At 68.9% G+C, this 56,395-nt stretch carries 50 protein-coding genes, 2 tRNA genes and 1 pseudogene (2 of these 53 cut by a window edge); 25 read left to right on the top strand and 28 right to left on the bottom strand.

Translation table 11 applies throughout. The annotated features are described in order from the left end of the window. The 10 genes from thrA to ACK4SG_RS04930 all read left to right on the top strand — a co-directional run. A protein-coding gene (thrA, locus tag ACK4SG_RS04975) for a bifunctional aspartate kinase/homoserine dehydrogenase I (protein WP_409600309.1) crosses the window boundary here: on the top strand, positions 1–1,149 show its final stretch. Its footprint begins 1,332 nt before the window's first position; 1,149 of the gene's 2,481 nt are visible here — the last part of the coding sequence; its start codon lies beyond the left edge, outside the window; it ends in the stop codon at positions 1,147–1,149. Beyond that, positions 1,146–2,078, top strand: a complete 933-nt coding sequence (locus tag ACK4SG_RS04970) for a homoserine kinase (protein WP_409600307.1) — start codon at positions 1,146–1,148, stop codon at positions 2,076–2,078. The genes thrA and ACK4SG_RS04970 overlap by 4 nt, the downstream gene beginning before the upstream one ends. Next, positions 2,075–3,370, top strand: a complete 1,296-nt coding sequence (thrC, locus tag ACK4SG_RS04965) for a threonine synthase (protein ID WP_409600305.1) — start codon at positions 2,075–2,077, stop codon at positions 3,368–3,370. Before ACK4SG_RS04970 ends, thrC begins: the two co-directional genes overlap by 4 nt. Positions 3,371–3,462: 92 nt before the next feature. Continuing rightward, a tRNA-Arg gene (locus tag ACK4SG_RS04960) sits at positions 3,463–3,539 on the top strand. 108 nt (positions 3,540–3,647) lie between these two features. Next, positions 3,648–5,180 (top strand): aldehyde dehydrogenase family protein, encoded by a 1,533-nt coding sequence (locus tag ACK4SG_RS04955; RefSeq protein WP_409600303.1) that lies wholly within the window; start codon positions 3,648–3,650, stop codon positions 5,178–5,180. A 9-nt stretch (positions 5,181–5,189) separates the two neighbouring features. After that, positions 5,190–5,477, top strand: coding sequence for a DUF4190 domain-containing protein (locus ACK4SG_RS04950; RefSeq protein ID WP_409600301.1), 288 nt, complete (start codon positions 5,190–5,192; stop codon positions 5,475–5,477). Positions 5,478–5,481: 4 nt separating this feature from the next. After that, positions 5,482–6,537, top strand: coding sequence for a quinone-dependent dihydroorotate dehydrogenase (locus ACK4SG_RS04945; RefSeq protein ID WP_409600299.1), 1,056 nt, complete (start codon positions 5,482–5,484; stop codon positions 6,535–6,537). Continuing rightward, positions 6,534–7,589, top strand: coding sequence for a UDP-N-acetylmuramate dehydrogenase (murB, locus tag ACK4SG_RS04940; protein WP_409600297.1), 1,056 nt, complete (start codon positions 6,534–6,536; stop codon positions 7,587–7,589). The genes ACK4SG_RS04945 and murB overlap by 4 nt, the downstream gene beginning before the upstream one ends. A 38-nt stretch (positions 7,590–7,627) precedes the next feature. Further along, a complete protein-coding gene (locus ACK4SG_RS04935; protein WP_409600719.1) occupies positions 7,628–8,527 on the top strand; it encodes a DMT family transporter in 900 nt (299 codons plus the stop codon). Positions 8,528–8,610: 83 nt separating this feature from the next. Next, the gene (locus ACK4SG_RS04930; RefSeq protein WP_409600295.1) at positions 8,611–9,174 is read left to right on the top strand and encodes a hypothetical protein; all 564 of its coding nucleotides are present in this window, start codon (positions 8,611–8,613) and stop codon (positions 9,172–9,174) included. Positions 9,175–9,189: 15 nt separating this feature from the next. Here the strand turns inward: ACK4SG_RS04930 and ispG are convergent, their stop codons facing one another. Then, positions 9,190–10,443 carry a flavodoxin-dependent (E)-4-hydroxy-3-methylbut-2-enyl-diphosphate synthase gene (gene ispG / locus ACK4SG_RS04925; RefSeq protein ID WP_409600293.1) on the bottom strand — a complete coding sequence of 418 codons (1,254 nt, stop codon included), beginning with the start codon at positions 10,441–10,443 and terminating at the stop codon, positions 9,190–9,192. 80 nt (positions 10,444–10,523) lie between these two features. Here ispG and xseA point away from each other — a divergent pair, with 80 nt between their 5' ends. Beyond that, on the top strand, positions 10,524–11,870 hold the full coding sequence (gene xseA, locus ACK4SG_RS04920; protein ID WP_409600291.1) for an exodeoxyribonuclease VII large subunit: 1,347 nt from the start codon (positions 10,524–10,526) through the stop codon (positions 11,868–11,870). Between the two features lie 21 nt (positions 11,871–11,891). On the opposite strand, the gene ACK4SG_RS04915 is transcribed toward xseA, so the two are convergent. After that, positions 11,892–14,708 (bottom strand): EAL domain-containing protein, encoded by a 2,817-nt coding sequence (locus ACK4SG_RS04915; RefSeq protein ID WP_409600289.1) that lies wholly within the window; start codon positions 14,706–14,708, stop codon positions 11,892–11,894. Positions 14,709–14,879: 171 nt separating this feature from the next. Between ACK4SG_RS04915 and ACK4SG_RS04910 the strand changes: the two genes are divergently transcribed. The 3 genes from ACK4SG_RS04910 to ACK4SG_RS04900 all read left to right on the top strand — a co-directional run bounded on the left by ACK4SG_RS04910 (position 14,880) and on the right by ACK4SG_RS04900 (position 18,275). Further along, the gene (locus tag ACK4SG_RS04910; RefSeq protein WP_409600287.1) at positions 14,880–15,431 is read left to right on the top strand and encodes an RNA polymerase sigma factor; all 552 of its coding nucleotides are present in this window, start codon (positions 14,880–14,882) and stop codon (positions 15,429–15,431) included. Further along, entirely contained in the window at positions 15,428–16,315 is an 888-nt protein-coding gene (locus ACK4SG_RS04905; RefSeq protein WP_409600285.1) for a hypothetical protein, read from the top strand. The genes ACK4SG_RS04910 and ACK4SG_RS04905 overlap by 4 nt, the downstream gene beginning before the upstream one ends. A gap of 199 nt (positions 16,316–16,514) precedes the next feature. Continuing rightward, positions 16,515–18,275, top strand: coding sequence for an ABC transporter transmembrane domain-containing protein (locus ACK4SG_RS04900; protein ID WP_409600283.1), 1,761 nt, complete (start codon positions 16,515–16,517; stop codon positions 18,273–18,275). 68 nt (positions 18,276–18,343) lie between these two features. Here ACK4SG_RS04900 and ACK4SG_RS04895 read toward each other — a convergent pair whose 3' ends face one another. Both ACK4SG_RS04895 and ACK4SG_RS04890 read right to left on the bottom strand, forming a co-directional pair. Continuing rightward, positions 18,344–18,964, bottom strand: a complete 621-nt coding sequence (locus ACK4SG_RS04895) for a YdbL family protein (protein WP_409600281.1) — start codon at positions 18,962–18,964, stop codon at positions 18,344–18,346. 36 nt (positions 18,965–19,000) lie between these two features. Then, a complete protein-coding gene (locus ACK4SG_RS04890) occupies positions 19,001–21,028 on the bottom strand; it encodes a hypothetical protein (protein ID WP_409600279.1) in 2,028 nt (675 codons plus the stop codon). Between the two features lie 33 nt (positions 21,029–21,061). Between ACK4SG_RS04890 and ACK4SG_RS04885 the strand changes: the two genes are divergently transcribed. Next, positions 21,062–21,796, top strand: a complete 735-nt coding sequence (locus ACK4SG_RS04885; RefSeq protein ID WP_409600277.1) for a response regulator — start codon at positions 21,062–21,064, stop codon at positions 21,794–21,796. Positions 21,797–21,845: 49 nt separating this feature from the next. On the opposite strand, the gene pgi is transcribed toward ACK4SG_RS04885, so the two are convergent. From pgi to pcnB, 6 genes and pseudogenes are all read right to left on the bottom strand, one after another. After that, positions 21,846–23,354 (bottom strand): glucose-6-phosphate isomerase, encoded by a 1,509-nt coding sequence (gene pgi / locus ACK4SG_RS04880; protein WP_409600275.1) that lies wholly within the window; start codon positions 23,352–23,354, stop codon positions 21,846–21,848. Positions 23,355–23,359: 5 nt separating this feature from the next. Then, positions 23,360–23,740: an aspartate 1-decarboxylase gene (panD, locus tag ACK4SG_RS04875; RefSeq protein WP_114960220.1), complete on the bottom strand. Its 381-nt coding sequence runs from the start codon at positions 23,738–23,740 to the stop codon at positions 23,360–23,362. An 89-nt stretch (positions 23,741–23,829) separates the two neighbouring features. Then, on the bottom strand, positions 23,830–24,684 hold the full coding sequence (gene panC / locus ACK4SG_RS04870; protein ID WP_409600272.1) for a pantoate--beta-alanine ligase: 855 nt from the start codon (positions 24,682–24,684) through the stop codon (positions 23,830–23,832). A 205-nt stretch (positions 24,685–24,889) separates the two neighbouring features. Continuing rightward, positions 24,890–25,705, bottom strand: coding sequence for a 3-methyl-2-oxobutanoate hydroxymethyltransferase (gene panB / locus ACK4SG_RS04865; RefSeq protein ID WP_409600270.1), 816 nt, complete (start codon positions 25,703–25,705; stop codon positions 24,890–24,892). Between the two features lie 63 nt (positions 25,706–25,768). Further along, positions 25,769–26,263 carry a 2-amino-4-hydroxy-6-hydroxymethyldihydropteridine diphosphokinase gene (gene folK / locus ACK4SG_RS04860; protein ID WP_409600268.1) on the bottom strand — a complete coding sequence of 165 codons (495 nt, stop codon included), beginning with the start codon at positions 26,261–26,263 and terminating at the stop codon, positions 25,769–25,771. Between the two features lie 20 nt (positions 26,264–26,283). Continuing rightward, a pseudogene (pcnB, locus tag ACK4SG_RS04855) lies at positions 26,284–27,576 on the bottom strand (polynucleotide adenylyltransferase PcnB); the annotation flags it as partial. Between the two features lie 162 nt (positions 27,577–27,738). Between pcnB and ACK4SG_RS04850 the strand changes: the two are divergent. Beyond that, a tRNA-Glu gene (locus tag ACK4SG_RS04850) sits at positions 27,739–27,814 on the top strand. Positions 27,815–27,873: 59 nt separating this feature from the next. Here ACK4SG_RS04850 and ACK4SG_RS04845 read toward each other — a convergent pair. The 8 genes from ACK4SG_RS04845 to ACK4SG_RS04810 all read right to left on the bottom strand — a co-directional run bounded on the left by ACK4SG_RS04845 (position 27,874) and on the right by ACK4SG_RS04810 (position 37,831). Further along, on the bottom strand, positions 27,874–32,307 hold the full coding sequence (locus tag ACK4SG_RS04845) for a DEAD/DEAH box helicase (protein ID WP_409600266.1): 4,434 nt from the start codon (positions 32,305–32,307) through the stop codon (positions 27,874–27,876). Positions 32,308–32,442: 135 nt separating this feature from the next. Further along, on the bottom strand, positions 32,443–33,282 hold the full coding sequence (locus ACK4SG_RS04840) for an RsiV family protein (RefSeq protein ID WP_409600264.1): 840 nt from the start codon (positions 33,280–33,282) through the stop codon (positions 32,443–32,445). Between the two features lie 157 nt (positions 33,283–33,439). Further along, a complete protein-coding gene (locus tag ACK4SG_RS04835; RefSeq protein WP_374248013.1) occupies positions 33,440–33,649 on the bottom strand; it encodes a cold-shock protein in 210 nt (69 codons plus the stop codon). Positions 33,650–33,872: 223 nt separating this feature from the next. Continuing rightward, the gene (locus ACK4SG_RS04830; protein ID WP_409600262.1) at positions 33,873–34,589 is read right to left on the bottom strand and encodes a pseudouridine synthase; all 717 of its coding nucleotides are present in this window, start codon (positions 34,587–34,589) and stop codon (positions 33,873–33,875) included. A gap of 30 nt (positions 34,590–34,619) precedes the next feature. Further along, positions 34,620–34,892 carry a GNAT family N-acetyltransferase gene (locus tag ACK4SG_RS04825; RefSeq protein WP_409600260.1) on the bottom strand — a complete coding sequence of 91 codons (273 nt, stop codon included), beginning with the start codon at positions 34,890–34,892 and terminating at the stop codon, positions 34,620–34,622. Between the two features lie 25 nt (positions 34,893–34,917). Then, entirely contained in the window at positions 34,918–35,517 is a 600-nt protein-coding gene (locus ACK4SG_RS04820; RefSeq protein WP_409600258.1) for a rhomboid family intramembrane serine protease, read from the bottom strand. A gap of 3 nt (positions 35,518–35,520) precedes the next feature. After that, a complete protein-coding gene (locus ACK4SG_RS04815) occupies positions 35,521–37,149 on the bottom strand; it encodes an MFS transporter (protein WP_409600256.1) in 1,629 nt (542 codons plus the stop codon). A 46-nt stretch (positions 37,150–37,195) separates the two neighbouring features. Further along, positions 37,196–37,831: a glutathione S-transferase family protein gene (locus ACK4SG_RS04810; RefSeq protein WP_409600254.1), complete on the bottom strand. Its 636-nt coding sequence runs from the start codon at positions 37,829–37,831 to the stop codon at positions 37,196–37,198. 109 nt (positions 37,832–37,940) lie between these two features. Between ACK4SG_RS04810 and ACK4SG_RS04805 the strand changes: the two genes are divergently transcribed. Continuing rightward, on the top strand, positions 37,941–39,710 hold the full coding sequence (locus ACK4SG_RS04805; protein ID WP_409600252.1) for a M14 family metallopeptidase: 1,770 nt from the start codon (positions 37,941–37,943) through the stop codon (positions 39,708–39,710). An 18-nt stretch (positions 39,711–39,728) separates the two neighbouring features. Here the strand turns inward: ACK4SG_RS04805 and ACK4SG_RS04800 are convergent, their stop codons facing one another. Then, a complete protein-coding gene (locus ACK4SG_RS04800; protein WP_409600250.1) occupies positions 39,729–40,325 on the bottom strand; it encodes a YdeI/OmpD-associated family protein in 597 nt (198 codons plus the stop codon). A gap of 67 nt (positions 40,326–40,392) precedes the next feature. Here ACK4SG_RS04800 and ACK4SG_RS04795 point away from each other — a divergent pair, with 67 nt between their 5' ends. From ACK4SG_RS04795 to ACK4SG_RS04770, 6 genes are all read left to right on the top strand, one after another. Beyond that, complete coding sequence (locus tag ACK4SG_RS04795; RefSeq protein WP_409600248.1) at positions 40,393–40,845, top strand: ribonuclease domain-containing protein; 453 nt, start codon at positions 40,393–40,395, stop codon at positions 40,843–40,845. After that, entirely contained in the window at positions 40,842–41,285 is a 444-nt protein-coding gene (locus tag ACK4SG_RS04790; RefSeq protein WP_409600246.1) for a barstar family protein, read from the top strand. Before ACK4SG_RS04795 ends, ACK4SG_RS04790 begins: the two co-directional genes overlap by 4 nt. 9 nt (positions 41,286–41,294) lie before the next feature. Continuing rightward, on the top strand, positions 41,295–41,846 hold the full coding sequence (locus tag ACK4SG_RS04785; RefSeq protein WP_409600244.1) for a GNAT family N-acetyltransferase: 552 nt from the start codon (positions 41,295–41,297) through the stop codon (positions 41,844–41,846). Next, positions 41,843–42,172, top strand: a complete 330-nt coding sequence (locus tag ACK4SG_RS04780; RefSeq protein WP_409600242.1) for a non-heme iron oxygenase ferredoxin subunit — start codon at positions 41,843–41,845, stop codon at positions 42,170–42,172. Before ACK4SG_RS04785 ends, ACK4SG_RS04780 begins: the two co-directional genes overlap by 4 nt. 171 nt (positions 42,173–42,343) lie before the next feature. Beyond that, positions 42,344–44,482 (top strand): TonB-dependent receptor, encoded by a 2,139-nt coding sequence (locus ACK4SG_RS04775; protein WP_409600240.1) that lies wholly within the window; start codon positions 42,344–42,346, stop codon positions 44,480–44,482. Positions 44,483–44,487: 5 nt separating this feature from the next. After that, positions 44,488–45,114 (top strand): PepSY-associated TM helix domain-containing protein, encoded by a 627-nt coding sequence (locus ACK4SG_RS04770; protein WP_409600238.1) that lies wholly within the window; start codon positions 44,488–44,490, stop codon positions 45,112–45,114. 145 nt (positions 45,115–45,259) lie between these two features. On the opposite strand, the gene ACK4SG_RS04765 is transcribed toward ACK4SG_RS04770, so the two are convergent. Both ACK4SG_RS04765 and ACK4SG_RS04760 read right to left on the bottom strand, forming a co-directional pair. Further along, positions 45,260–45,865 (bottom strand): HutD family protein, encoded by a 606-nt coding sequence (locus ACK4SG_RS04765; protein ID WP_409600236.1) that lies wholly within the window; start codon positions 45,863–45,865, stop codon positions 45,260–45,262. Positions 45,866–45,897: 32 nt separating this feature from the next. Continuing rightward, positions 45,898–46,305 carry a ComEA family DNA-binding protein gene (locus tag ACK4SG_RS04760; protein ID WP_409600717.1) on the bottom strand — a complete coding sequence of 136 codons (408 nt, stop codon included), beginning with the start codon at positions 46,303–46,305 and terminating at the stop codon, positions 45,898–45,900. Between the two features lie 156 nt (positions 46,306–46,461). Between ACK4SG_RS04760 and ACK4SG_RS04755 the strand changes: the two genes are divergently transcribed. Further along, on the top strand, positions 46,462–47,970 hold the full coding sequence (locus tag ACK4SG_RS04755) for a M20 family metallopeptidase (protein WP_409600715.1): 1,509 nt from the start codon (positions 46,462–46,464) through the stop codon (positions 47,968–47,970). 78 nt (positions 47,971–48,048) lie between these two features. On the opposite strand, the gene ACK4SG_RS04750 is transcribed toward ACK4SG_RS04755, so the two are convergent. From ACK4SG_RS04750 to ACK4SG_RS04725, 6 genes are all read right to left on the bottom strand, one after another. Next, a complete protein-coding gene (locus ACK4SG_RS04750; RefSeq protein WP_409600234.1) occupies positions 48,049–48,444 on the bottom strand; it encodes a type IV pilin protein in 396 nt (131 codons plus the stop codon). Between the two features lie 29 nt (positions 48,445–48,473). Further along, positions 48,474–52,115 carry a PilC/PilY family type IV pilus protein gene (locus tag ACK4SG_RS04745; protein WP_409600232.1) on the bottom strand — a complete coding sequence of 1,214 codons (3,642 nt, stop codon included), beginning with the start codon at positions 52,113–52,115 and terminating at the stop codon, positions 48,474–48,476. Positions 52,116–52,212: 97 nt separating this feature from the next. Continuing rightward, positions 52,213–52,779: a PilX N-terminal domain-containing pilus assembly protein gene (locus tag ACK4SG_RS04740; protein WP_409600230.1), complete on the bottom strand. Its 567-nt coding sequence runs from the start codon at positions 52,777–52,779 to the stop codon at positions 52,213–52,215. Continuing rightward, the gene (locus tag ACK4SG_RS04735) at positions 52,776–53,657 is read right to left on the bottom strand and encodes a PilW family protein (protein ID WP_409600228.1); all 882 of its coding nucleotides are present in this window, start codon (positions 53,655–53,657) and stop codon (positions 52,776–52,778) included. The genes ACK4SG_RS04740 and ACK4SG_RS04735 overlap by 4 nt, the downstream gene beginning before the upstream one ends. Further along, positions 53,654–54,073 (bottom strand): type IV pilus modification protein PilV, encoded by a 420-nt coding sequence (gene pilV / locus ACK4SG_RS04730; RefSeq protein ID WP_409600226.1) that lies wholly within the window; start codon positions 54,071–54,073, stop codon positions 53,654–53,656. The genes ACK4SG_RS04735 and pilV overlap by 4 nt, the downstream gene beginning before the upstream one ends. Positions 54,074–54,132: 59 nt before the next feature. After that, positions 54,133–54,663: a GspH/FimT family pseudopilin gene (locus tag ACK4SG_RS04725; protein WP_409600224.1), complete on the bottom strand. Its 531-nt coding sequence runs from the start codon at positions 54,661–54,663 to the stop codon at positions 54,133–54,135. Between the two features lie 186 nt (positions 54,664–54,849). On the opposite strand from ACK4SG_RS04725, the gene ACK4SG_RS04720 reads away from it, so the two are divergent. Beyond that, entirely contained in the window at positions 54,850–55,866 is a 1,017-nt protein-coding gene (locus ACK4SG_RS04720; protein ID WP_409600222.1) for a sensor histidine kinase, read from the top strand. Positions 55,867–55,966: 100 nt separating this feature from the next. Here ACK4SG_RS04720 and ppnN read toward each other — a convergent pair whose 3' ends face one another. After that, a protein-coding gene (ppnN, locus tag ACK4SG_RS04715; protein WP_409600713.1) for a nucleotide 5'-monophosphate nucleosidase PpnN crosses the window boundary here: on the bottom strand, positions 55,967–56,395 show its 3' end. Its footprint extends 951 nt past the window's final position; only the last 429 of its 1,380 coding nucleotides appear in the window; its start codon lies beyond the right edge, outside the window; it ends in the stop codon at positions 55,967–55,969.

The raw sequence follows: 56,395 nt of genomic DNA, 5'->3' as shown, positions 1-56,395 counted from the left end.
ATTTCGGTGGCCATCGACAGCAGCGCCGCCGCACGCGCCTTGCGTGCGGTCCACGCCGCGTTCTGGCTGTCGCCGCAAACCATCGCACTGGCGGTCATCGGGCCCGGCAAGGTCGGTAGCGCCCTGTTGGATCAACTGCAAAGCGCCATGCCGCGACTGCGGGAGCGGCACGCGATCGACCTGCGCCTGCGGGCGTTGGCCAGCCGCAATGCGGCATGGCTGTTCGAGCACGACGATGCCTGCGACTGGCGGGCGCGGATGCAGTGCCCACCGTCTGCCGCCGACCTCGATGGCCTTGCCGCGCACCTGCTGGATGCGCATCTGCCGCATGCCGTGATCATCGACTGCTCGGCCAGCGACAGCGTCGCGCAGCACTATCCGGCCTGGCTGGCCGCCGGCATCCACGTGATCACGCCCAATAAACAGGCCGGTGCCGGACCGCTGGCGCGCTACCAGGCGATCCGCACGGCACAAGCCAAAAGCGGCGCCCGCTTCCGCTATGAAGCCACGGTGGGCGCCGGCCTGCCGGTGATCTCCACCCTGCGTGACCTGCTGGATACTGGCGATACGCTGATCGCCATCGAGGGCATCCTGTCCGGAACCCTGGCCTGGCTGTTCAACTCATTCGACGGCCAAACGCCTTTTTCCGAGCTGGTGCGGCAGGCCCACGCGCTGGGCTATACCGAACCCGACCCGCGCGACGACCTGTCCGGCATGGACGTGGCGCGCAAGCTGGTGATCCTGGCGCGCGAATGCGGCCTGTCGTTGTCTCTTAAGGACGTGGAGGTGGAAAACCTGGTGCCCGAGCCCCTGCGCGAGGCCGACCGCAACCGTTTCCTGGCCGCCCTGGACACACTCGACGCACCGATGCAGGCCAGGCTGGACGCCGCCCGTCGCCAGGGATGCGTGCTGCGCTATGTCGCCCGGCTGACGCACGATGGCCAGGCCTCCGTTGCGCTGCGCGCGCTTCCCGCCGACCATGCCTTTGCCCACCTGCGCCTGACGGACAACTGCGTGTCGTTCACCACCCGCCGCTACTGTGACAACCCGCTGGTCGTGCAAGGCCCCGGTGCCGGGCCGGAGGTCACCGCCGCAGGCGTGTTCTCCGACCTGCTGCGGCTGGCCGGCAGCCTGGGAGCCGCCCTATGAGCACGCCACGGCAGCACGCACGAGCGTTTTCGCCCGGCTCGGTCGGCAACGTCGGCGTCGGGTTCGACCTGCTGGGCCATGGCATTGCCGGCATTGGCGATATCGCCACGGTGCGACGGATCGATGCCCCCACGGTCCGCATCACCGCCATCCGCGGCACTGTCACCGATCTCCCGCTGGACGCTGCCCACAACACCGCAGGTGCCGCCCTGATCGCCCTGCGCGAGGCACTGCGGCTGCCGTTCGGCTTCGAGCTGGAGCTGGACAAGGGCCTGCCGCTGGGCTCCGGGCTTGGCGGGTCTGCGGCCTCATGCGTGGCGGCCCTGGTGGCGGCAAACGCCCTGCTGGAAACCCCGCTGTCGCCACAGGCGCTTTACCCGTATGCGCTGACCGGCGAAGCGGTGGCCAGCGGCGGCCGCCACGGCGACAACGTCGGCCCCATGCTGCTGGGCGGCCTGGTGCTGGCCACGCCGGAGCGCCTGATCCCGATCCACGTTCCGGCCGCCTGGCATGCCGCCGTCGTCCACCCGCATGCCGTGCTGGAAACCCGCCATGCCCGTGCGGTGCTGGCCGGTGCCTACGCGCTGCCCGAGTTCGTCGCGCAAAGCGCCAACCTGGCCCAGGTCCTGCTGGGGTGCGAACGCGGCGATGCCGCGCTGGTACGCGCCGGTCTGTCCGATGTGCTGGTGGAACCGCGGCGTGCACCGCTGATTCACGGCTTTGCCGCCGTGAAGCAGGCAGCACTGCAAGCCGGCGCAATGGGGGCCAGCATTTCCGGCGCAGGGCCCAGCGTATTCGCCTGGTGCGAGGACGCCGCCACCGCCGCCCGGGCAGGCACGGCCATGCAGGCGGCGTTCGCAGCCGCGGGGGTCGCCAGCGACCTGCATGTCACGCCCATCGCCAGCCCTCCGGCACAGGTGTTGCCATGAATGCCATCAGCACGCGCGGAGTCGCCCCTCACGTTTCGCTTGCCGATGCCATTGCCGCCGGCCTTGCCCCCGATGGCGGCTTGTACATGCCGGAGACGTGGCCGTCATTCACCCCCGCCGCATTCGATGACACCGACACCCTGGCAGGCGTTGCCATCCGGCTGCTGGCGCCGTTCTTTGCCGACGATCGGCTGGCCGCCGCCCTGCCTGACATCTGCCATGACGCATTCGCCATTGAGCCGCCACTGGTGCCGTTCGGCGCGCCCGGCGACCACCTGCTGGAGCTGTTCCACGGCCCCACCGCCGCCTTCAAGGACTATGGCGCCGCCTTTCTCGCCGGCTGCCTAGGCGCGCTGTCACAAGGGGATCGGCCGCTGACGATCCTGGTCGCCACCTCCGGCGACACCGGCGCGGCCGTGGGCGCCGCCTTCCACGGCCGTCCCGGCATGCGCGTCGCCATCCTGTACCCGGATGGCCGGGTGTCGCCGCGCCAGGCCCATCACTTGGGCGCCTTCGGTGGCAACGTCCGCGCCTTCCGCGTCGCCGGCACCTTCGATGACTGCCAGCGCATCGCCAAGACCCTGCTGGCCGATGCTGCCTACCGCGCCGAGGTGCCACTGGGCTCGGCCAACAGCATCAGCCTGGGCCGGCTGCTGCCGCAGACCGCCTACTACGCCCATGCCGCCCTGCGGCACTGGCGCAGCACGGGCAGGACGCTGAACTTCGTCATTCCCACCGGCAACCTCGGCAACGCGCTGGCCTGCCTGCTGGCAAAACGCATGGGGCTGCCGATTGGCCAGGTGGTGTTGGCCTGCAATGCCAACCCGGTACTGCCGGCTTTCTTTGCCGGCGGCGACTATGCGCCGCAGCCCACCATCGCCACGTTGGCCAACGCAATGGACGTGGGCGCCCCCAGCAACTTCGAGCGCCTGCAGGCGCTGTACCCGGATCCTTGCGCTCTGCGCGCTGCGCTGCACGCCGAATCCGTCAGCGACGCCCAGATCCGTGCCGCCATCGTGCGCACCCGCGCTCACCGAGGGCACATTGTCTGCCCGCATACCGCCTGCGCTGCTGACGTGCTGGACCGCCTGCGCGCGCGTGGCGAGCCGGGTGACTGGGCGGTGGTGGCCACCGCGCATCCGGCCAAGTTCCCGGAGGTGGTCGAGCCTTTGCTGGACACCCCGGTGCCGCCCCCTCAGGCGCTGGTATCGATGCTGGCACAGCCCAGCCACGCCACCCCGCTGGCCAACGATGCCGATGCCCTGCGCGCAGCCTTGCGAATCGACCAATGACGCCCGCCGATCAGCACAAACCAAGCCGCCTGATCGCCATTTTCCCCGACGGATTGGCCGCTTCTCTAGACAGCTGCAATAATGGAGAGTCAGGCCCCGTAGCTCAGCTGGATAGAGCGTCCCCCTCCTAAGGGGAAGGTCGCCCGTTCGAATCGGGCCGGGGTCGCCAGCGGGTGAGGAACAACCGGGCAGGTCGTGGGGATCGCGTGCTTACGATCGTCACCTGATCAGGTCTTCGCCACCCCGTCGTCTTTTCCCAAGTTTTCCGGAGTCCACCATGTCGCATCCCGTCCTCACCGCGCTCGGCCTGACCGCCGTCGAATCCGGCACCTACCTCGGCAACGGCGAGTGGTCCCAGACCCGCGACGCCGGCGTGCTGGAGCCGGTCAACCCGACCACCGGTGAAGTGCTGGGCCGCGTGCACGCGTCCTCGCAGGCCGACTACGACCTGATCGTCGAGCGCGCGCAGGCCGCGTTCAAAGTCTGGCGCACCACTCCGGCCCCGCGCCGCGGCGAGGCGATCCGCCTGTGCGCGGATGCCCTCCGGGTACACAAGGACGCGCTGGGCTCGCTGGTCGCGCTGGAGATGGGCAAGTCCAAGCCGGAAGGCGACGGCGAAGTGCAGGAAATGATCGACATCGGCGAGTTCGCCGTGGGCCTGTCGCGCCAGCTCTACGGCCTGACCATGCACTCCGAGCGCCCCGGCCACCGCATGTACGAGCAGTGGCACCCGCTGGGGCTGGTGGGCATCATCAGCGCCTTCAACTTCCCGGTCGCGGTGTGGGCGTGGAACAGCTTCATCGCAGCGGTCTGCGGCGATATCAGCATCTGGAAGCCGTCGCCCAAGACCCCGCTGTCGGCCATCGCGGCGATGAAGATCTGCAATGAAGCGCTGCGCAAGGGCGGCTTCCCGGACCTCTTCTTCCTGTTCAACGACGCCGGCAGCGACCTGGCCCAGGGTTTCGTGGACGACAAGCGCATCGCGCTGATCAGCTTCACCGGCAGCACCAAGGTAGGCCGCATGGTCGGCGAGCGCGTCGCGCGTCGCATGGGCCGCAGCCTGCTGGAGCTGGGCGGCAACAACGCCATCATCGTCGATGAAACCGCCGACCTGAAGCTGGCGATTCCGGCCATCGTGTTCGGCGCTGTCGGCACCGCTGGCCAGCGTTGCACCACCACCCGTCGCCTGATCGTGCACGAATCCATCTACGCGGACGTGCTGGCCAAGCTGGTCACCGCCTACAAACAGGTGGAATCGAGGATCGGCGACCCCACCGATCCGGCCAACCTGATGGGCCCGCTGAACAGCAAGGACGGCGTGGACGCCTACCTCGACGCCATCGCCAAGGCCAAGGCCGCGGGCGGCACCGTGGAGACCGGCGGCGCCGCCATCGACCGCCCGGGCAACTTCGTGCTGCCAACCATCATCACCGGCCTGACCAACGACGCCGAGATCGTCCAGCACGAAACGTTCGCGCCGATCCTGTACGTGATGCAGTACAAAGAACTGGACGAGGCCATCGAGATGCAGAACGCGGTCCCGCAGGGCCTGTCGTCCTCGATCTTCACCACCAACCTCAAGCGCGCCGAGGCGTTCCTGTCGGCGGCCGGCAGCGACTGCGGCATCGCCAACGTCAACATCGGCACCAGCGGCGCCGAGATCGGCGGTGCGTTCGGCGGCGAGAAGGAGACCGGCGGCGGCCGTGAATCCGGTTCCGACGCCTGGAAGGCCTACATGCGCCGCCAGACCAATACCATCAACTACTCCGACGCGCTGCCGCTGGCCCAGGGCATCAAGTTCGACCTGTAAGGGACGCCCATGAACGCACCCATCCGCCAGACCAGCTCGCTGGCCGTCGTCAGCCTGGTATTCGGCATCCTCGGCTGGACCCTGCTGCCCTTCCTGGGCAGTCTGGTCGCCGTGGTCTGCGGCCACATGGCCCGCGCCGAGATCCGCCGCGCCCAAGGTGCGCTGGAGGGCGACGGTCTGGCCGTGGCCGGGCTGGTGATGGGCTACCTGGTGATCGGCCTGTCGGTGCTGGCGCTGGCGGCCGTGTTCCTGTTCTTCGGCGGCCTGCTCTGGTTCGCCGCGGTGTTCGGGCACTGACGCCTTGTACGCGCTGGGCCGCCCCCTGCTGTTCGCCCTCGACGCCGAGCGTGCGCACGGCGTCGGCCTTGCCTCGCTGGAGGCGGCGTACCGCTGCGGCCTGATGCCGCTGGTGGCCACGCCGCCGAAACCACTGCCCACCAAGGTGCTGGGCCTGACCTTCCCCAACCCGGTCGGCCTGGCCGCCGGGCTGGACAAGAACGGCGCGCACGTGGATGCCCTGCTGGCGTTGGGGTTCGGCTTCGTGGAGGTCGGCACGGTCACCCCGCTGCCGCAGCCGGGTAACCCGAAGCCGCGCATGTTCCGCCTGCCGGGGCAGCAAGCGGTGATCAACCGGATGGGCTTCAACAACGAGGGCGTCGACGTCCTGGTGCGCAACGTCGAGCGCGCCAAGCGCAAAACGGGCCTGGTGGGCATCAACATCGGCAAGAACAAGGACACGCCCAACGAGGACGCGGTCGCCGACTACCTGCTCTGCCTGCGCCGGGTGTACGCGGTGGCGGACTACGTGGCGGTCAACATCTCCTCGCCGAATACTGCCGGCCTGCGTGAACTGCAGGAGGAGCAGGCCCTGCGCCGGCTGGTCGGCACGCTGCGCGACGAGCAGGACAAGCTGGCCACCCGCCACGGCAAGCGCGTGCCGCTGCTGGTGAAGATCGCGCCGGATCTGTCCGAGAACGACATCGACGCCGCCGCCCGCGTGCTGGGCGACCTGCAGGTGGACGGCGTGATCGCCACCAACACCACGATTTCCCGCGAAGGCGTGGAAGGCGCGCGCCATGCCCATCAGGCCGGCGGCCTGTCGGGCGCGCCGCTGATGGCACAGGCCACCACGGTGCTGCGGATGCTGCGCACGCGCCTGCCCGACAACATCCCGCTGATCGGCGTGGGCGGCATCCTGCACGGGGCGGACGCCGCCACCAAGCAGGCCGCCGGCGCGATGCTGGTGCAAACCTACACCGGCCTGGTCTATCGCGGCCCCGCGCTGATCGAGGAATGCGTGGACGCCCTGCGCCGCCGCAAGGAAGCGCCCAGCCGCGGCACCCTGCCGCCGGAATGAACACTGCCCACGGCCACGGCTACCGCATCACCGAGAACGCCCGGCTGGACGCGCGCAACACCTTCGGCGTGCGTGCCCGCGCGCCCATGCTGGTGGAAGCGACCGACACCGCGGCGCTGCCCGAGCTGTTCGGCTACGCGATGCTGCGCGCGCCCGACACGCTGGTGCTGGGCGGCGGCAGCAACCTGCTGTTCGCCGGCGATGCGCCCGGTGCGGTACTGGCGCTGGAGACCCGCCAGATCGCCCTGCTCGAGGACGATGGCCACACCGCCCTGGTCCGTGCCGACGCCGGCGTGGCCTGGCACGACTTCGTGCTGTGGACGCTGGGGCACGGCCTGGCCGGGCTGGAGAACCTCGCGCTGATCCCGGGCACGGTGGGCGCCGCACCGATCCAGAACATCGGCGCCTATGGCGTGGAAGTGCGGGAGTCCGTCCAGACGGTCGCGGCCTTCGACCGCACGACTGGCACGTTCGTCCGCCTGGCCGCGTCGGATTGTGCCTTCGCCTACCGCGACTCGCTGTTCAAGCAGGTGCCCGACCGCTATGTGGTGACGGCGGTCGAATTCCGCCTGTCGCGGACGTTCCAGCCGCGGCTGGGCTATGCCGGCATCGAGGACGAGCTGCGCGCGATGGGGGTCGAGGGCGCACCGCGCGCAGCGCAGGTGGCCGAGGCCGTGATCCGCATCCGCCGCCGCAAGCTGCCGGACCCTACCGTGCTCGGCAACGCTGGCAGCTTCTTCAAGAACCCCATCGTCCCGGCCACGCAGGCCGAGGCGCTGCTGGCCGGGCATCCCGGCATGCCCCTGTTCCGCGGCGCCGGCGACGACACCCGCAAGCTGTCCGCGGCGTGGCTGATCGACCAGTGCGGCTGGAAGGGCCACCGCGACGGCGACGCCGGCGTCTCCGCCGACCACGCGCTGGTGCTGGTCAACCACGGCCAGGCCAGCGGGCAGGACCTGCTGGCGCTGGCGCGGCGCATCGCCGCATCCGTGCAGGCACGCTTCGGGGTGGCGATCGAGCCCGAGCCACGCCTGGTCGGGGCCCGCTGGTGAGCGCGCCACGCAACGCTCATGCGCGCGCCGCGCTGCTGATGCTGGGCAGCACGCTGGGCTTCGGCCTGATGGCCATCTTCATCCGGCTGGCGTCCAAGGACATCCCCACCTGGGAAGTGGCCTTCTTCCGCAACACCTTCGGCTTCCTGGCCCTGCTGCCGATGCTGGCCCTGCCCGCCCTGCGCCAGCCGCGGCCCGCCGCGGCATTCGCCACCAGCGTGCGCACCCACCAGCTGCCGCGCTACATGGCGCGCACGGCCATCGGCATCGGCAGCATGTTCTGCGGCTTCTGGGCGATCGCCCACCTGCCGCTGGCGCAGGCCATTTCGCTGGCCTACTCCTCGCCGATTTTCGTGACCATCGCCGCCATCCTGATGCTGGGCGAGCGCGTGCGTGCGCGCCGCTGGACGGCGGTGGCGCTGGGCTTCCTCGGCGTGCTGGTGATCGTGCGGCCGTGGTCGCATGCCTTCAGCCTGGGCACCCTGGTGGCGGTCGCCGCGGCGTTGCTGAGCGCGCTGGTGGCGATCCAGATCAAGCAGCTCTCGCAGACCGACAAGGCCGACACCATCGTGTTCTGGACCTACGCGCTGTGGGTGCCGATGTCGCTGCTGCCATCGCTGTTCGTATGGCGTTGGCCGACCGGCATCGAATGGCTGTGGCTGGCCGCAACCGGGCTGATGGGCACAGTGGGCCAGCTGCTGTGGACGCGCGCGCTGAAGCTGGGCGACGTGTCCGCGCTCACGCCGATCAGTTTCCTGCAGCTGCCGGTGGTCACCTTTGCCGGCTGGCTGCTGTTCAACGAAACGGTGGATGCGGCGACGCTGGTTGGCGCCGGCATCATCCTCGGCTCGACGTTCTACATCGCGCACCGCGAAGCCCAGCTCGCCCGCCAGCAGCGCACCAGCGCCCCCAGCGAAGCGGTCGAGCCCGGCGTCTGAGCCACCGCAGCCGTGCATTCCGGCACGGGCGGCGTCGTCTTGGCAGTGGTATTCCTGCCGGCTCTGACCACGGAAACCCGCCGATGCGCCCTGCCCTGCTACTGTTGCTCGCCACCCTCGCCGCGCCCGCGGCGGCCCAGACCCCGCCTGCCACGCCGCCTCCGCCGCAGCCCGTCAACTACAGCGTCCCGGCCGCCGCGGAACAGGATGTGGCCAGCATCGACGCGATCATCGCGGCGCTCTACGACGTGATTTCCGGCCCCGTCGGCAAGGCGCGCGACTGGAACCGCCTGCGCTCCCTGTTCATTCCGGAAGGGCGGATGATGCCGGTGGGCCAGCGCCCGGACGGCAGCGTCGGCATGCGCCTGCTGCAGGTGAACGACTACGTGGCCCTGTCGGGCCCGCTGCTGGTGGAACGCGGCTTCCAGGAACGCGAGCTGGCGCGGCGCACCGAGCGGTTCGGCCATATCGCCCACGTGTTCAGCACCTACGAGGGCAAGGTCGCCGGCGATGCCCCGCCGATGCGCGGCATCAACACGATCCAGCTGATGAATGACGGCCGCCGCTGGTGGATCGTCTCGGTGATGTGGGAAGCCGAGAACCCGACGCTGGCGCTGCCGGCGCAGTACCTGCCGCAGGCGAAGTAAGCGCGCGTTGCCCGCTCAGTCCGGGCGGGCGACCCGGTAGCGCCGGTCCACGTAGTCGTCGATCAGCGCGATGAACTCGGCGGCGATATTGTCGCCGCGCAGGGTCACGGCCTTCTCACCGTCGATGAAGACCGGCGCGGACGGCGTCTCGCCGGTGCCCGGCAGGCTGATGCCGATGTTGGCATGGCGCGACTCGCCCGGCCCGTTCACCACGCAGCCCATGACGGCAAGCGTCATGTTCTCGGCGCCGGGGTGGCTGATCTTCCACTCCGGCATCTTCGCGCGGACGTGGTTCTGCACCACCCCGGCCAGCTCCTGGAAGAACTCGGAGGTGGTACGGCCGCAGCCCGGGCAGGCGGTCACCATCGGCGTGAACGCGCGCAGGCCCATGGTCTGCAGCAGCTCCTGCGCCACCACCACTTCCTGGGTGCGCGAGGCGCCCGGCTCCGGCGTCAGCGAGACGCGGATGGTGTCGCCGATGCCTTCCTGCAGCAGCACCGCCAGCGCGGTCGCGGAGGCCACGATGCCCTTGCTGCCGATGCCGGCCTCGGTCAGGCCCAGGTGCAGGGCGAAATCACTGCGCGCAGCAAGGTCGCGGTAGACCGCAATCAGCTCCTGCACGCCGCTGACCTTGGCGCTCAGCACGATGCGTTCCTTCGGCAGGCCCAGTTCCACCGCCCGCTGCGCCGACTCCAGCGCCGACAGGATCAGCGCCTCGCGCATCACCCGGCCGGCATTCCACGGCTCTGCGCGCTGGGCGTTTTCGTCCATCAGGCGCGCCGCCAGGGCCTGGTCCAGCGAGCCCCAGTTGGCGCCGATCCGCACCGGCTTGCCGTGGCGGATGGCGAACTCGATGAGCTGGGCGAACTGGGTGTCCTTCTTCTTGCCGAAGCCGACGTTGCCGGGATTGATGCGGTACTTCGCCAGCGCTTCCGCGCAGGCCGGCTCGTTCGCCAGCAGCGTGTGGCCGTTGTAGTGGAAGTCGCCGATGATCGGCACCTGCACGCCCATCATCGCCAACCGGTCGACGATGCGCGGCACCGCGGCCGCCGCCTCCGGCGTGTTCACGGTGACCCGCACCAGCTCGGACCCGGCGCGCCAGAGGTCGGCCACCTGCTTGCTGGTCGCGGCGACGTCGGCGGTGTCGGTGTTGGTCATCGACTGGACCACCACCGGCGCGCCGCCGCCCACCTTCACCCCGCCGATCTCGACCGGACGGGTCGCGCGGCGGGCCTGGGGACCGAAACGGTCGGGATCGTGTGCGTGCATGCGGCCATTTTACCGGTTGTGGCGGGCGCCACCGCATCCGCGCCGGCCCCGCCTGCAGGCATCGGCGCTACGATGGCGCGATGCATGACCGCGACGACCGCATCCTGTCCCCCAGCCAGCTCAACACGCTGGCACGCGACCTGCTGGAAGGCAGCTTTCCGAACGTACTGGTGGAGGGCGAGATCGGCAACCTGTCGCGGCCTGCGTCCGGGCACCTCTACTTCACCCTGAAGGACGCACGGGCACAGGTGCGCTGCGCGCTGTTCCGCCCCAAGAGCCAATGGCTCAAATTCACCCCGCGCGAAGGCCTGCGCGTGCTGGGCCGCGGCCGGCTGACCCTGTACGAGGCGCGCGGCGACTACCAGCTGGTGCTGGACACGCTGGAGGAAGCCGGTGAAGGGGCGCTGCGCCGGGCATTCGAGGAACTCAAGGCGCGTTTGCAAGCGGAGGGCCTGTTCGAGCTGGCGCGCAAGCGACCGTTGCCCGCCTTCGTGCGCCGGCTGGCGGTCTTGACCTCGCCCACCGGTGCGGTGGTCCGCGACATCATCAGCGTGCTGCGCCGGCGCTTCCCGCTGGTCGAAGTGGAGCTGCTGGCAGTGCCCGTGCAGGGCGAAGGCGCCGCCGCCCAGATCCGCACGATGCTGCAGGCGGCCGATGCCAGCGGCCGCTACGACGTGCTGCTGCTGGCGCGCGGCGGCGGCTCGCTGGAGGATCTCTGGGCCTTCAATGACGAAGCGCTGGCCCGCGCGATTGCTGCTTGCACGACGCCGGTGGTATCAGCGGTCGGCCACGAGACTGATGTTTCGCTGTCCGACTTCGCCGCCGATCTGCGCGCGCCCACGCCCTCGGCGGCGGCGGAGCTGCTGGTGCCGGACGCCCACCATCTGGGCACGCGCCTGACTATCCTGCAGCGACAGCTGGCGGGAGGGCTGGCGAATGCCTTGCGGCAGCGCATGCAACGGGTGGATCGCGCCTTCCTGCGCCTGCAGGCGCAACGCCCGCAAGCCCGCCTGGCAGCGCTGGGGGACCGCGCCAGGCAGGCCCGGCAGCGGCTGGCGCAGGCCATGCAGCGCCGACTGGAGCGCGAGCGTGCCGCGCTTCGGCATGCCGACGCCACCCTGCGCGCCCAGCATCCGCAACGCACGCTGCAGCGCCTGCAAGAACGCCTGCAGGAGCTTGGGATGCGGCCGCAGGCGCTGATCGCGCAGCGGCTGCAACGGGAAGCACTGCACCTGCGCGGGCTGGCGCGGTCGCTGCATGCCATCAGCCCGCTGGCAACCGTGGCACGCGGCTATAGCATCCTCCAGCAGCCCGATGGCCGCGTGGTGCGCAGCGTGGCGGATACCGCCCCCGGCGACACGCTCAAGGCACGGCTGCAGGATGGGCAACTGGACCTGCAGGTCGTCGCGGCGACACCCGCAACCTGAGGCGCGGCCGGCGGCGCGGACTCACCCTCCGGGCAGCGGCACCGGCGGACTGAACAGGAAGCCCTGGGCGTACGTGCAGCCCAGTTCGATCAGTCGATCGCGCTGCTGGCGCGTTTCCACACCCTCGGCGATCAATTCGATCCCCAGGCTGTTGGCAAGCGCCACGATGGCGCGGATCACCGCCACACTCTCGGCGCGGGACTCACCCTCTAGGCCGGAGACAAAGCTGCGGTCGATCTTGAGGCTGGCAATCGGGAAGCGGTGCAGATAGGAGAGCGCGGAGAAGCCCGTCCCGAAATCATCCAGTTGCGCCAGCACGCCGTGGCGGCGCAGCAGGGCCAGGCTTTCCAGCGTGCGCGGCGCGTCATCCAGCAGCGCCACCTCGGTGATCTCCACCCGCACCCGCGACGGGGCCACGCCCACCCCTTCCAGCAGCGCCAGCAGGCGCGGGGCGAAATCCGGAACGCGGAAATGCCGCGGCGACACGTTGATTGCCACGTAGCCCGGCAGAGGATGGCGGACCATGTCCTCGATCACGCGGACATACAGCAGCCAGTCGATCTGTTCGATCAGCCCGGTGTCCTCGCCCACATCGAGGAACTCCCCGGGCACCATCAGGCCCGATTGGTCGTGGTTCCAGCGCAGCAGTGCTTCGTGGCCAATCGGCTCGCCCGTGTCCATGCGCACGATCGGCTGGTAGTAGGGCATGAAGGATTCGGACTGGATGGCCCGGCGCATGTCGGTTTCCATGTCCAGACTGCGGGTGGCCGCCAGACGCATCTGCTCGTCGAACATCGTGCAGCGGTCGCGGCCGTCGCTCTTGGCCCGGTACATGGCAGCATCGGCATCGCGCAGCATTTCCTCGCCGTTGCGATAGCGCGGATGCCACAGCGCGATGCCAATGCTGGCGCTCGGGAACAGTTCACGGCCCGCCACCCACACCGGCGCGTTGAGCGCTGACAGCACGCGCCGCCCCAGTTCCTCGGCCATGCCGGGTCCGTCCAGGCCCTCCGCGAGGATCGCAAACTCGTCACCGCCCAGACGCGCCACCACGTCCTTGCCGCGCACGCTGCCAACAATGCGGCGGCCTGCCTCCACCAGCAGTTCATCGCCCACTGCGTGACCCACGCTGTCATTGACCAGCTTGAAACGGTCAAGATCCATGAACAGGACCGCGAAGCAGGTATCCGGATGCTTCTGCGCGTGGGTGATGGCACGACCCAGGCGCTCCAGCAGCTGCATGCGGTTGGGAAGCCCGGTCAGGGCATCGTGCAGGGTCTGGTGGATCAGCCTGCGCTCAGCCCGCACGCGCTCGCCGATCTGCTCCACCAGTTCCGCATTGGCCTCGGCCAACTCACGGGTACGCTCGCTGACCCGCTGCTCCAGGCTGGCGTGGGCCTGCACCAGCCTGTCCTGCGCCTGCTTTCGGGCAAGACTGCTGCTGATGTGGAAGGCCACGAAGGTCAGCAGGTCCTGGTCGCGGCCGGTGAACATCACATCCGGGGAATAGCTCTGCACCGCGATCACCCCGACCACGCGATCCTCGCGCGTCAGCGGCACGCCCAGCCAGCAATGGGACAACGCACCGTGGCTGCGCATCTTCCCCTCGGCCTCCATCGCGACGATGCCATCGCGATCGACAAGCAGCGCCTTGCCGGTCTGCAACACGTATTCGGTCAAGCCCGAGGCCAACCTTCGCGGCTTGCGCTCGGGATCACGCTCGTCCACCGAGTAGGGAAACTCGAGCATGCTGCCATCGTCGGACAGCATGGCGATGTAGAAATTCCGCGCGTACAGCAGCTCGCTGACGATATCGTGGATCTGGGCATAGAACGCGCCCAGGCTGTCGCTGGTCATCGACAGCTCGGCGATGCGGAACAGCGCGCGCTGGATGTCCTGCATGCGCTTGCGTTCGAATACCTCGGCCTGCAACTCCTCGTTGGCGCGGCGCAGCTCCGCGGTACGCTCCGCCACCCGGGCTTCCAGGCGTTTGCGGGCCTCGCGCCGCTCCAGCGCGGTGAGCACGTGCTGGGCCACATAAGCCAGCAGAACCCGGTCCTCGTCGCTGTACACGTCGGCTAGGCGATAGTGCTGCACCACCAGCGCCCCGGCCACGCGCTCGTCGCGGCTCATCGGCACGCCCAGCCAGTCGGCGCTGTCAGGCCCGCTTTTCTCATTGAACGGGATATTGAAGCGGGCGCGCAGCTCCGCCGATGGGCCGCGCATGGTCTGCCCGCTGCGCAGCAAGTGCATGGTCAGCGTGTCTTCCTGGTCGGTGACCGGGATCTCCTCGTCGGGATCGTTGACCCACGGATCCAGCTGGTCGACGAAATACAGAAAACGCATCGTGCGACGCAGGTCGTCGTACAGCACGATGTAGAAATTCTCGGCGTACATCAGCTCGCCGACGATCGAATGCACGCGGCGCAGCATCACCGGCAGGTCCAGGTTGCTGCTGGCCAGGTCCGCGATTTCATAGAGGGCCTGGCGCAACTGCTCGGAGCGCTGCAACGAATCGATGCGAGCCAGCGAGAGCTCCTCCCGCACGGTCTGCTCCAGCAGCTGCCGGGCACTGACAGGCCAGTACGCCTCGATTCCTTCCGGCCAAGGCTCGGCGTGGCTGGCCAGGATCTCCAGCATCGCCCCTTCCGGCCCTTCCCATTGCTGACGCAGGCAGTGCGGGCCCGCAACCGGGTTGCCAACCGCATCACGGCCCTCGCCCAGATCGGGCTGCCGCCATGTCACCCGCACTTCCGCCCCGGCGGGCAGGGTGTTGGCCAGGCGCTCCGCGATCCCAGCCAGCGCGCCCCTGCGCCGTCGCGGCGTGGAGTCGGACATGGCGGAGGACATGGCAGGCACGGAGGCATTCATCTGGCGGACATATTGCCTGTAACGCCGAAGGCACGCCATGGCGGCAAGTGGAATTCCCCTGCCTACCCCACCAGGCCCTGCCATGCCAATCCCCGCCCCCCCTTTGCGGCAAGCGCAGCGGCCCGTAGGCTGGCACCGATGAACGCGCCCGGACCCAACGACGAAGTGCTGATGCTGGCATGGGTGGCCGGCGAGGCGGGCGCCTTCGAACAACTCTATGCACGCCATCGGCTGAAGCTCTACCGCTATCTGCTGCGCCGTCTCCACGAGGATGCCCTGGCCGACGAACTGTTCCAGGACATCTGGCAGCGCGTGATCGCCGCGCGTGCGGGCTGGAAGCCGGATGCGGGATTCACCGCCTGGCTCTACACCATCGCCCACCACCGTCTGGGCGACCACTGGCGCGCCCAGGCCCGCCGTCCCGCTCCTCCGCTGGATGCGGACGCACGCCTGCACTGCCTGGCCGACGACGATACGCCGGAGCGGGTATTGTCCGAATTCGAACACCGCCGCCACCTGCAGCGGGCGCTGGATGCCCTGCCGGATGAACAACGCGAGGTATTGCTGTTGCGCCTGGAACAGGAGTTGACGCTGGAAGAAATCGGCGCGGTCACCGGCGTCGGACGGGAGACCGTGAAATCGCGCCTGCGCTATGCCATGGACAAACTGCGCGCGAGGTGGCCGGCATGAACCAGGCCCCGCGCGACCCGCTGGATGCGGATGAACGTGCGGTGGCCGCCCGGTTGCCGCGCCTGCATGGCCGCACCGGCCCGGACGCAGCGCTGGATGCGCGCATCCTGGCTGCCGCCCACGCCGCGGCGCAGGGCACGCCGTCCGCGACAACCCGCCGTCGCGGACGCTGGGCGGTGCCGCTGGGTCTGGCAGCATCCCTGTGCCTGGCGCTTGGCGTCGCCTGGCGCATGCAGCTGGAATCGCCGCCGGACAGGACACCGGATCGGCCTGTCGCCGATGCCGCGCCCACGGCATCCGGCCGATCCGCAGCGGCCCCGCTTCCATCGGCCGCGCCCCCTGCACCCGCACCCGCAGCCCCCACCGCCCGCGCCGAGCGCGCGGCCACCGCCGCGCGCGGCGTGCCATCCACCGCCGAGGCGCACGCCGCGCCGCGCAACGCCGCCAGCAGCCGCGCGGAAACGGTTGCGCCCGCCGCGCTGCCCGATACGCCCCCGATACCGGCGGCTGGGGCTCCGGCCACCATGGCGCCACCTCCCCCACCACCTCCCGCGCCTCCTGCAGCGATGGCGGCGACTGCACCCAGGAAGATAGTCGAAGCCGGGTTGCCTCCTGCCGCCGCCCCTGCAACCGAATCCTTGCGACCGATGAGCCCTGTCCCGGCGGCAGACGATGCCCCGGACGAGGACGTGCCGCCGGCCACGGCGGACTCCGCGGCCGTGCGCGCGGCGTGGCTGCGCCGCATTGGCGAGCTGCTGCGACAAGGCCAGCGCGACCTCGCGCGTGCCAGTCTGGAGGAGTTCCGCCGACGCTATCCCGATGCTCCCCTGCCGCCGGAGCTGCGCGAGCTCCTGCCTCCCGCGCCGGGCAAGCCCGGCGAGTGACCCACCGCAAGGCGATGCGGCAGCCCCCCGTCAAGCAAGGTCTGAAGAACGCCATCCTGACGTTGTCAGCCCACGCCGGGCCCGGTCCATGTCCGGACCCGGCTCACCCGCGTCCATCGCTTGCGCGATCGATGCGGGGTCGGCCATTCATGGCCGACGGGAATCTCCGGACTGTTCGTAGATTCCTTAAACTGCACGCATGAATTCCCCCACCCCGGCGCCGACCAAGGCGCCCCTCGGTTCCCTGCGTGCCCTGTGGCCGTTCATCCGCCGCCACGGCGGCCTGTTCAGCGCCTGGCTGGTCGCGCTGGCCTTTTCGTCGACTGCCACGCTGAGTCTGCCGGTAGCGTTCCGGCAGATGATCGACCACGGCTTCAGCAGCGGCGCCAACATCGACCGTACCTTCGCCCTGGTGCTGGTGGTGATCGTGGCGCTGGCACTGGCCACTGCGGCCCGCTATTTCTTTGTCACCCTGCTGGGCGAGAAAGTGGTCGCCGACCTGCGCAGCCAGCTCTACGCGCACCTGCTGGATCTCGATGCGGAGTTCTATGACCGCAACCGCAGCGGCGAGCTTGTCTCGCGCCTGACCGCCGATGCCGAGCTGCTGCGCAGCGTCATCGCCTCCAGCATGTCGGTGGCCCTGCGCAGCAGTGTGACCGTGATTGGCGCCATGGTGATGCTGTTCGTGACCAGCCCCAAACTGGCCGCCTGGGCACTGCTAGGCATTCCGCTGGCGGTAGCGCCTATCGTGATCGGGGCACGCCGCATCCAGAAAGTCTCGCGTGCCAGCCAGGACCGGATCGCCGATGCCAACGCACTGGCCACCGAGGCGCTGGGCGCGGTGCGCACGGTGCAGGCGCACTCGCGCGAACAATACGAACGCGGCCGCTATGCCCAGGCGATGGCGGCCGCGGTTGCCACCGCACGCAAGCGGATCGGCGCGCAGGCCGTGGTGACCGCCATCGCCATCGGCCTGATCTTCGGCGCCGTGATCGTGGTGCTGTGGTCAGGTGCGCACGATGTCATCGCCGGCCGGCTGAGCGCCGGCGCGCTGGGCCAGTTCGTGATGTACGCACTCATTGGCGGCGGCTCGGTGGGCGCGCTGGCCGAGGTGTGGAATGAACTGCAGAAAGCGGCCGGCGGCATGGGCCGCATCCACGACCTGCTCCAGCAGGCGCCTGCCATCACCGCACCTGCACAGCCGCAGACGCTGCCGTCGCCGGTGCGCGGCGAGATCACCTTCGAGGACGTGACCTTCCACTATCCCCAGCGACCCGACACGGCAGCACTGGAGGGGTTCAGCCTGCACATACGCCCCGGCGAGACGGTGGCGCTGGTGGGGCCGTCCGGTGCCGGCAAGAGCACCGTGTTCTCGCTGCTGTTGCGCTTCCACGATCCCCAGTCCGGCCGCATCCTGCTGGATGGCATCGACATCCGCAACTTGGACCCGGTCGCGCTGCGCGGCGTGGTTGCATTGGTGCCGCAGTCGCCGGTGATCTTCGCGGCCAGCGCCGCGGACAATATCCGCTACGGAAGGTTGGATGCCAGCGACGCTGACGTGCGCGCCGCCGCCCGCTCCGCCCGCGCCGAGGAGTTCCTGGACGCCCTGCCCCACGGCTTCGCCAGCGAGCTGGGCGAACGCGGCGCCCGCCTGTCCGGCGGCCAGCAACAGCGCGTGGCGATCGCCCGCGCCCTGCTCAAGGACGCGCCGATCCTGCTGCTGGACGAGGCCACCTCGGCGCTGGACGCCCACAGCGAGCGCGCCGTACAGCAGGCACTGGAGAACCTGATGGCCGGCCGCACCACGCTGGTGGTGGCGCACCGTCTGGCCACCGTCCTGAAGGCTGACCGCATCGTGGTGATGGATCACGGCCGCATCGTTGCCGAGGGCACCCACGCCGAACTGCTGGCGCAGGGCGGGCTGTATGCGGAACTGGCGCAGCTGCAGTTCCTCGACTGAGAGCCCCATGCGCCACACGGCGCAGGTTGCACCCACGCAATGCCCGGCCCAGGCCGGGCATTGCGGGCTTACTTCTGCTTCCAGCCGCCAGCGGATTCGTACCACCAGCCGGGCTTGGCGCTGGCGATCCACTGCTTGGCGAACACGTCGCGGATCTGGTCTTCCCATTCCGGATGGCCATTGGCCACAGCCACTTCCCGATAGACCGCCTTGCGGTCGCGGTTGTCATCGGCCACTGCAGAATTCAGCGCCACGCGGTCCTTCAATTCCACCTTGGAGGGATCGCGCACGGTGATCAGCCCGTCGCGTGTGAAACCCAGCGCGCCGCTGTCGAAACCGGCGCGCAGGATGGTGTTGAAGCGGGCCTCCATGCGCGCCTGGATGGCCTGGATGGCCGGGGTCTTGAGGGTGATATCCGGCGTGGACTGCGCACGCGCGCTGCCGATGCCCACCAGCACCCACGGATCGAAGCCAGACAGATCCCCGCCGATGCCGCGGTCCAGCATCGCCATGCCGCCGCCACCGGCCGGGCTCTCCTTGATTTCGACCTTGTCGGCATCGTTGATGATTTTCTCGACGAATTCCTTGGCCGCCTCCTTGGCCTCGGCCGCCGGGAAGTACACGTTGATCGTCACGCATGCGCTCAGCAGCAGCGCCGCCGCAACCGGCATGCCCATCCAATGTTTCATCGCCTTGCTCCTCGGGTTGTCCAATCCGGTTGCCGTTCAGTCCACCACCGGGGCCACATCGCCCCTGCCGGCCGCCGCCAGGCGTTCCACCAGCGTCGGCCAATCCACCGCGCGGTTGAAACCCACCACGTCCAGGCGCGGGATGCCCTTGCCTTCGACGATAGTAAAGGCGTTTCCCGCTGAACGCAGGCCGGACATCGTGCAGATCTGGTTCTCCAACCGGCAGCCGATCCCGATGCGGCGGTAGCCGAAATCGGAGAACAGACCGATCAGCTTGCCCTGCAGGCTGGTGACGAACGAGGCGTCGCCGACGCTGCTGATGTCCTGCACCGCGCGCTGGCTGATGCGCTGCGGGATACCGCGCTTGCCGTCGCCGTCGGTGACGAACCGCGCGTCGAACATCACCGGCATCCAGTCCACCAGCCGCAAGCCGGTGATGCGACCGTCCAGCCGCCCGGTGATGCTGCCGAAGCCCAGCACTTCGGTGAGGCGCAACAGATCCAGATCGTCCATCGCGACGTCGGCGCTGAGGCTGGGCGCGGTGCCGAACGGACGCTCCAGGGCAAGCGAGGAAAAGGCGACCCGGCCATCGAACAGGCCAAGCGACAGCCCACCGTCGAAATCGATGCGGTCGTTGGCGTAGTGCACGTGCGGCAGGTCGCCATCCAGCCGCCCCTGGAACGGCGGCAGGCCCAGCGCCTGCGAGACTTTGGCGAAGTCGATCCCCGCCAGATGCATGCCGAAGCGGATGTCGGCACCGGCGCCGTCCTGCGGCGGACGGATGATGACATCGCGCAGGCCCAGCCGACCGCCCAGCATGGGCATGTCCACCGCGCCGTCCACCCGCAGCGCACCTGCAGCGCTGGCGAACGGCAGCCGGGCCGCGCCGAAGGCCAGCCCATACAGTTGGCCGCCGTCCCACTGCAGCGCACTGGTCACCGGCGCGCCCGCGGAGTAGCGCAGGTCGCCGCGCAGGCCGTCGAAGACGAAGCGCCCGTCCGGATCGCGCAAATCCACGCCCTGCAGGTGCGTATCGACACCGGCCAGACGGCCACCGGCGACGCGGGCCTCCAGCCTCATCGCGCCGTGCAGGTCCACGTTGCCCAACCCAACCAGCCCCATCCAGCCGGAGAGGTAGCGCGTGCGCAGCGGCGTCATGTCGTCGCTGCGCACGCGCACGTCCAGCGCGTCCAGATCGCCGGCCTCGGAGAGCGCGGCGGTGCCCTCGGCGGCCAGCACGTCGCCATCACGCCATGCCAGCCGCGGCAGCGACCAGCCCGCGCCCGCGGACTGACGGGCCTCGATCTCCAGCCCCACCGGCGTCGCCGGCAGCGCCACGTAGGTGTTGCCGGCCAGGAACTCGCCGCCCAGCAGCGCGCCCGCCACGCTGGCGCGGGTGGCTGCGGAAGTGCTGCGGTAGTCCACCTGCAGGTCGGCGCGCAGCCCCTCGCCGACGATGCTGGCATCGGCGTTCTCGAACCCCGCGCCGCGCAGGTGCAGCGGGCCCTCCACCCGCAGCGGGCCGCGCGCCGGCGTTGCCAGCTGCAGCCGCCCGTCCAGCGTGCCGGCCTTCAATCGTCCGGCCGGCCACGCCTGCGCCAGCAGCGCCTGCGCCCAGGCCAGGGGCACGGCGCGCAGGTCGAACGTGGTCAGGTCGGGGACGGCCGCGGTGCGCACCAGCGCCAGCCGTGCGCCCCCCTGCGACAGCGTTGCCCGGGTGGTCGCAGGTTCAAGTGCCACCGCCAGCCGCAGCGGCCGGGTGTCGCCGGCCAGCAGCACGCCCTCGCAGCGCCAGCCGCCGGCCAGCGTGCGCGCCAGCGGGCAGCGCCAGTGCAGGTCGCGCCCGCGGTAGCCCAGGTCGGGCGCGTCCAACCGCCCGACCCACAACTGCAACTCGCCGCGTGCCGCGCCCTGCGGCCAGTCCAGCCGCAGGCGCACCTGCGTCAGGGTGCCGACCGGCGTGGTGACCCGCTCCGCCCGCAGCTGCGCCACCCGCGCCGAAGCCCACGCAGGCGCCAGCAGCGCGCCGAGGCACAGGCAAAGCAGTAGGATCGGACGCGACATCCGCGCAGCATACAAAGGCCGGGAGACCCCGCGATGAATCCTTCCCCTGCCCCGCCGCCCACGGCGCCGCGCCTGCTGCTGGTCGAGGACGATCCGGTCAGCGCCGCGTTCCTGGCCACCGCCGCGGCAGCGCTGCCCGCGGAGGTGATACAGGCAGCCAGTCGGGCCGAGGCCGAAGCAGCCTGCAGCACCGGCACGTTCGACCTGTTCCTGTTCGATGCCAACCTGCCGGACGGCCGCGGCGAGGACCTGCTGCGCGCCCTGCGCGAGGCCGGTATCGCCACCGTGGCGCTGGCGCACACGGCCGACCTGGACCCCGGCCAGCACGCGCGGCTGCGCGCCGCCGGCTTCGCCGAGGTGCTGCACAAGCCGCTGTCCGTAACGACACTGCAGGCCGCGCTGCGACGCGCCCTGCCCGCACATATCGCCGCGCCACCCTGCTGGAACGATGCTGCCGCACTGTCCGCGCTGGGCGGGCAACCCGCACACGTGCAGGCCCTGCGCGCGATGTTCCTGGCCGAACTGCCGGGCCAGCGCCTGCGCATCGCGGAAGGCATCACCACCGGCGACCTGGCGGCAGTGCGCGGCGAACTGCACCGGCTGGTCGCCAGCTGCGGTTTCGTCGGGGCGGCGCAGCTGGGTGACGCCGTGCGCGGGCTGCAGGCCGATCCGATGGATCGCGAGGCGCTGGCGGCGCTGGCGGGCGCCATCGATGCGTTGCTCGCGTCCGGGCCTGCGGCACCGGCGCAAGCACCTGCCGCCGGCTAGGGAAGGCCATCCGGGGCCGACGGGAATCTCCGCGTGTTTCGGAGATGCCCTAGGTCGCGCTGCCGCGCAGTTCCGCCAGCAGCGCGCGGGTCACCGGATCGTCGGCCTCGCGCTCGCCGCGCAGCGCCGGCAGCAGCCGGTCGGCCAGCTGCTTGCCCAGCTCGACACCGAACTGGTCGAACGCATTGATGCCCCACAGCACCGACTGCAGGTAGACGCTGTGCTCGTACAGGGCGATCAGCATGCCCAGCGCCTGCGGGGTCAGCGCGTCCAGCAGCAGCAGCGTGCTGGGACGGTTGCCCGGGTAGCGCCGGTGCGGGTCGTCGCTGTCGCGTCCGTTGGCCAGCGCCTCGGTCTGCGCCAGCAGGTTGGCGAGCAGCGCGGCGTGATTGGCCGCATACGGATGGTCGGCCCGCACCACGCCGATGAAGTCGGCCGGCACCACCTGGGTGCCCTGGTGCAGGGCCTGGAAGAAGCTGTGCTGGGTGTCGGTGCCGGCGCCGCCCCACCACACCGGGACGGTGTGCAGGTCGATGTCGCTGCCGTCCAGCCGCACCGACTTGCCCAGGCTCTCCATCACCAGCTGCTGCAGGTAGCTGGGCAGCAGCCGCAGGCGGTCGTCGTAGGGCAGCACGGCCTGAGTGGCGGCGTGCAGGGCGTTGCGGTTCCACACCGCGGTCAGCGCGTGCCAGACGGGCAGGTTGGCGCGCAGCGGCGCGTGCAGGGCATGGGCATCCAGCGCCGCAGCCCCCTCCAGCAGGGCCTCGAAGCCGTCCATGCCCAGCGCCAGCGCGATCGGGAAGCCGACCGCCGACCAAAGCGAATAGCGCCCCCCCACCCAGTCCCACATCGGCAGGGTGCGCTCCGGCGGGATGCCGAACCCGGCCACGCGCTCGGCGTTGGTGCTGACGGCGTAGAGGCGCGTGTCGTCCCCCAGCCAGTCGCGGACGATGGCGCCGTTGAGCAGCGTTTCCTGCGTTCCGAACGTCTTCGAGATCATCACCGCGGCGGTGCGCCGCGGATCCAGCGTTGCCAGCACGCGGCGGGCCGCGTTGCCATCCATGTTGGAGAGGAAATGCACGCGGAAGCGGGCGTCCGGTCGCGCCAGCGCATCGACGATCAGGCGCGGCCCCAGGTCGGAGCCACCGATGCCGATGCTGATAACGTCGGTGACCGGGCTTGCAGCCAGCGACTCGACCAGCTCGCGCATGCGCAGCTGCGCGGACAGCGCCTGCGCACGTGCTGCCAACGCGAAGGCGGAGCCGGCAGCAGTCCCGCGCAGCGCGCCATGCAGGGCCGCACGGCCCTCGGTAGGGTTGACCTGCTCGCCTTCCAGCAGCCGCCGCATCGCATCGGCCAGGTCGGCCCGTTCTGCGATCGAAAACAGGGCATCCAGCGCGGCACGGTCATAGCGCTGCCGGGCGAAGTTGGCATAGATCGGTCCGCAGCGCAGCGCGAAATCGCTGGCACGGGCGGGATCGGCGGCGATGAGTGCCGGCAGCGGTGTGCCGGCCAGCCGCTCGGCATGCGCCTGCAAACCGTCCAGCAGCTCCCCCATGCCGGTCAGGCCGCCTGCTTCGGCATCGAGTGGTTGGTGTGGGTCAGGCGGTTCTCGCGGTCCACGTACACGCACACCGGCTTGTGCGCGGCCGCCTCGGCCTCATCGCACTGCACGTAGGCACAGATGATGACCAGATTGCCGACCTGCGACTTGTGCGCGGCCGCGCCGTTCACCGAGATCACGCCGCTGCCCTCCTCGCCGCGGATGGCGTAGGTGGAATAGCGCTCGCCGCTGGTGACGTCGTAGATGTCGATGCGCTCGTATTCGCGGATGCCGGCGATGTCGAGCAGGCGGCCATCGATGGCACAGGAGCCTTCATAGTGCAGCTCGGCGTGGGTCACGGTAGCGCGGTGGATCTTGCCCTTGAGCAGGGTGAGTTGCATGGTCGTCGACTCCGGTGGAACGGCTCCGCGCAGGCGGAACGCGCAGTATACCCGTCCATGGCGCAGCGCAACAAAACGCAGGGCAGGTCTTATGCGGGCAGGTCGAACTCGACGTTGTCGATCAGCCGGGTTCGCCCCAACCGGGCCGCGATCAGTGCGACCCTCGCCCCGCCCTCGCCGTCCGCCGGCTCGCTGAAATCAGGGCGACGCACCACGGCATAGTCGGGCACGAAACCGGCGCTGCGCAGGGCCGCATCGGCTTCCGCCTCCACCCGGGCGCGCGGCACCCCGGCCTGCATCGATGCATGCATCGCCAGCAAGGTGCGGTGAATGGCCGGCGCGACGGCGCGCTCGTCCGGCGACAGGTACTGGTTGCGGGAACTCATCGCCAAGCCATCGTCCTCGCGCACGATCTCACCGGCCAGGATCTCCACCGGCATCTGCAGGTCGGCTACCAGCTGGCGGATCACCGCGAGCTGCTGGAAGTCCTTGCGGCCGAACGCGGCCACGTCGGGCTGGACCTGGTTGAACAGGCGCGTCACCACCGTGCACACGCCATCGAAGTGACCGGGACGGCAGGCACCTTCCAGCACGCCGCTGACGCCAGGGACGTGGATCTTCGCCGCCAGCTCCACGCCGAAGGGATACATCGCCTCCACCTCGGGCAGCCACAGCGCGTCGCAGCCGGCGGCGGCCAGCCCGCGGGTGTCGGCCTCGGGCGTGCGCGGGTAGCGGGTGAAGTCTTCGTTCGGGCCGAACTGGGTGGGGTTCACGAATACGCTGGAGACCACCCGGTCGGCATGCTGCCGCGCCAGCGTCACCAGCGAGTAGTGCCCCGCATGCAGGTTGCCCATGGTCGGCACGAAGCCGACGCGCAGCCCCTCGCGCTTCCAGGCCGAGATGGTGGCGCGCAGCTGCTCGAGTCGGGTCAGGGTCTGGATCACGGAGTGCACTCTGGAAGCGAAGGGGTCGGCCGCGACGCGCGGCAACGGGTTAGGCAGGGTCTGAACAACACCATCCTGGCGTTGCCATTACACGCCGAGCCCGGCACATCTCCGGACCCGGCTCACACGCAGCCATCGCCTGCGCGATCGATGCGTGCCTGACCATCCGTGGCCGACGGGAATCTCCGGATTGTTCGGAAATTCCCTAGCGGTAGGCGTGCGATTCGTCAGGGAAGCGACCTTCGCGCACCGCCTCGGCATAGGCCCGCACCGCGCCCGCGATGGAACCGCCCTCGGCAAGGAAATCCTTCACGAACTTCGGCTTGCGGTGGCCAGTATCGATGCCCAGCAGGTCGTGCAGCACCAGCACCTGGCCGTCGCAGCCGGCGCCGGCGCCGATGCCGATGGTCGGGATCGGGCTGGCCGCGGTGATTTCGGTCGCCAACCCCGCCGGCACGCCCTCCAGCACCAGCAGCGCCGCGCCCGCCTCGGCCACCGCCAGCGCATCCTCGCGCAGGCGCTCGGCGGCGGCCTGTTCACGGCCCTGCACCTTGAAACCGCCCATCTTCAGCACCGACTGCGGCGTGAGGCCCAGGTGCGCGCACACCGGGATTTCGCGCTCGACCAGAAAGCGGATGGTCGCCAGCTTGTGGCCTGCGCCCTCCAGCTTGACCATCGACGCGCCCGCCTGGATGAAGCGCACCGCCGCCGCGTGCGCCTGTTCCGGCGTGGCATCCGCGCCGAACGGGAAGTCGGCGATCTTCAGTGCGCATCTGGCGCCACGGGCGACCGCGGCGGTGTGGTAGACGATGTCGTCCACGGTCACCGGCAGCGTGGAGCCGTGACCCTGCACCACCATACCCAGCGAATCACCGATCAGGATCAGGTCGATGCCGACGTCGTCCAGCACGCGCGCGAAACTGGCGTCATAGCAGGTCAGCATCACCAGCCGGCGGCCGGCCTCGCGCGCCTGCGCCAGCTGCGGGACGCTCCAGGACTTGGTTTCGGCATGGACGCTCATTGCGGCTCCCGGCAGGACAGGCCTGCATTATCGCGCAGAACGCCGGTGCGCCCGCGACGCTGCTCAGGTGGCATCGATGGCCACCACGCCGCCGGCATCGACGCCCGCCAGCGCGTCAGCCACGCAACCGTGGCCGGGGAACGGCTCGGCCGCGGCGATCTCCGCCAACGGTACCAGCGCGAAGGCGCGCGCGTGCAGGTGCGGATGCGGCACGCGCAGGCCCGGCAGGTCGATGATCCGGTCACCGTAGAGCAGCAGGTCCAGGTCCAGCGTGCGCGGGCCCCAGCGGAGTCCATCGCGGACGCGGCCGGCGCGACGCTCGATGTCCAGCAGCTCGGCCAGCAGTGCCTGCGGGCCCAGCGCGGTTTCCAGCAGCGCAGCGGCGTTCACGTAATCGGGCTGGTCGGTGCGTCCCCACGCCGGCGTGCGGTACAGGCGGGAGGCGGCCAGCAGGCGCGTAGCCGGCAGCCGGGCCAACGCATCAAACGCATGGCGCAGGGCCGCCGCGGGCTCACCGAGATTGGCGCCCAGCCCGATGCAGGCGTGGACCGGATGCATGTCCGTCCCGGCCGTGGCGCTCACGAGCGGCGGCGGCGACGACGACGGCGCGGCGACGGCGCATCGCCCTCGCCGTCCGCAGCCTCCACCGCGTCCCCCGCTTCGGCCACGGCCAACGCCGCGGACGGTTCCTGCTGGGCCTCGCGCCAGAACGCGACGTCCTCGGCATGGGAATCGGACGCGGCCAAGCGCAGCTCGAGGAAATCGAACGCCGCACGGAAGCGCGGATGCGCCAGCAGGCGGAACACGCGCTTGCGCTGGCGCTGCGAGAAGCGCGGCTGCAGCAGCCAGATCTCCTGCATGGGCAGCGAGAACCGGCGCGGCAGGGCCACCCGCTCGATCTGGTGCAGCGTCACCCGGTCGGCAGCGCGACGCTGGGCTTCCGCCGGATGCACGCCCTGCGCCTGCAGCTGCGCCAGGGTGCGGCAGTAGGCCGGCCACAGCAGTACGGCATACAGGAAGGCCGGCGACACCGGCTCGTCGTTGGCCACGCGTTTGTCGGTGTTGCGCAGGCCCTGCAGCAGCATCCGCCGCAGCGCGCCGGAGCTGTTGGACGCCAGCGCCTTGGCGGTTTCCGGCAGCAGCACCGGCAGCAGCCCATGCGCCTCCAGATGCTCGAAACTGGCCACCGCGTGGCCGGCCAGGAACAGTTTCAGGGTTTCCTCGAACAGCCGCGCCGGTGCGGCATCCGCCAGCAGCGGTGCAAGGCGCGCGATCGGCTCGGCGGTGGCCGGCTCGATGGTGAAACCCAGCTTGGCCGCCAGCCGGGCCGCGCGCAGCATGCGCACGGGGTCTTCGCGGTAGCGGGCCTCCGGCTCGCCGATCAGCCGCAGCAGCCGCGCTTCCACATCCGCATAGCCGCCAACGTAGTCGCGCACCGAGAAATCCTCGATCGCGTAGTACAGCGCGTTGGCAGTGAAATCGCGACGCACCGCGTCCTCTTCGATGGTGCCGTAGATGTTGTCGCGCAGCAGCCGACCGCCGTCATCGGTCTGGCGGTCGCCATCGTCGTCCCCGCCATTGGCGCGGAAGGTAGCCACCTCGATGATCTCGCGGCCATAGACCACGTGGGCCAGGCGGAAGCGGCGACCGATCAACCGGCAGTTGCGGAACAGCGCTTTGACCTGTTCCGGGGTGGCATCGGTGGCGACGTCGAAATCCTTGGGGTGGCCGCCGATCAGCAGGTCACGCACCGCGCCGCCCACGAGGTAAGCCCCATATCCTGCCTCGCGCAGGCGGTACAGGACGCGCAGCGCATTGGGGCTCATCTGCTTGCGGGAGACGCCGTGGACGTCGCGCGGGATCACGCGCAGTTCGTGGATGGGGGAGTCGGTCGGGCGTTCGGAGTCGGTCATGCGCTGCGGTTGGCGGCGGAAAGGAAAGCGTTGCCATTGGCGGACGCAGCCTTTTATACTAGCAAGCTCGGCGCGCCCAACGGCAGTGCCGGACCGGTCGTCCAACCGGCTGCTCCATCAGCTCCCTTCGTCTAGAGGCCTAGGACGTGGCCCTCTCAAGGCTAAAACACGGGTTCGAATCCCGTAGGGAGCGCCATCTTCCGGAAACGCCTGCATCGCCTGATGCGGGCGTTTTTCTTTTCCGACGCTCGCGCCTCAGCGATGCAGGCCCAGCGGGTCCGCCATCGGCCGTCCACCGGGCTGCGACCGGTGGCCTGCGGCGCCGGGGTCGCGCAGCAGCGCCACCTTCGCCGCATGCGCCTCGCCCGGCGCCAGCGCCGGCAGCGGATGGAACTCACCGCCAACAAGAGCTGCCACCGGCAGTCCGTCCCGGAGCAGCAGCCGGGCCCCGGGCTGACGCGGGACCCGCTCCCCCGGCAGCAGGCTGCCCACGAGGTTCAGCGGGTCGCTGGCCGACACCGCGACCAGCGCCCCGTCGTACGGACGCTTGCGGATCGCGCGCAGCGCGGCCACCGCTTCCGGCAGCGCGAACTGCGGCCCCACCACGCCGGACAGGAAGCGCCCGCCACGGATCTCGCCGCGGGCTTCCAGCCGCTGGTATTCGCGCAGCAACACCCGCCAGGGCGGCAGCCACGCGGCCTCCCGCTCCAGCAGGCGCCAGCAGACCACGCCGTACCGGCGCAGCAGGACCCGCGCCACATGCTCCAGCGCGGCGGGATCGTCAGGGGTGCCGGCTCCCTCTTCGTCCATCTGTCGATGCACCAGGCTCCAGCGCCCGGCATCCGCGATGCCGGTCAACGACGCGCGACGTCCGTGGCGCGCGTACCCGGCGGGCCGCTTGCCCGCGGGCAGCAGCAGCGCGCGCAGTCCGGAGAAGCTGTCGCAGCTGGCGCGCCCGCGCGCGACCAGTTCGGCCAGCGCGTCCTCCAGCTCCGTCTCCAGCAGGCGTGCCGCCTCCACCAGTTCATCGAAGAACAGCGCGCCGCGTGTGCGCAGGCAGTCCTCCACCTTGCGGGCCCGCGACGACAGCGCGGCATCGCCCTCTCCCGACGCGGCACCCGCCACGCGCGCCCAGTGGCCAAGAGCACGACGCGGCACCAGTACGATCGGCGCTGCTCGCACCAGCGTCCCCCCACCCTCCCCGCCGGGGCGCAACCGGGTCCAGGCGATGCGCCCGGCCGCGCACAGCTCGTCCAGCCAGGTGATGGCATAGTCGCCAAGGCGCGCGGGCAGCAGTTCGCTTTCCCACGCACCAGCCGCCGCCTCGAACCCTTCCAGCTGCGCCAGCACGCCGACCAGCGCCTCCGGCCCCTGCATCCGGGCACGCGGCGAAACATGCTGCCAGTCGCACAGGAAGCGTACGTAGTCGCGCACCTCCACCGGCTCGATCTCGCGCCGCAACCGTCCCAGCGTGTTGCGGTGGATGCGGGCCAGCAGCAGGCGTTCGCACCACTCCTCGCCGTCGGCCTCGGGATGGAAGCGGCCGCGCATCGCGTAGCCCTCGTGTTCCAGTGCGGCCAGCGCGAGATCAACAACATCGCGTGGGACCGCCAGTGCGGCCGCCAGGACATCAGGCCGGGTCACGCCGGAGGCAGACAGGCGGCTGCGCACCAGTTCGCGCAGCGCATCCTCACGCGACCAGTCCACCGCATGGCGCGCCGGCACTGCCACCTTCGGCAGGTTGGCCGCGGCGGGATGCAGGGCGCGTAGCTGCGGCAGGCGCTCGGCCGCCACCCAGAGGGCACCGGCGTCCAGCACCAGGCGCGTCGCCCGGCCGGCCTCCGCCAGTGCAGCCAACAGGGCCTGCCAACCGTGGGCGGATGCCTCGTCGTCGCGGACAGCTCCCAGCGTCATCAGCGCCTCGTGCAGCTCGTCGGCGTTGCCGGCCAGAGGCCAGGCGTCTTCGCCCGCGGCGGCAATGGCGTCGGGATCCAGCCGGCCCAAGTCACCAGCCGCCCGCACCTCACCCAGCCCACGCGCCTGCACCGCGCGCGTGCGGCGCTCTTCCAGCGGGGCGTCGTCAAGGAAGGCATACGGACGGGCGGCCAGCACTTCCGCAGTGAACGGCGACGGCCCGGTCAGGTCGCGCGCGGTCACCTGCACTTCGCCGGCTTCCAGCGCGCGCAACAGTCCCAGCCAGCCGTCCAGGTCCATGGCGTCGTGCAGGCAGTCCCACAGCGTCTGTGCCACCAGCGGATGGTCAGGCACCTCGCGCTCGCCGACGATGTTCTCCAGGCACGCCACCTGGTCGGGAAACACCGTGGCCATCAGGTCCTCGGCCTTCATCCGCTGCAGCTGCGGCGGCACCTTGCGCCCGCCGCTGAAACGCGGCAGCGCCAGCGCGGTGGTCGCATTCCAGCGGAAGCGCGCGGGGAACAGCGGCGCGTCCAGCAGTGCCTGCACCAGCACGTCCCGTGCGGTCGCAGAATGCAGGTAGCCCATCACGTCGATCAGCGGGAAGCTGTGGCTGGTGGACAGCGACAGGATGATGGCGTCCTCGGTCGCCGCCGCCTGCAGCTCGAAATTGAACTGGCGGCAGAAGCGCTTGCGCAGCGCCAGCCCCCAGGCCTTGTTGATGCGGCTGCCGTAGGGGGAATGGATCACCAGCTGGGTGCCGCCGGATTCATCGAAGAACCGTTCCAGCGCGATGTGTCGCTGGGTCGGCAGCAGGCCGAAACCGGCCAGCTGCGCGCCGGCATAGTCGGCCAGCTGCGTGGCCGCCAGTGCGTCCAGCCCCAGGGTTTCGCGCAACCACGCCGCCGTGCCGGCTTCGCCGCCCGCCTGCAGTTGCGCCTGCAACGTTTCGCGCAGCCGCGACACGCTGGCCGAGAGTTCGTCGGTGCGGCCCGGCGCTTCACCCAGCCAGAACGGGATGGTGGGCGGCGCGCCTGCGGCGTCCTCTACCCGCAGAAGCCCGCTTTCCACCCGCAAAACACGGTAGCTGGCGTTGCCAAGCTGGAATACGTCGCCCGCGCTGCTCTCGATGGCGAAGTCCTCGTTGACCGTGCCGATCACGATCGCCTGCGGCTCCAGCAGCACCGCATAGTCGCCCACGTCGGGAATGGTGCCGCCGGATTGCATGGCGACCAGCCGTGCGCCCTTGCGCGCGCGCAGCGTGCCGTTCACCGCGTCGCGATGCAGGTAGCGGGCGCGCTGGCCATAGCGGGTCGAAAAGCCTTCCGCCAGCATGGCCAGCAGTCCATCGAACGCCTCGCGCGACAGCCCCGCGTAGGGCCAGGCCCGCCGTACCAGTCCATACAGCGCGTCCTCATGCCACTCGCGCGCCGCCACCTCGGCCACGATGTGCTGGGCCAGCACGTCCACCGGGGCCGGCGGCATCCGCAGCGCATCCAGTTCCCCCCGCCGCACCGCATCCAGCAGTGCGGCGCATTCCAGCAGCTCATCGCGGCTGGTCGGGAACAAGCGCCCTTTCGGCACGCCGCCCACGTGGTGGCCCGCGCGCCCAACCCGCTGCAGGAAGGCGGCGATGCTGCGCGGCGAACCGATCTGGCAAACCAGGTCGACGTCGCCGATGTCGATGCCCAGTTCCAGCGAGGCGGTGGCCACCAGCACCTTCAGGGCGCCGCGCTTGAGCCGCTGTTCCGCCTCCAGCCGCAGTTCCTTGGCCAGCGAGCCGTGGTGGGCCGCCACGTGGTCCTTGCCCAGCAGCTCGCCCAGATGGCGCGCGGCCCGTTCGGCCATCCGTCGCGTGTTGACGAACACCAGCGTGGTGGCGTGCTGCTCGGCCAGCGCCGCGATACGCGCGTAGACGAGGTCCCACTGGGCGTTCGACATCACCGCGTCCAGCGGCACCGGCGGCAGCTCCAGCGCCAGGTCGCGCGGACGGTCGTGGCCGATATCGATGATCGCGCAGGGAGGAACGGGGTCAGGTTCACTTCCCGAGGGGTCTACCGTGAAGGGCATGGCCAGATCGTCGGAAAGTGGACCTGACTCCCTCTCTCCTACCCCGCTGAGGAACTTCGCGACTGCCGCAATCGGCTTCTGGGTGGCGGACAGGCCGATGCGGGTCGCACGCCGCCCCACCAAGGCATCCAGGCGCTCCAGCGACAGCGCCAGATGGCTGCCGCGCTTGCTCTGCACCAGCGCGTGGATCTCGTCCACGATCACCGTGCGCACCGCCTCCAGCATCGCCCGGCCCGAGGCGGAGCCCAGCAGCACGTACAGCGACTCCGGCGTGGTAGCGAGGATGTGCGGCGGATGCTTGCGGTGCTGCGCGCGCTCGGCCTGCGGCGTGTCCCCGGTGCGCACCGCGGTGCGGATCGGCACGTCCGGCAGGCCCATGCCCTCCAGCGCCGCCCGGATGCCGGCCAGCGGAGCATCCAGGTTGAGGTGGATGTCGTTGGACAGCGCCTTCAGCGGCGATACGTACAGCACCAGCGTGGCATCGGGCAGACCCTGCGCCAGCCCCTCACGCACCAGGCCGTCGATGGCGGTGAGAAACGCCGTCAGCGTCTTGCCCGAGCCGGTGGGCGCCGCAACCAGTACGTCGCGGCCGGCGGCGATTGCCGGCCACGCCGCCCGCTGGGCCTCGGTGGGCGCGGAGAACGCCCGCGCGAACCAGCCGGCGACGGCGGGGTGGAATGCATCAAGCGCAGGGTGCGCGGCCATGGCCGGATTATCCGCCCCGGGCACGGGCCCGGCATGAACGGCCGTCGGCAGGACAAGGCGCAGCTGGGCGTGCATGCCGGCAGGCTGCCGCCCGGGCGTCGCAAGGACTGCGACGCTCGCGGCCCGGCGCCCCCCTCAGCCGGCGCGGAACAGCGGCTTGTAGGCCGGCGCCACCAGCGGCACCAGTACGCGTGCCGGCACGTCCACGGTGCGCGTGCCTTCCACGTAGGGCGCGACCTGATAGGGCGGGAACACGAAACGCAGCGCGCGGATACTGCCGTCGGCATTCATCACCGGCTCGAAGCGGGCGAATTTGGCCGGGGACGGCGCGGTCCCGTCGGCGATCATGCGGCTGCGGAGTTCCAGTTGGCTGGCACGCACCTCGCCCTCCAGCCCATCGTCGTCCAGCTGCTGGGACAACGCCGTCATCAGCTGCTCGCGCACGTAGGCCGACACGGGCTGCCAGTTGGCGGCGTCGGGGATCAGTTGCTCGGCAGCCAGCATCTGCTGCATCTGCGGCAGCCACACGAAGCGCTCCACCAGCGGCAACCCGTGGGCGCCACCGGTATAACTGCTGCCATCCGCGGCAACGGCCACCACGCGCGGCGTTTCCGCCACCATGCTGAACTGCAGGCTGAGATCATAAGGCGCGGGCGGGCGTGTGCCGCCCAGGCCGCCCACGGCCCGCATCAGCTCGCCTCGCGCGGCCTCGGCATAGGCCTGCAGTGCCCGCGCCAGCGGCGGGTAGGCGGCTGCATGTTCGGGATAACTGATTCCCACGATATAGCGCGGCGTGGTTTCGATGACGTCGTTCAAGGCCACAGGCCCCGCGTCGCCGGGGGCAGTGGCGGCAGGCGCCACCGGAGGGGGCGCGGCCGGTGCCGGGGTGGTGCCGTCGCGGTTGCAGGCAGCCAGCAGCAGCGATGCCAACAGGATGACCAGGGGGGAACGGGCGGATCGGGGGAAATCGCGCATCGGGAGTGGCTTTGAAGTCGGTCGGCCACGGCGGGCCGTGCCGCCATTTTCGCATGACCGGGGGCAGCAGCACCTGTGCACTACCGGGATTGCACGTCCCCAAACGACAAAGCCCGGCCGAAGCCGGGCTTTGAAGTGCGCGGTACGCGCGGGCGAATTACATCGGCTGCACTTCGTCGGCCTGCAGGCCCTTCTGGCCCTGCACGACCTTGAAGGAGACCTTCTGGCCTTCCTGCAGCGACTTGAAGCCGGTGCCCTGGATCGAGCGGAAGTGGACGAAAACGTCCGGGCCGCTTTCCGGGGTGATGAAGCCGAAGCCCTTGGCATCGTTGAACCACTTGACGGTACCGGTCTGACGATCCGACATGTTTGCTACTCCTGAATAACAGTTGGTCATGTAAACACGGCTGGGGTGTCCGGCCGCGACTGTCGAGCAAGGGGTAACGCACACGATGAGTGGATCACGACGGATCTACCGCATCGGGTCACGATGTACCGTGATCCCGCTTGAAACAGTGGGCAAACCTTAACCTGTTTTTGACGGCAATTGTGCATTCGGGCCAAGATTTTTTTCGGCCGGTCGTTTTGGCCTACCAGTCGGCATGGTCGGGCAGCAGGCCGCGCAGCTCGGCGTCGGTCAGGTTGCGCCACTGGCCGGGCTTCAGGTGGCCCAGCTTGACGTTGCCGATCCGGACCCGGTGCAGCTGCTTGACCCGGTAGCCAAAATGGGCCGCCATCAGCCGGATCTGCCGGTTCAGGCCCTGCACCAGCACGATCCGGAACCCGAACCGGCCCAGCTTACCGGTCTTGCAGGGCAGCGTGGGCTGGCCGTGCACCGGCACCCCGCCCTTGGCCATGCCGCGCAGGAATTCATCGGTGACCGCATTGTTCACGGCCACCAGGTACTCCTTCTCCAGCTTGTTCTCGGCGCGCAGGATGCGGTTGACGATGTCGCCGTTGCTGGTCAGCAGGATCAGCCCCTCGGAATCCTTGTCCAGGCGCCCGATCGGGAAGATGCGCTGCTCGTGGCCGACGAATTCGACGATGTTGCCCTTGACCGTCTCGTCGGTGGTGCAGGTGATGCCCACCGGCTTGTTCAGCGCGATGTAGACGTGGCGGCGCTTGCCCTTGGCCGCGGTGCGGGGGGCCAGCACGTTGCCGTCGATGCGGACCTCGTCGCCCTCGCCCACCTCGGCGCCCACGCGGGCGCGGAGGCCGTTCACGGTGACGCGGCCCTCGGCGATCAGGCGGTCGGCCTCGCGGCGTGAGCAGTGGCCGGTATCGGCGATGTGTCGGTTAAGGCGCATGGGGCGGCGATTGTACGCGCCCGTGCCGGTTCAGGCGCGGAGCGCGTCGAATTCGGGGTGGCGGCGCATCCAGACGTCGGCGTAGGAGCACTGCGGATCGACCGCTTGGCCGTGGTCGCGGGCATATTCCAGCGCGGCCTGGACCAGCGCCGCGGCGATGCCGCGCCCCCCGATCTCCGGCGGCACGATGGTGTGGGTGATGGCGATGCGGCCCTCGCCCGCCTCGTATTCGAGATAGGCCCGGTGGCCGTCCACCTCGGTGGTGAAACGGTGGGCGGCGCTGTCATGGTGTATGTCGGCCATAGGGGAGTCTCCTGGTGAAGTCTGTTCAACCGAACAGGGCGCTGGCGAAGTGGCCGACCACCGCTGGCTGCAGCAGCACGACGAACAGCACGCCGTAGGCCGCGCCCCACAGGTGGGCGCTGTGATTGACGCTGCTGCCGCCGCGCCGGTCCATCCAGAGGCTGTACCCCACATAGAGCAGCGCGAACAGGAAGGCGGGGATGGGCAGCGGGATCGGGAAGATGATCAGCTTCGACCACGGATCAAACAGGATGAAGGCGAACAGCACCGCGGAAACGCCCCCCGAGGCGCCCAGACTGCGGTAGTTCGGGTCGCGCTGGTGGGCCAGGTAGGTGGGCAGGATCGAGACCACGATGGCCGAGAGATAGAACAGCAGGTAGCCGACCGGGGTGATCCACGGCGACAGCACCCGCTCCACCTGCATGCCGAACGACCACAGCGTGATCATGTTGAACAGCAGGTGGGTCCAGTCCGCGTGGATGAAGCCGTAGCCCAGCAGGCGGTCGTACTGGCGGTGGCGGGTCAGTGCCGGTGGCCACAGGATCAGCCGGCCCAGCAGGCGCGGATCGTTGAAGGCGCGCCAGCTGACCAGCACGGTGACGGCAATGATGGCAAGGGTGAACATCGGTCAGGCGGCCCGGTAGTGATCCTGCATCGGATAGGTGCGGGCGTAGGCCGCGAAGGCCAGCGCCGCGACGAAGGCGAACATTGCAAAGAAGAACATCAGGAACGCGTTCTCGCTCCAGCCGGCAGCGGCGATGCGGGCGGTCACCGCGTCGTTGCGGACCGCCACGTTGGTCAGCAGCACCCACAGGCTGCCGAAGGTGCTGGCCAGGTACCAGAACGCCATGATCACGCCCTTCATCGCCACCGTGGCCTGGCTGTAGGCGAACTCCAGCGCAGTGGCGGAGACCAGTACCTCGCCGAAGGTCAGCAGCAGGTACGGCCAGGCCTGCAGCGCCAGCGAGGTCTGCGCGCCGCTGTCGATCTGCAGCTGGATCAGCCCGGCGATGACCCAGGCGATGCCGGCGAACGCGATGCCCCAGCCCATGCGGCGCAGCGGGGTCGGCTCGTACCCCAGCCGGCGCAGCGCCGGGTACAGCACGAGGTTGTTGAACGGAATCAGCAGCATGATGAGCAGCGGGTTCAGCGCCTGCATCTGGCCGGCTTCCTTCACCAGCCAGCTGGGCCACCACCAGGCCTCGTGCGGCACCGCCATCGCCTTGCCCTGGATCACCCAGGTACTGGCCTTCTGGTCGAACAGCGACCAGAACGGCGTGGTCAGGGCGAACACTATCAGGATACGCAGCACCGCGCGCACGCCGTCCACGGCCGCGTCGGGATGCCGGCCGCGCGCCCGTTCCAGCTGCATCGACACGCCCAGGCCACCGAAGGCGATCAGCGCCCCCAGCGCCAGGCAGGCGGTGATGACGAAGTGGAAATCCGCCGGCCAGAACGGCAGCGCGACGCCGAACACAGCCTGCAGCAACCAGCACCCCAGCATGGCTACGGCCAGCAGCGCGCCAAACGCCACCAACAGCAGACCCGGCCTGCCCTGCCCCGCCACCCGTGCGGTCAGCGCGGTGCGGGCGACGTTGAAGAAGGAATCCGGGTCTTCGCCGCGGGTGGGCGGCACCCGCACGTACTGCCTGCGGCCCAGCCAGAAAATGAAGGTGGCCAGGAACATCAGCACGCCCGGGATGCCGAACGCCACCGCCGGCCCGAAGTTGCGCAGGAACAGCGGCATCAGCAGCGAGGCGAAGAAGCTGCCGAAGTTGATCGTCCAGTAGAAGCCGTCGAACACCAGCTTCGCCAGGTGCTTGTTCGCGGTGGTGAACTGGTCGCCGCAGAAACTGACCACCAGCGGCTTGATCCCGCCGCTGCCCAGCGCGATGAGGAACAGGCCGGTGTAGAAGCCGGTGCGGCTGTCTTCGAACAACGCCAGGCACGCGTGACCGGCGCAGTAGACCAGCGAGAACCACAGCACGGTGTTGTACTTGCCGAAGAACCGGTCCGACAGCCAGCCGCCCAACAGCGGAAAGAAGTACACGCCAATCACGAAGCTGTGGAACACGTCCTTGGCGACGCCCTGCCGCTCCGCTTCCGGCACGTAGGCCAGGATCACGCTGCTGATCAGGAACTGCACCAGGATGTTGCGCATCCCGTAGAAGCTGAAGCGCTCGCAGGCCTCGTTGCCGATGATGTAGGGGATCTGCCGGGGCAGGCGGGCGTTCGGGTCGGCGGCGGTTCGGGTCATGCGTCGGCCTGATGGTGGGACCGGGCAAGCCTAACCGATGACGCGCTCACGCCCACTCGGTCAGCCCTTCCCGCTCGTACAGCACCGCGAACGACGGCCGCGCCTTCAGCCGCGCAGCCAGCGCCGCCAGGTGCGGCCAGTCGGTCGCCGGCCGCGGCATGTTGCGCGACCAGCGCATCAGCATCACGAGGTAGAAATCCGCCACGCTGGGCGCCTCCCCCAGCAGGCACGGCCCGTGGGCGGCCAGGTGGTCGTCGATGCGCTGCCACTCCGCCTCGATGCGGGTGGCGCAGTGCGCCTTCACCGCCTCCACCTGCGCCTCGCCCGCCGGCTCGTGTGGATACCACCATTGCCGGAACAGCGACTGCACCATATTGGCGAGGTTGAACATCCACTGCAGGTAGTCCGCACGGCGCGGATCGCCCGGTGCAGGCGACAGGCCCGCCTGCGGGTGGCGCTCCGCCAGCAGCATGGCCAGCGCCGCCGCCTCATACTGGGGCTTGCCGTCCAGCACCAGCGTTGGCACCACGCCGTTCGGATTCATCGCCAGATAGGCCGCCGACTTCTGCGCGCGCTGGCTGAAATCGACGCGCTCCAGCAAGTGCGGGACGTCCAGCTCGATCAGCAGCCAGTGCACGAGGAAGCTGGCGGCACCCGGGGCGAAATAGAGCGTGGTGGTCATGGCGACGGTCCTTGGCGTGGAAAGATGGCGATCTTCGCACGTGGGACGACCGGCACGGGGCCGCGCGGTTGCCGTCGGCTACCATTCCACGGTCACTCCGGAGATCCGCATGCGCCGCCACCTGCTCGCCCTCGCCCTGCTGGCTATCGCCGCGCCCGCCAGCACGGCCACCAAGCCCGACCTGACCACCGTCGCCGAGCGCAGCGGCTACCGCCAGACCGGCCGTTATGAGGAAGTCATCGCCCTGTGCGATGCCTACCAGCAGGCGTATCCGCAGGCGGTGCGCTGCTTCGACTTCGGCACCACCCCGCAGGGCCGGCCGATGAAGGCAATGGCGGTCTCCACCCGCGGCGCGTTGACGCCGGAGGCCGCGCACGCGCAGGGCCTGCCCGTGGTGCTGGTTCAGGGCGGCATCCACGCCGGCGAGATCGACGGCAAGGATGCCGGCTTCGGCCTGCTGCGCGACCTGCTGCGCGGCAAGGCGGGCCAGGGCCTGCTGGACAAGGCGGTGCTGCTGTTCGTGCCGGTGTTCAACGTGGACGGGCACGAGAACTTCCGCGCATGGAACCGCCCCAACCAGCGCGGCCCGGAGGAAATGGGCTTCCGCGTCACCGCGCAGCGCTACAACCTCAACCGCGACTACGTGAAGGCCGACGCGCCGGAAATGCGCGCCATGCTGGCGCTGGTCAACGCCTGGGACCCGCTGGCCATGCTGGACCTGCACGTGACCGACGGCGCCAAGTTCCGCCACGACATCTCGATCACCGGCGAGCCGGTCAATTCCGGCGACGAAGGCCTGCGTGAGGCCGGCCGCGCCTTGAAGGACGGCATCCTCGCGCGCCTGAAAGCGCAAGGGTCGTTGCCGGTTGGCTTCTACCCGAGCTTCGTCGAAGACGACAACCCCGCCTCCGGCTTCGCCGAAGGCGTCAGCACGCCGCGTTTCTCCCACGGCTACTACCCGCTGCGCAACCGCCTTGCCATCCTCGTCGAGACGCATTCCTGGAAGCCCTATCCCGAACGCGTGCGCGCCACCTACAACACCGTGCTGGACGCGCTGTCGCTGGTGGCGGAACACGGCGCCGCGTGGCAGGCGCTGGCACAGGCCGCCGATGCCCGCGCCATGGCGCTGGGCGGCAAGCCGGTGCCGCTGGACTACACGGTCACCGACGCCAAGCGCTTCGTGGAATTCCTCGGCTACGCCTACACCCGCACGCCGTCGGAGATTTCCGGCGGCCTGATGACGCGCTACGACGAACGCACGCCGCAGCTGTGGATGCTGCCGCTGCGCGACACCGTGGCGCCCAGCCTGGTGGTCACCGCGCCGAAGGCGGGCTACCTGGTGCCGCCCGAACAGGCCGCGCGGGTCGGCGCCCAGCTGCAGGCCCACGGCATCGCGTTCCGCACGCTGGACGCGGCGCTTCCCGCCGCCGCGGTGCAGGTCTTCGATGCCGACAACGTCAAGTTCGCGCCGACGCCGGTGGAGGGCCACCAGCGCGCCACGGTGGCCGGCCAGTGGACGTCCGCCACCGTCGACGTGCCCGCGGGGGCACTGTTCGTGCCGATCGCGCAGCCCAAGGCGCGCCTGCTGATGACGATCCTGGAGCCGCAGGCGTCCGATTCGATGGCGGCCTGGGGCATGTTCAACAATGCCTTCGAGCGCAAGGAATACATGGAAGACTACGTGGCCGAGGAGCAGGCGCGGCTGATGCTGGCCCGCGATCCGGCCTTGAAGGCGGCATTCGAGCAGAAACTGAAGGACGACCCCGGTTTCGCCAAGAACCCGCGCGCGCGCCTGGACTTCTTCTACCGCCGCCACCCGGCCTGGGATGCCGGCTACAACCGCTATCCGGTGCTGCGCACCGACATCGCCCCCGGCTGATCACCGCGAACGGGGGCGTCAGCAGTTCTCGTACTTCCAGTTGCGGCGCTTGCCTTCGGCCATCCACGCGACAGCCTGGGCCAGACGCCTGGCGCGTGTGTCCGCGCGCTTGGCCTCGATGATCCACGCGACGTACTCACGCCTGCAGCTGGGCGGGAATGCGTCGAATGTCGCCTTCGCCCTCGCGTTCCTGTCCAGGGCAGCGGCGAGATCCTCGGGCGTGGGCGGCGGCGGCTTCGGCGCGGCCTTGCGCGCCAGCGACGTCACGCCCTTCTCGTTGCGCTGCATCGCCTTGTGGAGATGCGCCAGCAGCGTCTTCCGCGGCGGCAGATCGTCCAGCGAAGCCAGCTTGCCACAGCTGCCCATGCTGGTCTGCGGCTGTGCATCGCCCACCACCAGCGCATGCTTCCAGAAGCCGAACGAGGCATGTTGCTTGAACGCCGCCATGCCGCACAGGATCCCGCCGGCATGGACGAAGGTCGGCCTCCCCCATTTGATCGTCTCCTCGACGTCCGGGCAGCCCTCATGCACCAGCGCACGGATGTGGGCAAGGATGGGCCGGGCAAAAGGCGCGGCGCGTTCGATATAGGCGTCGATGCGGGGGTCGCGGGCCATGGCGGTTGCCTGCGCAGGAGGACCGCGCCATTCTGCCCGCATATCCCGCCATCGCCACGCCCCGTCCATGCGCACGCGCTCCCCGCTCCTGTGGCTGGCCCTTGTGTTCCTGCTCGTCGCCGGTGCGCGCCAGTGGCTGCCGGGCACGACGGACGCGCCCGCGCAGAGCACCCCGCGATCCCCCGCCATCCTGGGTGCGGGGGAATCCACAGCGCCCACCCACACCGCGCCCGCCCTGCCCGCCTTCCTGCCGCCGGAGGCGCGAACCACCGTCGCCCGGATCCGGCGCGGCGGCCCCTTCCCCTATCGCCAGGACGGGCAGGTCTTCGGCAACCGCGAAGCCCTGCTACCGCGCCAGCCGCGCGGCTGGTACCGCGAATACACGGTGGACACGCCGGGCGCGCGCGACCGTGGCGCGCGCCGGATCGTCACCGGCGGGACGCCCCCGCGCGAGTGGTACTACAGCGACGATCACTACCGCAGCTTCCGTGCGTTCACCTTGCCCGAGGCCCCGCTATGAGCGCTCCCGGCATTGCGCTACTGGACCCGCAGCAGGCGGGCGTCTTCTTCGTCCTCGACGAGGACCTCGCGCCGCTGGAGGCTGCGGCCCGGGCTACGGGCCTTGCCGTGCGCCGGATCGACCTACGCGCCTGCCGCGACAAGGCGACCCTGCTGGATCGGTTTGCCGATGCGCTCGGCACGCCCGACGGCCAAGGCCGCAACTGGGATGCGCTGAGCGACCAACTGCGCGATCTCGGCTGGATGCCGGCGCCAGGCTACGTGCTGCTGCTGCCCGCGGCCGCGGACCTGCGCGACGCGGACGAAGCCGGGTTCGACACCCTGCTGGACATCCTCGACGAGGCAGCGGTGGACTGGCAGGCCCGCGACGTACCGTTCTGGGCCTTCCTCGCCCTGCCGGACGCGGACTTCCCGGAGCAAGCCGACGCGGCCGCACGCTAGCATAGCGGGATGCACAACCCGCTCCCCGACGCGTTCCGCGACGCCACCCCCGACGACATCCCCGCCCTGGTTGCACTGGTCACCGCCGCCTACCGCGGCGAAACCAGTCGCGCGGGCTGGACCACCGAAGCCGACCTGCTGGACGGCAACCGCATCGATCCCGAGGTACTGCGCGCGGACCTGCTGCGTCCGCGCAGCCGGGTGGTCGTGGCGGAGAATGACGCAGGCCTGCTGGCCTGCGCCCACGTTGCCGAGGAAGACGGCGCCGGCTATTTCGGCATGTTCGCGGTGCGCCCCGACCTGCAGGGCAGCGGCCTTGGCAAGCGCGTGCTGGCGGCCTGCGAGCGCATCGCCCGCGAAGAGTGGCGGCTGCCGGTGATGCGCATGACCGTCATCGACGTGCGCGACGAACTGATCGCCTTCTACGAGCGCCGCGGCTACCGCCGCACCGGCGTGTTCAAACCCTTCCCTTACGGCGATACGCGCTTCGGCCTGCCCAAGCGGCAGGACCTGCGGTTCGAAGTGCTGGAGAAGCCGCTGCCCCCGGAGCCCACCGCATGAGCGAAACCTGGACCTTCGTCTGCAGCACGGCCGAGCTGCTGCCCGGCGAAATGAAAGTGGCCTTTGACGCGGTCACCGGCACGCCCATCGCGGTGTTCAACCTCGACGGCGATCTGTACGCGCTGGAAGACCGCTGCTCCCACGAGGACTTCGAACTGTCCGCCGGCCATTTCGACGCCGCCAACGGCGACGTGGAGTGCGTGCTCCACGGGGCACGCTTCGACGTGCGCGACGGCCGCGCCCTGTGTGCGCCCGCGTATGAGCCGGTGGCCAAGTTCCCGGTGAAGGTGGACAAGGGCGGCGTGTTCGTCCGCGACGACCGCTGAGCCACCTCCCCCCGGCCCTGCAGGCGCGGGCAACCGCCCGTCCGACCTGCGGTTCCGCAATCAATGCGGCAACCGCCGTCTGGATTGGCTGTCTCGTTGTTGTAAATGCGAATTGTTCGCATTATCATGCGCAAGACGCAGCGCCGCTGCCCTTTCGCCTTCGAGGAACCCATGTCCCCGCACGTTTCGCCGTCCCAGCCCCACCCTTCCCTGGCCCCGCTCGCCTTGGCCATCGGCCTTGTCCTTGGCGCGCCCGCGTTGGCAGGCGAAGTCTCTGCCGATGACGCCAAGCGGGATCCGGCCAAGGACGTGGACGCCGTGATCGTGGTCGGCCAGCGCTACCTGCCCGATTACCAGGTGCGTAAGACGCGCGGGGCCACCAAGACCGACACCCCGCTGCTGGACGTGCCGCAGGCGGTGACCGTGGTGACCGACAAGCTGGTGGCCGACCAGGCCGTCACCAGCCTCAACGACACCTTCCGCTACATGCCCGGCGTCGGCACCGCACAGGGCGAAGGCAACCGCGACACCCCGGTGATGCGCGGCATCAGCTCCACCGGCGACTTCTACGTGGACGGCATCCGCGACGACGTGCAGTACTACCGCGACGTCTACAACCTGGAGCGCGTGGAGGCTTTGAAAGGCCCCAGCGCGATGATCTTCGGCCGCGGCGGCAGCGGCGGTGTGATCAATCGCGTCACCAAGCTGGCCGACGGCATGAACCACCGCAGCGGCACGCTGCAATTCGGCTCCCACCTGCGTCGGCGCGGCACCGTGGATTTCGGGCAGGGGTTCGGCGAGTCCGCCGGCTTCCGCCTCAATGCGATGGTCGAGGATTCCGAGACCTTCCGCGATGACACCTCCCTCAAGCGGTACGGCGTGAACCCCTCGTTCAATGTCGACCTCGGCGATGCCACCCGGCTGGTGCTGGCCTACGAGCGCTTCCACGACGACCGCACCGCCGACCGCGGGGTGCCTTCCTTCCAAGGACGCCCGGTGGACACCGACCCGGCGACGTTCTTTGGCAACCCGAAGCTCAGCCGGACCGAAGCCGACGTGGACGCCTTCGACGCCATCGTCGACCACGCCTTCGGCGAAGGCTTGACCCTCCGCAACCACCTGCGCTGGGCCGATTACGACAAGTACTATCAGAACGTGTTTCCCAGCGCGGTGGACGCCACTGGCACGCTGGTGACGCTGGCCGGGTACCGCTCCGATACGACACGCCGCAACCTGTTCAACCAGACCGATCTGGTGTGGGACGTGCGCAGCGGCGGCCTGAAGCACACGGTACTGGCGGGCATCGAACTGGGCCGGCAAGTGACCGACAACTTCCGCCGCACCGGCTATTTCGCCCCCGGCACGAACATCGTCCCGCTCAGCCATCCGAACGTGGACGTCGCGGTGGAGTTCCGCCAGAGCCAGACCGATGCCGACAACCACGGCGTGGCCCGCACCTCGGCGTTGTACGTGCAGGACCAGATCGAGTTCTCGCCGCGGTGGCAGGCCATCCTCGGCGTGCGCTACGACGACTTCCGGGTGGACCTGCGCAACAACCGCAACGGGCAGACATTCCGCAGCCAGGATGGCATGGTCTCGCCGCGCGCCGGTCTGGTCTACAAGCCGGTCGGGAACGTGTCGCTCTACGCCAGCCTGAGCAAGGCCTTCCAGCCGCGCGCAGGGGACCAGCTCGCATCGCTCAACGCCAGCAATGCCTCGCTTGAGCCCGAAAGCTTCCGCAACCGCGAGATCGGCGCGAAGTGGGACATCCGCAAGGACCTGCAGGCCAGCGTGGCCATCTATCGACTGGATCGCAGCAACGTGGCGGTCACCGACCCCGCCGACGCCACCAGGCTGCTGCTGGTGGACGGCCAGTACACCGAAGGCGTGGAAATCGGCCTGGCCGGCCGCCTGACGGACCGCTGGCAGGTGATGGGGGGCTATGCCTGGCAGACGGGTGAACTGACCGCCACGCAATCGGCCACTGCACTCAAGGGCAACCGGCTGGCGCAACTGCCACGGCAGTCTGCCTCGCTGTGGAACCGCTACGACTTCAACGACCGCTTCGGCGCCGGGCTGGGAGTCGTGTACCGGGGTGCGATCTTCGCCAACGTCGACAACGCCGTTACCCTGCCGGCCTTCACCCGCGTGGACGCAGCGGTGTATTGGACCGTCACGCCGTCCGTACAGCTGCAGCTCAACGTCGAAAATCTGGGCAACACCCGCTATTTCGCCAGCGCCCACAGCAACAGCAACATCAGCCCCGGCGCACCCCGCAGCGCCTGGGTGACCGTCAACTTCCGCTATTGATTCCCATGGACAACCGCAGTTCCCCACGCCGCGCCAACATCGCCTACCGGTGGATTCGCCAACTGCACGTGTGGGTGGGCGCCTGGGGTGCCCTGGCCGCGATCCTGTACGGGTTCACCGGGCTGGTGATGAACCATCGCTTCGGTGATGGTGCCTGGCCACAGGGTGACAGCCGCGACACCGGGCGCGTCGCGCTGGCCATCCCGGCCGAGGCCCGGGCGACCCCCGAGCAGCTGTCGCTGTGGCTGCGCGACCACCAGCAGCTGGACGCCCAGGTCATCCGCAAGGGCGGCCCGGGCGGTAGCGAGGGCAAGCCAGCACCGAAATGGACGCTGAGCGGCGGCACCGCAGGCAGGTCGTGGATGGTGGAATACACCCCAGGCAGTCCCCACGCCACCCTCAAGCGCAGCGAGCACTCTCCGCTGGCTGCGGTGAACCGGCTGCACAAGGCGGTGGGCGGCGGCGTGTTCTGGGTTCTGCTGGCGGACAGCTTCGCTATCGGCATGCTGCTGCTGGGCGTGTCCGGCATCTGGATGTGGGCGCGGGGCCGAAGCGCACGGGACATGCTGTTCAGCGTGATGGGCCTGTCCACGGCCGTCTTCGTGGCGGTGCTGGGGCTGGCGCTGGCCTGAGCGCCACGCCGCGCGAGCGGCTCGACGCGGCTCCAAAAAACAGGTGCGGCACATCCCTGTGCCGCAGCGGCGTCATTTCCATCGACGCCGCCTTTGACCTGAAAACCCCAGGGGTGGGGGTTGAGCAAAGCCACGCCGGCTTTGCTCAACGCTCGCCCCGCTCCTCCACGCGCACCAGCAGTGCCTCGCCGGCGCCATCGACCGCATACCGCGCACGTCGCCGGTTGGCACGCAGCACGGCGGTATCCCCGGTTTCGAGGCGCCCCAACCCGCTTTCCTCCGAGAACCGCGCGTGTCCCGACAGCAGGTGGAACACCCAGGTTTCGCCAGGCTCGACGAACAAGACCATCGCGCCCGCCAGCGGCCTGCACCACAGGCGCGCGTCCACTTCGTCGCGCTTCCACATGACATTGAAGTCACGACTGGGCCCGTCCAGCAGTTGCGCCTGCAGCGGGTGTTCACCAGCGAAGCGCAGCGATCCGCGCGGTGGGGACAGCGTCTGGGTCACGCCGTCTTCGAAACACAGGCGCATGCCGTTTCCCGCCAGCAGCATCAGTTCGCGCTCGACGCCCGGATATACGGAGAACGGGCCGTCCGCCTCCACCTCGGCGATCGACAGGCGCCAGCGCCAGTCGTCGCTGTCCGGCACGCGCAGGAGCTCCGTGGTCCAGCCTGCGCCGTTCTTCCAGCGCATCCGGCGGTAGTCCTGCGCGCGCAGGAGGGTGGCGTGCTGCGGCGATGACTCCGTCATCGCCGCAGTGTCGTCAGTCTGGCAGGGGCTGTTCACCGGCGCACGACCTGCTGCGGGACGGGCTTGGCTGCGGCCGCCTTCGGCGCAACGCGCGGGGCACCGACGGTGATGCGGTCGCGGTTCTTCTCGACCGTCTTCAGGCCGATGCCGCGCACCAGCGCCAGCTGCTCCGGGCTGCGGAAGGCACCGTTGGCCTTGCGGTAATCGACAATGGCCTGGGCTTTGGCCGGGCCGACGTTCACCAGCACGCGGTCGATGGTCGCGGCGTCCGCGGTGTTGATGTTGACGGACTCGCCGGCAATGGCCGCACCGGCCAGGGCGAAGAAGAGGACGATCGGGGACAGCAGGGTGGTCAGCGACTTCATGGCAGGACTCCTCGTGATGGGATGGATGGCCGGAGCACGCTTGCGATCCGGTACCTGCAGATTGCCCATCGCGATGGAGGCAGCCTATCGGCGGGGCGCCCGGGACGCGTCGGGAATTTCCCCCACATCCGGGTAGGAAAAATCTGATCCTGATGCCGCCCGCGAAGCCGGCACTCACATCGACGGCGCTACAATGCAGGCTTGCGCTTCTCCAGGGACACCAACGCCACCATGCACGCCTCCCCACTCGATGCCAGCCAGATCCGTGATTTCGTCGGGAGCAAGTGGGACACGGACATCGTCCCCCAGCTGGTGGAGTACATCCGCATCCCCAACAAGTCACCGATGTTCGATGCCGACTGGGTCGCGCACGGGCACATGGATCGCGCGGTGTCGCTGATGGAGACCTGGGCGAAGGCGCAACCGATCCCCGGCATGCAGGTCGAGGTGGTGCGCCTGGAGGGCCGCACGCCGCTGATCTTCATCGACATCCCGGCCGCCAACGGTGGCCGCAACGACGACTGCGTGCTGCTCTACGGCCACCTGGACAAGCAGCCGGAAATGACCGGCTGGGACGCAGGCAAGGGCCCGTGGGAGCCGGTGCTGGAAGGCGACCGCCTGTACGGCCGTGGCGGTGCCGACGATGGCTACGCGATCTTCGGCTCGCTGACCGCGATCATGGCGCTGCAGGCGCAGGGCGCGGCGCATGCGCGCTGCGTGGTGGTGATCGAAGCCTGCGAGGAGTCCGGCAGCTACGACCTGCCCTTCTACGTCGACCATCTGGCGGATCGCATCGGCAAGCCGTCGCTGGTGGTCTGCCTGGATTCCGGCTGCGGCAACTACGAGCAGCTCTGGTGCACCACCTCGCTGCGCGGCCTGGCAGGCGGCAACCTGACGGTCAAGGTGCTGTCGGAAGGGGTCCACTCCGGCGACGCCTCCGGCATCGTGCCGTCCAGCTTCCGCATCATCCGCGACCTGCTCTCCCGCATCGAGGACGAGGACACCGGCCGCATCCTGATCGACGACATGCACGTCGAGATCCCCGCCGAGCGCAAGGCGCAGGCCGCCAAGGTGGCCGAGGTGCTGGGCGACGAGGTGTTCGACAAGTTCCCGTTCCTGCCCGGCATGACGCCGATGGACGCGGATCGCACCGAGCTGGTGCTCAACCGCACCTGGCGCCCGGCCCTGTCGATCACCGGCGTGGACGGTATTCCGCCGCTGGCTTCGGCAGGCAACGTGCTGCGCCCGTTCACCTCGCTCAAGTTGAGCCTGCGCCTGCCGCCAACCCTCGACGGCAAGCGCGGCGGCGAGCTGCTGCAGGAAGCGCTGCTGCGCGACCCGCCCTACGGCGCCCAGGTCAGTCTGACGCTGGAAAAGGCCAGCACCGGCTGGAACGCCCCGGCCCTGGCGCCGTGGCTGGAAGGCGCCATCGAGCAGTCCAGCCAGGAGTTCTTCGGCAAGCCGGCCATGTACATGGGGGAAGGCGGCACGATCCCCTTCATGGGCATGCTGGGCGAGAAGTTCCCCGGCGCCCAGTTCATGATCACCGGCGTGCTGGGCCCGCATTCCAACGCCCACGGCCCCAACGAGTTCCTGCACATCCCGATGGGCAAGGCGGTCACCGCCTGCGTTGCCCGCGTGGTGGCCGAGCACCATGCCGCCAGCCTGCGCGGCGAAACCACGGGCGTGGCGGCCGCGGCGGGGAATTCGTATGAAGGCACGCGACACGGGTGCTGCTGAAAAACCTCCAGCCTCCTGTCTCCAGAAGCGACAAGCCCGCCAAACGGCGGGCTTGTCGCTTTCAGGAACGCGTGCTGCCTACCAGCAACCTGAGGTGGAAGGACTTTTCACCCCGGCCTGATCCAGGCTCAGTGTGCCGCAGGAGTCACCGCTCTGCTTGCCCTTCGGCACAGCCGACACCGTATAGGTCTTGGCCGCCACATTGCGCGAGAACGTGTAGAACCCCAGGGTATCCGGCTCGCAGACGGCCGTGAGCGTTCCGATTGCGGGCGCGGCGGCATAGCTCAAGTCGGTTGTGTACACGCGCTCCAGCCGCTGGGACACCGCCACCAGACAGGCCTCACCGGCCGCACGCCGTGTCTTGCGCTGGTGTTCGACGTAGGAAGGCAAGGCGATGCTGGCCAGGATGCCGATGATGGCCACCACCACCATCAGCTCGATCAGGCTGAAACCGGACTCACGGGAAGCGCGCATGGGCTGATCCTCGTCAAATGTCATCGTGTTCAATCGTTGCGGATTTCACGCCAGGAAACCCGCTGCCACGACATGATCTGCTTGCCGAAGCTGCCCGCGCCGGCACCCGCGCTGCCGTCCACAACACCGACGCCAGGCAGCAGCACCGGCCTTGTGGGCATGCCGACGCCAAGATTGACCGACCCGACGGGGTGGCCCCCCGCGTCGGTGTCATCGGTACTCCCGTTCTTGTCCAGATCGAAGTACGACTTGCCGCCGCTGGTGCCGGTGAAGGCGTCGATGGCGTTGAGATAGCCGGAGCCCGAGGCATCGCAGGCATCCCCCTCGGGAATCATGCTGGCCGACACCATGAAGTTGTTGTCGATCTGCACGTCCTGGATGATGCGCTCGCCCTTGCCGGGCAGGTCCACATACCACCCCTTCGAGGTCCCAGGCAATGCCGCCTTGTTCTCGAAGTAGCGGTAGTCGCCCGAGACGGTGATGCTCCTCGCGGTCAGGTTGGAGCGGGTGTAGGAGCCGCCGTCGTCCATGAAGCCGTACATGCTCTGGGCAAACGGGGTCTTGTCGTCGGCGTCAGGAGTGGTCATGTAGCGGCCCGTGCCGAAGAAGATCCAGCGCTTGTTGGTTGCGGTGTCGATGGCCGAGGCCAGACCGCCGGTGATCGGCTGCGGAGTCCCCGCCGTTTTTTCGGCATGGAAGATCTTGGTGGCAGTCCAGGCCGACGGGGTGGAGGAGCGCAAGTCGAACTTCCAGATGTTGCCCTGCATGTCGCCCGCATAGGCATAGATCAACGTCTTGCCGTCGGCGGCATACACACCCAGCGGCGCAAACAGGCCGTTGTTGGTGGTGCTGTCGGTGGGAACCTCACGGATCACCGTGCCATCCGACAGGTTCATCACCACCAGGACGGCCTTGTCATTGGTGCTGTTGGGGCCATTGCCCAGCACCACGGCGGGAACCGGCGAGCCATTGCGAACCTGGGCCAGGATGGGCGCGCCCACCACGTTGCCCATGTTATTGCCCGATGTGTCCTTGCGCTCCCACTTGAAATTGCTGGCGCCAAACGCCGCCGGATTGCTGACATCCAACGCATACAGCCCCTTGCCGCCGCGCCCCAGCGTGCCCACCAGGATGTTCTGCCCCGGGGTCAGGCTGCGCGGGCTGACCACCACCGGCCCATCGACAAAGAACTTGTGGTCATAGTCGCCGCGGCTGAGCTGCTTGAGACCGGAGAAATTGAGGATGTTGGGGACGTAGGCGAACAGTTCCTGCCCGTTGGCAGCATCGAAGGCGTGCAGCATGCCGTCGTTGGCGCCCACGTACACCGTTCCCGCGACGGTGCCATCGCCAGCCGCACCGCCCTGCACATAGGCAGGGGAGGAGTTGACGATGTCCCCCAGCACGGTGGTCGGGCGGTTGCGCAGGTTGCTGGCGCCGTTGCGCTCCTCCCTGCTGGCATCGCCCTTGATGTAGGCGGCGTTCTGGGCGCCGGTGGCCTCATAGTTGGCAGGGCCGACCCCGCTGTTGTCCAGCGCGGCGACCTGCTGCGAGGTCGGGAACGTGGCGCCACTGGTGCCAGCCTGCCCCACCGTGCCGCTGGCAGTGAAGACCTTGCGGCTGCCGACGGCCGGGATGCTGGCGGTCCAACTGAGCGCGCCCACGCCGGTGCGGCTGACCGCCTGCGCTTTCACGCTGCCTGTCCAGACCCCGGAGACATAGCTTGCCGAGAACACCTGCGCGCCGGTATTGAGCGAGGTGGAATTGGTGGTGACGTTGGAGAACGAGCTGGTGCGCTGAGTGATGGCCGCCAGCGCCTTGTTCAGGCCCTCCGCGAACGCGTCGGGGCTGGTGGCCGGGGTGAACTCGCCACGGCCGTTGACGGCCGCATGCAGCAGGTCGTCCAGACGCTTGGCATTATCGGTTCCGGGATTGGCGGTATCGGGGTCCGGCCAGGTGTCGCCCCCCGTCAAGGCTGTGGTGGCTTCGGCCACGCTGCCCCAGCCTTTCGTGGTTTTCAGACCAAGCGCCAGGGTAAAGGTCACCATGTGCTGCCAGAATGCCGGGTCGGCATCGCTGGTGGGCACATTGTTGTTATTCGGGTTGCTGGCATTGCCCATGTAGTTTTCGGTGCGCAGATCGGTCTTCCAATATTTCATGGCAACATCGGCCAGGGTATTGGTGTACCCGTCCTGGTAGGGCGCCGCCGGGGTGTAGGTATAACTTTTTCCGCCCGCCCCCTTGATCAGACTGCCGGCCGTACCGTCCGCATTGCCACTGGCGACGGTTGCGCTATTCCAATACCCGTCCGTGGTCAGAATGGTGAAATTCTGGCGGCAGGACAGCTGATCTGAACCAGACTCCGGCCCATACGGCCCCGCGGCATCCGTGCGCATGAAATATTTCCCGGCATCATCGAGTGCCTTCTGCAGGGGCGTCCCGTTACTGGCATAGGACATGAACAATCTATTGAACCAGGTGCTGCGGCTGGTGGTCGTTGGACTGGTGCTGTCGATGAACCTGCCGTCATTGCCATCATTGACAGGGATATCGAAAGTATTGCGGTTCCAGATGGTCCTAAAACCCACCCTGACCTTGTTGCCCAACCCGCCAAAGGCCTCGGCAGCGCCGGCCTTGGCAGACTTGATGCGGGTGCGGTGGTACGAATACCAGGTGGCGAAGTTGCCCGTTTCTGCCGCCACCGTGCGTCCGGTCGGCGTCGCCGACGTGCAATTGATCCAGCCCCAGGCGCCATTAGGGTCGCCATCGCAGCTGTTTGTCACCAAATAGGTGACGGTCAGCGTCGCGCCCGAGAAGTTGTTTTTTCCGTACAACCCGACGTTTATTACTGTTCCGGGATTATTGACCGTACAGTTTTCATTATTGTTGCCGCCTGTTGATTTGCAATCGAAACTGGATGCCGTCGGATTGCTGCTCTTTCTCAGATACAGATCCAGGTTGCCAGTCCCGCCACTGGTTTTCGCCGTGACCGACGCGACATTCGCAGGCAGCGCCACGGAATAATAAACCCATTTATTTTTATTGGCCGACTGCCCGGTCTTGGGGAATCCGGCAGCGGTGTTACCGATTTCCACCACCTGCCCGTACTCCGCACGCACCACATCCGCCCCCCCGGCTGGAATCTGGTAGCGGTAGTAGTTGTCCACCGTGGAAAGGTAAGACGTGCTGGTGTTGCTGGGGTCTTTGGGAACGTAGAACGTCTGTGTCTTGCTCGAAAGATTTTTGCTGCCCCCGTTGGTGCCGGCAGGAGCATACGTGACATAGTCATTACTGCTGTAGGCGTCGGTGTACGACGTGCCTCCCGACATCCGGTTGCCGTCCGGCTGCAGCCAGGTCTGGTAGTTTGTGTACGGGTTGTAATACAACGTGTTGGTCACGTAGTTCTGCATGTACATCCGGGTGCTGCCGGTGCTTTCCGGCGTGATGCTAGTCCCCGTGCTGACACCATTTGCATCGGGCGTGCTGCTGAAACTACCTGAGCCAGTAATTTGGGAAATGGATTGGCTGTTGATATTGGCCCAAGCCATCGACCCGGAATCATCCAGAATGAACAGGATGTTTGGCGCCACGCGGTTGCCGGTGGTCAACGGCTGATCCGGGATCGTGATGCCCGCGCTGACCGGCAAAGCCAGCAGGGTGACCATGAACGCCATCGGCGCAGTCCACCAGGGGCGAGTACCGGGACGGAGTTGACGCGGGGCGGGGGAACTCTTGCGCTTCATGGGAAACCTCACTGCCGATGCAGATGGATCAACGGCTGACGATATTGGCCTGCAGCACCACTTCCGCCACACCCGCGGTGCGGCCGCGGGCGGTGACGCGGAACATGGGGCGCTGACACTGGTAATTGGAGACGGCGGCGGTGGTCTCGCACACACCCTGCAGCGTGGAGCCCTTGCCGGTCCCCAGGTACTCGATGGTGTAGGTGGAGTGCCCATCCGGTGCGGTCTTGGCCACCGGCGTCTCCGCCGGCACCACCGTCTGGTCGCAGATGCCGTCGGTTGCACAGGTGACGGGTTTACCTTCGGCGCGCATTTCCGTCAGGGTCTTGCCGTACTGCAGGTCGTCGATGGCGGGGTTGCCCAGCACGTCCTGCTGTGCCACCCGCAATGCCGCCTCGGCCGCCTGGAAGGCCAGATTGCGGTCGCGCAGATTGGCGCTCATGCGCTCCTGCATGGCCGAACTGCGCAGCACGGCGACGCCCAGCACCGACATCACCACCAGCAGGATCAGCACAATGACCAGCGACACGCCGCGCTGACGGCCCGCCCCTGCAACGGCCTTGCGGTGGGAAAAGACGATCAGGTGCCTGTTCACGGCGTGCGGCTCCTCAAGCTGATGACATTGGAAACGTTGCGCGTCACCGATTTGTTGTCGACCTGGTTGGTGCCGGTCAACGTCATGTTCACCCGCACCGCCACCACGTCAGGCCAATTGGCAGGCGTGGCCGTATAGGTGTTGGAACCGTTCTGGCGGTAGGTAAAGCCCAGCGCGGTCACCCCTTCCGCCACCTGCTGCCCGGCGGCGCCATTGCGCGAGACATACAGGCCGTTGCCGGCGCGGTACCAGCGCACATTGCGGAAGCGGGACAGCATCACGGTGGCCGGCGGCGCCATCGGATCAAGATTCATCGCCACCGGCGTTGCGGGGGTGAAGGACACGCTGGTCGGCGATACGGCGGTGGCCGTCACGACGTAGAGCTGGTTGGCGTTGCACAGAATCAGTTTGTCGCCCGCCTTGAAGGCTTCGGTTGCATCGGCGATCTGGGCGGAATCCAGCGTGATGCTGCTGGTGGTGGCCGCGGTGATGCGGTAGGCGGTGTCGTCCCCGGACGCCACCACCAGCTCGGTACCGGCGGGGGCCCCGTTATCGCCCACCGGTGCGGTCAACAGCAGGGTTTCATCCGCGTTGAGGGTGTGCTCGTCATTGGGGCGCGCAAGGTTGGAGCAGGCGGTGCCGCCCGCGGCCCGCAGATCGCGGGAGATCAGTTCGTAGGCAACCCGTGCGCTCTCCTGGATGCGATTCAAGCCCTCGTTGGCCTGGAAACTGCGCTGGTTGGACTGGAACACGGCAAACGCGGCGCCCATCACCAGCAGGCCCAGCACCATGGCGATCATCAGCTCGATCAAGCCGAAGCCCTGTGCATGGATGGCACGACGCCCAAGCGCGCGCCCAGTGCGACGAAGCGAACTCATATCCGTGCCCTCGTCTCGACCATGCGCGCTGCGCCGCCCTGGTCGCTGCCGGCGCGCGAATCGTCCCAATACACCCGGACCTGGCAGTTCCCGGGGCAACCCGTGATCTCACCGCAGGTGGTGGTGTCCGCCGGACCTGAGCCTATGGTGGACTTCATGGCATTGATCCAGTCGATCTGATCATTGGCACGCGTATCGCTGCCGGCAATGGCCGCCGCGCTGCAGGTCTTGCCAATGTTGTAGTTGGCCGTGGGATTGGCGCGCATTGCCTCGATGATGGAATTGGCCTGCATCACCGCCTGGCTGCTTTCCAGGGAACCTTGGCCGCCGCGCAACGCCAGCGACTGCATGGCGGCGATGCCCAGCAGACCCACCGCCAGAATCAATACGGAAACCAGCACTTCGATCATGCTCATTCCCCGCATTTCCGCGCGCCCCAAGCGTGCAGCGACGAGGGTTGTGGCTCTGTTCCGGATCATGGGCATGCTCCACCACCATTGACCTTGGACGAAGACACGACACCGCTGATCATCACGGTGAGCGCGCGCTGGTTGTAGGTCGGGTTGCTCGTCGGCATGCACACCGTCACCACCTGCTGGGCGTCGATCAGCCCGGAGGGCTTGAACACGATTCCCGCCGCCGGGCCGCTGATTTGCACGTTGCCTGCGACACTGTTGTTTCGGATGACGTCGTCCACGTCGTTGACGTTGTCGTGGCCACGGATCACCCAGCCGCTCCAGCTGGTACTGCTTGCGCACGTCGAGCCGTCCGTGCTTGGGCAGACCGTCACCCGCGCATTGCGACGAACCGCCTCCGCGCGCGCCAGTTGCAGGGACGACACGAGCTCTTCCGCCTGCGCGTTCAGACGGCTGTTGTTGATCAAGGCGGTCATGCCGGGCACGGCGATCACCGCCAATATCCCGATGACCGCAACGGTCACCATCAGCTCCACCAGGGTGAAGCCATGCGACCGGATGGGCTGGGCAAGTGCGTTCTGGCGTTGCAACGGGGCACCCTCGCAATTCGGCAACCCAACCTTAACCAGGGCCGGCCCTGCCGCCCAGCAATCCCCGACGAGCGGGCCCTGGAGCGCCGCGGACGGCAGGCGGGCCCTTCGCAGGCCCTTCGACTTCGCGCGCCCGGGCCGCTACGCTGCGTGCAAGACGCGGGGCGGACCCGCGCCCACGCCCCCATGACCGACCCTGCGCACCCCCAGCAAGACCCCTTGGCCGCACTGTGGCGCCCGCCGGCACTGCTGGGCGTCGTCCTGGGTGGAGAAGCCCTGGCGGCGATTCTGGCCCTGGCCCCCGCCCAGGACAGCGACCGGCTGGTGCACTTCGGCCTGGCGTCACTGGGCATCCAGTGGGTGGCGCTTGGCACGCTGTGCGCGCTGTACCTGCTTCGCCGTCCTTTGCGGCGGCTGGCGCCCAGGCGCCTGGCCTGGGTGGGCTTGGCCCTGTTCCTGGGCATGAGCCTGCTGGTGGCCATGGCGGCCTGGAGCGTGCTGGCGATGAGCGGCGTGACGGAGGTGGGGCGGCAGGACTTTGTGCTGCGATCAGCCGCGCTGGCCCTGGTGGTGGGCCTGATCGGCCTGCTGACCTACCAGAACTACTCGCGCTCGCGCTGGCTGGCGGTGCGGGCCAAACAACTGGAGCTTGAAGCGCTGCAGGCGAGGATTCGCCCGCACTTCCTGTTCAACACGCTCAATACGGGCGCCGCGCTGGTGCATGCGCGGCCCGATGCAGCCGAACGCGTGCTGCTGGATCTGGCCGATCTGTTCCGCAGCGCGCTGCGCGGACCGCGGCTGGTTCCGCTGGCAGAGGAACTGGCGCTGACCCGGCGCTACCTCGAAATCGAGTCCCTGCGTCTGGGCGAGCGCCTGCAATTGCATTGGGACGTGCCGGAGGCCCTGCCGGACGCGCAGGTGCCGTCGCTGTCCATCCAGCCGCTGGCCGAGAATGCCATCCACCACGGCATCGAGCGGCTGCCGGCCGGCGGCCGCATGGATGTCCAGGTGCGCCCCACCGGGACGGGCATCCAGATCGTGGTGACCAATGACCTGACCGATGCCCCGGGCGAGCGACAGGGCCACGCGGTCGGCCTGGCCTCGGTGCGCGAACGCCTGCAGGCCATGACGGGCGGACGTGGCACCCTGGAAACCGCGCTGGAAGATGGGCGCTTCGTCGCGCGGGTGCTGCTGCCGGCATGATCCGTGCACCGCACGGCACCCGGTAGCCACGCGCGGGCAAAGCCGCCATGCTGCCCACCACCCCGCCAGGGAACCGGCGAGGCGACCGATTGCCGTGGCGTCAGGCCGCGACCTTGTAGCAGGGCCGGTATTCGCCGGAAATCTTCATGCGGCGCTGCTGCACGAACTCCCGCAACAGCGCGTCGAGTGCCTGCATGATGTCCGCATCGCCGTGGATCTCGAACGGCCCGTGCGCCTCGATCCGACGCATGCCGTCCTCCTTCACGTTACCGGCCACGATGCCGGAGAAAGCGCGCCGCAGGTCGGCCGCCAGTTCGTGCGGCTTGCGCCCGTGATGCAAATCCAGCGCGGCCATCGCCTCATGGGTCGGCACGAACGGCTGCTGGAACGCCAGCGGCACGTGCAGCGCCCAGTTGAAGAAAAACGAGTCCTGCTGGGCGATACGCTGCTCCTTGACCTTGCGGATGCCCGCCTCCATCCGCTTGGCCACGCGGACCGGATCGGCCACGATGATTTCGTACAGCCCGGC

It is taken from the genome of Thermomonas sp. (assembly GCF_046293095.1).
In the GTDB taxonomy this organism is placed as follows: Bacteria; Pseudomonadota; Gammaproteobacteria; order Xanthomonadales; family Xanthomonadaceae; genus Thermomonas.
The sequence above is the reverse complement of the archived record's forward strand: the minus strand, read 5'-3'. Positions and strand labels throughout refer to the sequence as shown.

Excerpts from the sequence above, each read along its gene's own strand:
- ACK4SG_RS04970 (WP_409600307.1), top strand. The coding sequence starts at position 1,146 with ATGAGCACGCCACGGCAGCACGCACGAGCGTTTTCGCCCGGCTCGGTC.
- thrC (WP_409600305.1), top strand. The coding sequence starts at position 2,075 with ATGAATGCCATCAGCACGCGCGGAGTCGCCCCTCACGTTTCGCTTGCC.
- ACK4SG_RS04955 (WP_409600303.1), top strand. The coding sequence starts at position 3,648 with ATGTCGCATCCCGTCCTCACCGCGCTCGGCCTGACCGCCGTCGAATCC.
- ACK4SG_RS04950 (WP_409600301.1), top strand. The coding sequence starts at position 5,190 with ATGAACGCACCCATCCGCCAGACCAGCTCGCTGGCCGTCGTCAGCCTG.
- murB (WP_409600297.1), top strand. The coding sequence starts at position 6,534 with ATGAACACTGCCCACGGCCACGGCTACCGCATCACCGAGAACGCCCGG.
- ACK4SG_RS04935 (WP_409600719.1), top strand. The coding sequence starts at position 7,628 with ATGCTGGGCAGCACGCTGGGCTTCGGCCTGATGGCCATCTTCATCCGG.
- ACK4SG_RS04930 (WP_409600295.1), top strand. The coding sequence starts at position 8,611 with ATGCGCCCTGCCCTGCTACTGTTGCTCGCCACCCTCGCCGCGCCCGCG.
- ispG (WP_409600293.1), bottom strand. The coding sequence starts at position 10,443 with ATGCACGCACACGATCCCGACCGTTTCGGTCCCCAGGCCCGCCGCGCG.
- xseA (WP_409600291.1), top strand. The coding sequence starts at position 10,524 with ATGCATGACCGCGACGACCGCATCCTGTCCCCCAGCCAGCTCAACACG.
- ACK4SG_RS04915 (WP_409600289.1), bottom strand. The coding sequence starts at position 14,708 with ATGTCCGACTCCACGCCGCGACGGCGCAGGGGCGCGCTGGCTGGGATC.
- ACK4SG_RS04910 (WP_409600287.1), top strand. The coding sequence starts at position 14,880 with ATGAACGCGCCCGGACCCAACGACGAAGTGCTGATGCTGGCATGGGTG.
- ACK4SG_RS04905 (WP_409600285.1), top strand. The coding sequence starts at position 15,428 with ATGAACCAGGCCCCGCGCGACCCGCTGGATGCGGATGAACGTGCGGTG.
- ACK4SG_RS04900 (WP_409600283.1), top strand. The coding sequence starts at position 16,515 with ATGAATTCCCCCACCCCGGCGCCGACCAAGGCGCCCCTCGGTTCCCTG.
- ACK4SG_RS04895 (WP_409600281.1), bottom strand. The coding sequence starts at position 18,964 with ATGAAACATTGGATGGGCATGCCGGTTGCGGCGGCGCTGCTGCTGAGC.
- ACK4SG_RS04890 (WP_409600279.1), bottom strand. The coding sequence starts at position 21,028 with ATGTCGCGTCCGATCCTACTGCTTTGCCTGTGCCTCGGCGCGCTGCTG.
- ACK4SG_RS04885 (WP_409600277.1), top strand. The coding sequence starts at position 21,062 with ATGAATCCTTCCCCTGCCCCGCCGCCCACGGCGCCGCGCCTGCTGCTG.
- pgi (WP_409600275.1), bottom strand. The coding sequence starts at position 23,354 with ATGGGGGAGCTGCTGGACGGTTTGCAGGCGCATGCCGAGCGGCTGGCC.
- panD (WP_114960220.1), bottom strand. The coding sequence starts at position 23,740 with ATGCAACTCACCCTGCTCAAGGGCAAGATCCACCGCGCTACCGTGACC.
- panB (WP_409600270.1), bottom strand. The coding sequence starts at position 25,705 with ATGAGCGTCCATGCCGAAACCAAGTCCTGGAGCGTCCCGCAGCTGGCG.
- folK (WP_409600268.1), bottom strand. The coding sequence starts at position 26,263 with ATGCATCCGGTCCACGCCTGCATCGGGCTGGGCGCCAATCTCGGTGAG.
- ACK4SG_RS04845 (WP_409600266.1), bottom strand. The coding sequence starts at position 32,307 with ATGGCCGCGCACCCTGCGCTTGATGCATTCCACCCCGCCGTCGCCGGC.
- ACK4SG_RS04840 (WP_409600264.1), bottom strand. The coding sequence starts at position 33,282 with ATGCGCGATTTCCCCCGATCCGCCCGTTCCCCCCTGGTCATCCTGTTG.
- ACK4SG_RS04835 (WP_374248013.1), bottom strand. The coding sequence starts at position 33,649 with ATGTCGGATCGTCAGACCGGTACCGTCAAGTGGTTCAACGATGCCAAG.
- ACK4SG_RS04830 (WP_409600262.1), bottom strand. The coding sequence starts at position 34,589 with ATGCGCCTTAACCGACACATCGCCGATACCGGCCACTGCTCACGCCGC.
- ACK4SG_RS04825 (WP_409600260.1), bottom strand. The coding sequence starts at position 34,892 with ATGGCCGACATACACCATGACAGCGCCGCCCACCGTTTCACCACCGAG.
- ACK4SG_RS04820 (WP_409600258.1), bottom strand. The coding sequence starts at position 35,517 with ATGTTCACCCTTGCCATCATTGCCGTCACCGTGCTGGTCAGCTGGCGC.
- ACK4SG_RS04815 (WP_409600256.1), bottom strand. The coding sequence starts at position 37,149 with ATGACCCGAACCGCCGCCGACCCGAACGCCCGCCTGCCCCGGCAGATC.
- ACK4SG_RS04810 (WP_409600254.1), bottom strand. The coding sequence starts at position 37,831 with ATGACCACCACGCTCTATTTCGCCCCGGGTGCCGCCAGCTTCCTCGTG.
- ACK4SG_RS04805 (WP_409600252.1), top strand. The coding sequence starts at position 37,941 with ATGCGCCGCCACCTGCTCGCCCTCGCCCTGCTGGCTATCGCCGCGCCC.
- ACK4SG_RS04800 (WP_409600250.1), bottom strand. The coding sequence starts at position 40,325 with ATGGCCCGCGACCCCCGCATCGACGCCTATATCGAACGCGCCGCGCCT.
- ACK4SG_RS04795 (WP_409600248.1), top strand. The coding sequence starts at position 40,393 with ATGCGCACGCGCTCCCCGCTCCTGTGGCTGGCCCTTGTGTTCCTGCTC.
- ACK4SG_RS04790 (WP_409600246.1), top strand. The coding sequence starts at position 40,842 with ATGAGCGCTCCCGGCATTGCGCTACTGGACCCGCAGCAGGCGGGCGTC.
- ACK4SG_RS04785 (WP_409600244.1), top strand. The coding sequence starts at position 41,295 with ATGCACAACCCGCTCCCCGACGCGTTCCGCGACGCCACCCCCGACGAC.
- ACK4SG_RS04780 (WP_409600242.1), top strand. The coding sequence starts at position 41,843 with ATGAGCGAAACCTGGACCTTCGTCTGCAGCACGGCCGAGCTGCTGCCC.
- ACK4SG_RS04775 (WP_409600240.1), top strand. The coding sequence starts at position 42,344 with ATGTCCCCGCACGTTTCGCCGTCCCAGCCCCACCCTTCCCTGGCCCCG.
- ACK4SG_RS04770 (WP_409600238.1), top strand. The coding sequence starts at position 44,488 with ATGGACAACCGCAGTTCCCCACGCCGCGCCAACATCGCCTACCGGTGG.
- ACK4SG_RS04765 (WP_409600236.1), bottom strand. The coding sequence starts at position 45,865 with ATGACGGAGTCATCGCCGCAGCACGCCACCCTCCTGCGCGCGCAGGAC.
- ACK4SG_RS04755 (WP_409600715.1), top strand. The coding sequence starts at position 46,462 with ATGCACGCCTCCCCACTCGATGCCAGCCAGATCCGTGATTTCGTCGGG.
- ACK4SG_RS04750 (WP_409600234.1), bottom strand. The coding sequence starts at position 48,444 with ATGCGCGCTTCCCGTGAGTCCGGTTTCAGCCTGATCGAGCTGATGGTG.
- ACK4SG_RS04745 (WP_409600232.1), bottom strand. The coding sequence starts at position 52,115 with ATGGCGTTCATGGTCACCCTGCTGGCTTTGCCGGTCAGCGCGGGCATC.
- ACK4SG_RS04735 (WP_409600228.1), bottom strand. The coding sequence starts at position 53,657 with ATGAGTTCGCTTCGTCGCACTGGGCGCGCGCTTGGGCGTCGTGCCATC.
- pilV (WP_409600226.1), bottom strand. The coding sequence starts at position 54,073 with ATGAGCATGATCGAAGTGCTGGTTTCCGTATTGATTCTGGCGGTGGGT.
- ACK4SG_RS04720 (WP_409600222.1), top strand. The coding sequence starts at position 54,850 with ATGACCGACCCTGCGCACCCCCAGCAAGACCCCTTGGCCGCACTGTGG.